The organism is Psychrobacter sp. CoH-33_TS_01 (assembly GCF_058189395.1).
Genome location: NZ_JBVGQI010000001.1, coordinates 576,714 through 631,201 on the forward strand (window position 1 = coordinate 576,714; position 54,488 = coordinate 631,201).

Consider the following 54,488-nt stretch of genomic DNA (forward strand, 5'->3'; position numbering starts at 1 on the left):
GCAAAAGACACCTTAACCAAACTTTTTCCTGCGAAGAGAGGGCGGCAAAGCCAAAATCGCTATTGGTACTTACTGATAGCGTTTTTTTTGCGCTGAAATTTGAATAATTTGTAGTGTGGGTGCAACTCTCGGGTTGAGAAAATATGATGATGTAGCGTGTGGTTAGCGAAGCGTAACCCACCGTATGAAGAAAAGCGTCAGCCTACATTCGTATATTAAAATATAGGTACCCCTCCTTTCCCAAAGGAGGGGCTAGGAGAGGATTTAGAAAAAACCAGTTTTAAGAATATAAAAAGTAGCGTGGATGCAAACCACGGAATAATTAGAAAGTGTAATTGTCGATAGCCAATAAAAATAATTTTTCATTATATAAAATAAATAATAGAAGGATAGCCACAGCATAATTATTATAAATAAAACATAAAAATAATATTGACATTTAATTTTAAACGTTTATTATTACCGCACTTACTCATTAACCACTCGCGCCATCAGGCCAAGTTAATGACTCATCATAACTCGCTAGCTTATCTTTATAAGCCCAGCCATAACCGACGGAGGAATCACTATGTCCTATCTAAATAGCAAGACGTTTTTAAAGATTGAGCAAGACACGACGATGACTTCGGTAAGGTTTGGCTAAGCAGCTGCTATGATTTCGGTACTCTATACCGATCAATCCCATAGCCCCTCTGTAATATTGCTTTACCCCTACCTAAGTCATACCTTGAGACCCTAATACCCAGTGTGCTGTGCTAATTCACTTTAGCGCGCAAATATTGTTATACCTAAGTGCATAAGTGCTTATGCGCGTAACTGGCGTTGGTCTCACCTATCTTGTCGATGTTTGCAATCCTCCCAATGTCTGTCTGCACAGCTTTTTTACGGCTGTAACGACTCATTGGCTGAGATTAGCCTTGCCATATTTTTAAAAAAATCTTCCCCTATAAAAATTAGCTAAGTTTTATTAAATCCTGTAATTGGGATAAATAAAACCACGGTATTTTCACGCCTAAAATTTATTAAATACCTATTTAATTTTTTTAATTAAATAGTATAGGTAACTATTGCCTGAATTTAATAAATGGCAGGTTTAAATAAATACCGTATAAAATTAAAATAATACTGAGAAACAACTCATGAGCATTCAACTCACTTTAAATACTAGCGGCAAACATGGCGTACCGGTCAAGATTTATACCACCGATGTGGAGCAGGGCGCTATTCAGCAACTGCGCAATATGGCCCAGCTGGAGTTTGTCCACTCGCACATTGCGGTGATGCCCGATGTGCATGTTGGCAAAGGCGCAACTGTCGGCAGCGTGATTCCTACCAAGTCGGCGATTATTCCGGCAGCCGTTGGCGTTGATATCGGCTGCGGTATGTACGCCGTGCGCTTATCGCTGACCGCGAGCGATCTGCCTGACAGTCTTAAGTCACTACGATTGGCGGTCGAGCAGCAAGTACCGGTCGGCTTTAATATGCACAAGCAAATTCAAGCCAAGATGTCCACGCTAGATCCCTTAGCGAAACGATTGAAACCAATCACAGATAAGCATCCTGGCCTTATCAAGATGCTTAAAGGTTTTGAGCGTACTTGGGCCAAGCAGCTGGGCACCCTCGGTGGCGGCAATCACTTTATCGAGCTGTGCCTCGATGAAAATAACGACGTCTGGGTCATGTTGCATTCTGGCAGTCGCGGTCTGGGCAATTGCATCGGCCAGTATTTTATCAACCTCGCCAAAAAAGAACGCCAATCGCGCTTCGGTCATGTGCCTGATAGAGACTTGTCTTATTTCGCAGAAGGTTCTGATAGCTTTGCCGATTATGTTGAGGCGGTGGAATGGGCGCAGGACTATGCGATGGAAAACCGCAAAGAGATGATGCGCCTCGTCATCAATGCGTTGCAAGCGCCGCAAGCTGGACTGCCACGTTTCCAATTGACCAAAGAAGCGATCAATTGCCATCACAACTATGTCAATGAAGAGGTCCACTTTGGTGAGAAAGTGTTTGTCACCCGCAAGGGCGCGATCAGTGCTTATGCCGGAGAACTGGGCATCATCCCCGGCTCAATGGGCGCAAAATCTTTTATTGTGCGTGGTCTTGGTGATGCGCAATCGTTCTGCTCGTGCTCACATGGGGCAGGGCGTAAGATGAGCCGTGGTAAGGCCATGCGCGCCTTCACGATTGATGAGCTGAAGGCGCAAACCGAAGGCGTCGAATGCCGTAAGGACAAAGGCGTGATAGACGAAATCCCTGGGGCTTATAAAGACATCGACGAGGTGATGGCCAACCAGTCCGACTTGGTGGAAGTGGTGCATACGCTGAAGCAGGTTATGTGTATTAAGGGTTAGCCTCCTTCCTTTTGTAAAGGAAGGGTCGGGGATGGATTTTAAATCTTTAGCCTTAATATCCCAGTCTTTTAGATATTATGAAATATGCGAGTCAAAGGTAGGCGTTCTTTAAAGACTATGGCCGCGCCTCTTCCAGAGGTAACAGCAAAAACTAACCACACTTTAAGCATGTTCTACCGTCTGTCTTAAGTGTCCGATTACAAAATTTTTGGGAGGAACTCATGAAAGATTATCCGTTTATTAATAAAAACGGTAAACAAAGACCTCAATCCAAGGAGTGGTCTGATATACGAGCAGAAATAATGCAATTAAAGACTGAGCTAAATCTTGATGATTTAGAGTTTCGGGCATTGTCACCGTATGAAGACCATCAAGGTATTGAAGAGAATATCTACCAAACTTTTTGTCAACTTGAGGGCAGAATAACTCGTCCCACAAGGTTATGGCTTAGTTTTAAACAGGAAGTATATTCCACTGATTTTTTACCAGAGGCACCTGAGTCCTACTTGCCTACCTTGACAGATCCAACAGAGACTATTTGGCTAGGTACTCTTGATAGTATGCAAGAAAGGTCAAAGATTTGGTTTTATGAAGGTCAGATCTTACCAATACAAAAAGTACTTTTTGAAACCCAGTTTTTTGATGAGTTTTACTTCGTTTCCAAAAAATATGAGTGGCTAATTTGTATTAATCATCACGATACCCTTATTGCCACGGGAGGAGAGATGCCAAAGAGACTTAAAACGCTTTGCGAGTCTCTTAGGGGTTAGTGGAGCGTATTATGGTCAGCTAAGCTAACGCTTTAGTCTATATTCATTAAGTTATGCCATATTTTAACCAAACTAGGAAAATAGAATGTTAATTGGTAATAAGGACGTTATTGCTTACGATTTTATCGGTGTAAATAATAGTATGGGCATTGTCGATATCTATATAGGCAACCATCACCTAACCTATGAAGACAATTCACATTATTATCCCATGATTGTGAATGGAATTAAGAAAGAAATAGAATATTTTCAGGACACAGACTTATCTTTGAAAGATGAATATAAGGAATATGCGATAGATGAATTGTTCGAGCATATACATAATCAAGAGACACAAATCCATGAGCAAGTAGAGATGTGTTCAGATTTCTTTACTTATGACTTGTCAACTAAACGAGCATCCTTCTATGTCTATCAACAGGAAGCTAATTTGGTTTTTTTTGGTAATTTATACGATAGCAATGACATCATAACTGTAACTATCCCCAAAGACGACTATGTAGCGCTACTAAGCAAGCTATTAGCTCTACTGATTTCATAAGACATGCCATATTTTAACCAAACTAGGAGAATAAAAATGTCAGCAACACAATCGAACAATAAGCTAATCCAACCAAATAAAGATTCGGCAGCTAGGCTACAAGTCAGTTGCTGACAATAAGTAGGAAGAATCAATGAGTTTAAAAGACACGTTAAAACAAGCCAAAAAACTAGAGCGCGAGATGGCAGCTGGGACATTATCGTCCTCCCTTAGTGCAGTCAAACCGCGCAACTATCTGGCACTCAACCCGCTACTTAAAAAAGGCGGTGTTCACGAAAAAGAGGACGTGACCATCGCTCGCAAAAAGCGCCGCCGTGAAACCAAGCAAAGCTTGCGGCAGACCGATTGGCTTTCGGATATTTAACTTTGACTGTAACGTAAGTAGAGTCCGCTTTAAAGCCCTCTCCTCGTAGGAGAGGGTTGGGGTGAGGTTAGCTCTACCGTCCTTACAACGAGCAACCCATAACTATTTATTATCATCACCCTGTCGCTATAACTACCGTCCGTGCTAGTATTCCAACACCAATTTTCCGATAGTGTATTAACTATCCCTTTTAGGAGCAAAGTATGCCCAGCGTTAATCAGTATTTTGATAATAAAGTTACTTCAATTGCCTTTCAAACCGCCACTTTACCCGCTACTGTGGGTGTGATGGAAATTGGCGATTACGAGTTTGGCACTAGCGAATTTGAAACCATGACTGTTGTCAGCGGTGCCTTGACCGTCAAGCTGCCAGAGTCAGACTCATGGGAAACTTTTGCAGCCGGACAAAGCTTCACCATTGAAGCTAACCAAAAATTCGGCGTAAAAGTTGAAGTTGAAACCGCTTATTTATGCACTTACGGTAAATAAGGTAAGTTTTATTTCAGCTAAATAATAAGCAAGTACTACGCCAATATCAAGATTGATACTAACGCTAAGGTGAATGCCTTGGCGTTTTTTTGTGGATAAAATTTATAGTAAGTTGAGTTAGACAAAGTAAGGTTTGAGCCAGTAGGGTTATAGTTTAATGAGCGTCAAAATATTTCTTAATAGCAGTTACAAGGGCTAACCATTTTGCTATGGCAATCCTCTGTTATAAATTAGCAAAACTACCTAAACTCTAGCAATCATATTGCTTTAAAAATAATAATTAACCAGCTACTAGCGACTATATGGAACCCTGCTATGACAACCTCAGCAACTGAATCATTAGATTTGCGTCATGACTACGAAGCCCTCGCTAAACGTGCCAAACTCCGCTACGTAAGTGACGTAGAGCCGGGCTTTTCCCGTAAGCGTCATGGCAAAGGTTTTACTTATAAAGACGAGCTGGGCAAAACTATTAAAGATAAAAAATTACGCCAACGCTTTGAGATGCTAGTGATTCCACCGATGTGGTCGGAGGTGTGGATTTGCCGTTTCGAGGACGGCCATCTGCAATCTACCGGACGCGATGACAAAAGCCGCAAACAGTATCTCTATCACGAGCTGTGGAATACAGTGCGCGATCAAGCGAAGTTTGATGCGATGATTGGTTTTGGCGAAAACTTGCCCGCTTTACGTGCCCAGTTGGAAGAGGATTTAGAGAGTGAGCAGTTATCGCGTAATAATGTTTTGGCAGCTGTGGTTAAGTTGTTAGAGACGACCTTGATTCGTATTGGTAACGACCGTTATGCCAAGCAAAATCACAGCTATGGTTTAAGCACATTACGCAGCAAGCATGTGAGCCATACGGAGGAAGGGCTAGCTTTTGATTTCGTAGGTAAGAGTGCCAAAACCCATCATATCGAACTACAAGATGAACGGTTGATTGATATTATTCATGCTTGTTCTGATTTACCAGGCTATCGTATTTTTAAATACATTGATGCAGAGGGTGATAAGCAAATAGTTGATAGCAGTGATGTGAACGATTATTTACGCCAACATACCGGGCATGAATATAGCGCCAAAGACTTTCGCACTTGGATGGCCTCGGTCTTGGCAGCGAGTTATCTTTATGAGAATGCGGATGACGAAATCTTAGCTAGCGAGCCGGATAGTAAGGGGCGGCAGCAATGCGTGACCGATATGGTAAAAGCGGTTGCAGAAAAATTAGGCAATACCCCCACTGTATGCCGTGAGTCTTATATCCATCCCCAAGTTATCGCTACTTTTCTCGCTGGCAAGTTTATTGAGCCTTATAAACAAGCCCGCCGTGGTCGCTGCCGAGCTCATCAACATGTCGATGAAAAAGCCCTATTAGCCTTTTTGAAGGCCAAAGCTAGCTAAGCAAATTTAGCTATAAATCATTGTAAAATAAGCCAGATATATAAATCTATTAATTTAAATGATACGATATGTATTGAAATAACTGATGAAATAAGTTATTAATACGGGTATAGGATTTTACTTATCACCATTAGCTAAAGGAATAGCCAGCATGACCTCTACTACCAGCAATCCCTCTGAAAATGACACTTCTATCCAAGCTTACAGCGATTATTATCAGAATTTTGATAAAGACACTTTGATGCAAGATATCTTTGGCAGCGAGCTGGATGACAGTCGCAATGCTTATTTAGCTTGTTGCGGTCGCCATGTCCGTGATGGCAAAGGTGATAAAGTTGCTTTAGTGCATGAAGATACTAATGGTAAAGTCACTAGTCTGACCTTTAATGAATTGGCTGAGCAAAGTGGTCAAGTGGCGAATCTACTCAAATCTTACGGTGTAAAAGCAGGCGATAGAGTCGCCACTATGCTGCCGCGTACTCCTGAGCTATTGACCGTGGTGTTAGCCACGTGGCGTCTAGGCGCGATTTATCAGCCTTTATTTACCGCTTTTGGCGTAGAGTCTATCGAGTATCGCTTAGAAAAAGCACATACTAAAGTGGTCTTTACCAACCCTGATAACCGTCATAAATTCGAAGAAGTACAGACCCCAACTAAAATGGTATTGGTAACCAACGACGCTGAGCGTAATGAAGGTAAGGGTGACTTGCAGAATAAGTGGGACGATGATGACTATCATGACCTAGTAGCGCAGCAATCTACGGAGTGTGAGGCAGTATTATTATCAGCAGATGATGCTTTCTTGCAGATGTTTACCTCAGGCACCGTAGGCAAGTCAAAAGGGGTGAGCGTGCCATTATCTGCGCTGCCGGCTTTCTATCTGTATATGCGTTTTGCTATCGGTCTACAAGAAGAAGATACCTATTGGAATATGGCGGATCCTGGTTGGGCCTATGGCTTGTATTACGCGATCACCGGTCCGTTACTGTTGGGTTCAACGACCTATTTTAATGAAGCCGGATTTGATGCTCAAAACGTCTTTGATTTCTTAGTCCGTCATAAAATCACCAATTTAGCATCGTCACCAACCGCTTTCCGGATGATGAAGTCGAGCGGTCTTTTTGAGGGCAATAGCGACCAGCTATTCTTACGCGTAGCCAACTCGGCGGGCGAGACTCTAAATACTGAAGTGGTCGGTTGGGTCACTGACAATTTGGGTTGCCGCGTTTGCGATCAATACGGTCAGACTGAGACCGGTATGACTTGTTGTGTACACCATTCTTTGACTCATGAAGCGCCCACTGGCTCGATGGGTATGCCATTACCAGGCCACACCTTAGCCATTTTAGATGATGATATGCAGGAAGTGGCGGATGGCGAGCAAGGACAGTTGGCCATCGTAGTCAGTCAATCGCCGACCTTCTATTTTAATGGCTACAGTTGGAATGAAAAAGATGCCTTCCACGGAGATTATTACCTAACGGGTGATGTGGTAGAACGCCACAGCGATGGTACTTATTGGTATGCAGGGCGTGATGACGATATTATTACTACCGCCGGTTATCGTGTAGGGCCGACCGATGTGGAAAACTGTGTGATGGAGCATGCGGCTGTGGCAGAGTCTGCGGCGGTTGGAGTGCCAGATGAAGTACGCGGCCATGTGATTAAATCTTTTGTGGTATTAAAACCCGGCTATGAAGGTAGTGATGAGCTGGCGCAAGAGATTAAGACGCTAGTACATAAGCGCTTATCGGCGCATGCTTATCCACGTTACGTTGAATTTATTGAGGCCTTGCCAAAGACCCCTAGTGGCAAAACGCAGCGCTTCTTATTGCGTCAGGCATAAATACTGCGATTGAGCATATTTAATGTACTGAACTGACGAGCAAGTCTACTTTCTAGACTAGGTTTACCTGTAGATTGGGTTTACTATCGTACATCGAGAGTGACAGAGTATAGCTATCTAAACCCTATAGGTTTCATAACAGCTATGCTTGCAAATTAGAATTTCATTATTAACACCCTAAGTATTGATAAATTAATTATTAACAACAAGGACACCGTATGCAGATTCAAGGAAAGACTTTTTTAGTGACGGGTGGCGCATCAGGATTGGGCGAAGCTTCTACTCGTGAGCTAGCAGCAGCAGGCGCAAACGTTATCATCGCTGATTTGAACAGTGACAAAGGTGAAGCACTGGCGAATGAGTTGGGCGATAGCGTGCGCTTTTCTCGCTGTGACGTCACCAGTGGTGATGATGTACAAGCTGCTGTAGCCTTAGCTGAGTCAGAATTTGGCGGCATCCATGGTTCAGTCAACTGTGCCGGTATTGCTGTTGTGCAAAAGTTGCTAGACCGTGATAACAACCCTGCTGATCTCGATCAATTTAGTAAAGGCGTCAACATCAACCTAGTAGGCACGTTTAACGTAGCGCGTTTGGTAGCTGCTAGCATCGCCAAGCGTGTCGCTGCAAACGGTGGTCCGGCTAATGAGGATCAAGGCGTTATTATTAATACCGCCTCCGTCGCAGCTTATGATGGTCAAGTGGGTCAGGGCAGCTATGCGTCGTCAAAAGCGGGCGTGGTGGGTCTAAACCTACCTTTAGCGCGTGAGTTAACGCGTCACGGTATCCGAGTGATGACTATCGCTCCAGGTATCTTTAATACCCCAATGATGGAAAGCTTACCTGAAAAAGCCCGCGAGCAGTTAGAAGCAGCGGTACCTTATCCAAAACGTTTGGGCGCACCAAAAGAGTTTGGTGAGTTGGTCTGCCATATCGCTAGCAATGGTTACCTCAACGGCGAAGTTATCCGCCTTGATGGCGCTATTCGTATGACCTAATAGCGTTAGCGGCTGCCTCTCGGCACAAGCTTGGCTTAGTTTTGAAAAGCACTTTACTGCGGTAAGGTGCTTTTTTATGGGTTACAGTTTATTTTCATAAAAACTCCATTCGTTTTACGCCCTCTCTACATAACGGTTTGCGATGCTAAGGGTAAATAATCCGCAGAGTAGCCGGCTATGAAAAAAAATAATGCTAAATCAAGACCTGCAACGGTAACAATGCTGAGTTTAGCTAAGCCCATATTAATTTTGGCGCTATTGGGTATGCTGACTTTAGGCGGATTTTATTGGCTAAAGTTGCCCAATTCGCTTGAGCCTAATGCAGCGGTGGCTAGTGCTCCCTTCAGTAATATTCTGCAGAATGAAGTAAAGGTAGATAAGGTCGTCGTCGATAAATCCTCTCGTAATATGGCGTTGTTAAGCCAAGGTGAAGTGGTGAGAAGCTACTGCATCGCGTTAGGAGATAATCCGCAAGGTCATAAGCGCGAAGAGGGGGATGAGCGCACGCCAGAAGGCACTTACAGCCTAGATTATAAAAATGAAAACTCTATTGCCCATCGCTCTATCCATATCAGTTACCCTAATGCAGCAGATAAAGCAGCCGCTGCCAGTCGAGGGGTCAGCCCTGGTGGTGACATTATGATTCATGGGCAGATGAATGGCTTTGGCGCACTGGCCAAGGTTATGCAGCAGCGCGATTGGACCAATGGTTGTATCGCGGTGACCAATAAAGAAATGGATGAAATTATGAGTATGGTGGACTTAGGTACTCCGATTGAAATCGTGTGGTAGCAAGACAAAGCAAGGCTTGTTAATTATGCAGCTAAAATTTCTTAGTGTATTACCTTGAATTTGAGGCTACTGATTCCTATTATCCTTATAATAAATAGCCTAAGTGGAACTACCCTAATTTGTTTCTAGCTAGCGAAATACGTTTGGAAGTCTTACTTGGGCCAAGCCAATTGTGAAAAGTACTTCAGAAAAGTCACTAAAGCATATAAAGAGAGGCTAGAAAGTATTAGTATCTCAACAGTATGCCGCAGTGACTAAATGGTAATTTTTCTAAATTGACAATTAATTTAATCATTAAATTAAGCTTGAAATTTGAGTGAGTTAACCACATATATAGAACAAGATAAGCCACCGGTTTGATAGAAAATAACATTATGATTAATAGCGTTATAAGATATTGAGCTGATTTATTAAGTGGTCTAATACTAATTATAAAAGGATACCCTAATGAGATTTGAGAAATTTACCCAGAAATTACAAGCTGCCGTCCAACAAGCGCAAAGCTTAGCGCTTGGGCGTGATCATACTAGCATTGATCCCGTCCATATCATGGCGGTGCTGCTCGAAGATGAGTCCAACCTGTCGGTCTGCCAACAAGCGGGCGCGAGTATTCCTGCGTTGAAAAATGGGGTGGCTAAAGCCCTGAACAATCAGGCCGTCATAGGTACGCCAACGGGTGAGGTAAATCTAAACCCAGCTGCTGCCAAAATCTTAAACTTAGCCGATCGCCAAGCACAGAAAGCCGGTGACGACTTTATTGCGACCGAATGGGTCATGCTAGCCTTGGCCGAGCAGGGCGATACTAAGAAAATATTTGAAGAAGCCGGGGTCACGGCTGCGAAATTGAAAACCGTTATCGAACAGTTGCGCGGTGAGCAAACCGTGAACAATCAAAACGCCGAAGATCAGCGTGATGCTCTGAATAAATACACCATCAACCTGACTGAACGCGCTGAGATGGGCAAGCTGGATCCGGTCATTGGCCGTGATGAAGAGATTCGCCGTACCATTCAGGTGTTATCGCGCCGTACCAAAAATAACCCGGTACTTATTGGTGAGCCCGGTGTGGGTAAGACCGCTATTGTAGAGGGTCTTGCGCAAAAGATTATCAATGGGGATGTGCCTGAAGGCCTACGCCATAAAGAAGTGCTGTCTCTTGATTTAGGTGCTTTGATTGCGGGTGCTAAGTTCCGTGGTGAGTTTGAAGAGCGACTCAAAAGTGTCCTCAATGACCTAGCCAAACAAGAAGGTAACGTCATCTTATTCATCGACGAGCTCCATACGATGGTCGGAGCTGGTAAGTCTGATGGGGCTATGGATGCGGGCAATATGCTCAAGCCTGCGTTGGCCCGTGGTGAGCTGCACTGCGTTGGGGCGACCACGTTGGACGAGTATCGTCAGTATATTGAGAAGGATGCTGCGCTTGAGCGTCGCTTCCAAAAAGTATTTGTCGATGAGCCTACCGTGGAAGATACCATCGCTATCCTGCGTGGTCTAAAAGAGCGTTATGAGTTGCACCATGGGGTGGATATCCAGGACAGCGCTATTATTGCCGCAGCACGCATGAGCCATCGCTATATCACCGATCGTAAGCTACCGGATAAGGCGATTGACTTGGTGGATGAGGCGGCCAGCCGTCTACGGATGGAGATGGACAGCAAGCCTGAGTCTTTAGGCAAGCTTGATAGCCGTTTGATTCAGCTAAAAATGCAGCGCGAAGTGCTTAAAAATGAAGAGGATGCTGGTGCGCAAGCCGAGCGTAAAGTCCTCGATGAGCAAATCGAAGAGCTAGAAAAAGAGTACGCCGATCTTAATGAGATCTGGCAGGCAGAAAAAGCCTTAGTTAAAGGCAGTCAGCAGCTCAAAGACGAGTTGGATAAAGCCCGTATTGCCTATGACAAAGCCAGTCGTGAAGGCGATTACGAGACCATGTCTAAGTTGCAGTACGAGACTATTCCGCAGTTAGAGAAGCGGATTACCGAATCCGATTTGGCTGAGCAAAGAGAGCAGTCTGGCGAAGCGCCTAGCATCAAACTGCTGCGTAATAAAGTCACGGACAACGAGATTGCCGAAGTGGTGAGTGCCGCAACGGGTATCCCGGTCGCCAAAATGCTACAAGGTGAGCGTGACAAGATGCTAGCGATGGAAGAAAAACTCCATGAGCGCGTCATTGGACAAGACGAAGCTGTGCTTTCGGTGGCGAACGCCGTACGCCGTAGCCGTGCTGGACTCTCTGATCCAAACCGTCCGTCAGGCTCGTTCCTATTCCTTGGCCCAACAGGTGTGGGTAAGACGGAGCTGACCAAATCCTTGGCTAACTTCCTGTTTGACTCAGAGGATGCGCTAGTGCGTATCGATATGAGCGAGTATATGGAAAAGCATAGCGTCAGTCGTTTGGTCGGTGCGCCTCCTGGCTATGTCGGTTATGAAGAGGGCGGTACGCTGACTGAAGCGATTCGTCGTAAACCTTATAGCGTCGTCTTGTTTGATGAGGTAGAAAAAGCGCATACCGATGTGTTTAACATCTTGCTGCAAGTGCTCGATGATGGACGCTTGACCGACTCGCAAGGTCGTGTGGTCGACTTCAAAAATACGGTTATCATCATGACCAGTAACTTGGGTTCGCATAAAATCCAAGAGATGGCGGGTGATGAATATGACGAAATCAAGGCAGCAGTAATGGAGTCAGTGGGACAGCATTTCCGTCCAGAGTTCGTCAACCGTATTGATGAAATCGTGGTATTCCATCCTCTCGGTATGTCGCAGATGGCAGGTATTGCTGATATCCAAATGAACCGCTTACGTCAGCGTTTGCATGAGCGTGAGATGGATATTACTTTGTCGCCTGATGCGATGACGAAACTTGTCGCGGTGGGTTACGATCCGGTGTATGGGGCACGTCCGCTCAAACGTGCGATTCAGCAGCAGATTGAAAACCCATTGTCCTTAAAGCTACTCGCAGGTGAGTTTGTCGCTGGCGATACCATCCAAGTGGATGTGGGCGAAGACGATGAGCTGAGCTTTAGTAAAGCGGTTGATATCAATAAAGCGTAATGCTTAGCTGATTCTGAGAATTAGTGTTAGCTATAAAATAAACCCCGTATTTGCCCAGGCAAGTGCGGGGTTTTTTAGGGTTTAAAGTTGTTGTGATCAAAATACTATCGAAGGGCTATTTAGGGTCTATTTAAGGTGTGGCTGCGCTATTTTACTATAGTGACAGTAGGTTAAAACCGCTATAGTAAGTGATACCTATTGATTTAGAAAACAGGGAATACCAAGATGAAGCACGATGCTCAAGGTGAAAGCAGACGGTCAAATATGCCAAATCGCTCGCGAAATGGGGTGATGCTTACAGGGTCTGTCGTAGTACTAGGTCTACTATTGGGCTGCTCAAATCCCGCTGAGTCTAAAGAGGAGGGCAGTAACATAGCAGCCACCGATGCCCCCAATAGTCAAACCAGTGAGCAGCAAGCTACTAACGCTAAGGCGAACGATCAGGTTAAGGCAGCTAGGCCTACTTTTCAGACCAAGACTATCACGACTTTTGCGGAGCCATGGGCGATGACGGCGCTACCTAAGGCGGCCAATACGGCTTTGAAACTATTGGTCACGCAAAAGACCGGTGAGCTCTTTATCGTCGATACCATTACGGGTAAGAAAACCCAAATAGCAGGCGTGCCCCCAGTGGCTTATGGCGGTCAAGGTGGCCTTGGCGATATTATTTTAGCGCCCGATTTCGCCACCACTCAAGCCATTTATCTCAGCTATGTCGAGGCAGGTACAGGGGCGGATGAAGGTAAGTTTGGCGCTAAGGTGGTCAAAGCCACGCTTACAGGACTGGACACTGAGTCCCCAAGTCTGCAGGACATTACCCCGATTTGGCAGCAGTCCCCTAAGATGAGCGGGCAAGGTCACTTTAGCCACCGACTATTATTCTCGCCTGACGGTCGCTATCTGTATATCAGCTCAGGTGAGCGCCAAGAGAAAGACCCCGCGCAAGATATGGCGATGAACCTGGGCAAGATTGTCCGGCTCAATCCTGATGGTACGATACCCAAAGACAATCCTTTTGCGGCATCAGAGAGCAATCCCGTCACCCAGCAGATTTGGAGCTTGGGCCATCGCAACGTTTTGGGTATGAGCTTTGATGCTACTGGCAATCTTTGGGCGCATGAGATGGGGCCGCGCGGCGGCGATGAGCTCAATCTTATCGTCAAAGGGCAAAACTATGGTTGGCCTGAAGTCTCTAATGGCCGTAATTATTCGGGCATTCCTATCCCTGACCATGATACTCGCCCTGAATTTGCTACCCCTAAGATTAGTTGGACGCCCGTAATTTCACCGTCAGCGCTCAGTATCTATCAGACAGGTGCGCACGCTGACTTTCCTGCTTGGCAAGGCAAGACGCTTATCAGTGGTTTATCGTCTAAGGCATTAATAGTCGCTGATTTAGATACGGCAAATAAAGGGCAAGCTGCGCAGGAGTTGTACCGCTATGAGATGGGTGAGCGTATCCGGAGCGTCTTGACCGTTGATGGGCAAGTGTTTTTATTGGAAGATTCAGCAGGCGCTAAATTAATGCAGTTACTACCAGATAAGCTAGAGAAGCTCGGGGTTTAAAACAAGACCTTTAAAACACGACTTTGGCAACCTTAGGCTCTGCGTTGGCACTCACCTGCCATACCTTACCAGAGTTTTTATTAATAACTTCTAAGGCCGTAAGATTGCCGCCACCATGAGCATAGGTATCAATGCATATCAGCTGCTCTTGTTGCCACACCTCGCCATTGCGCTGCTCGGAATGACCACAAATGACGGTCTTGCCTGAGCAGTGTCCACTGTCTTTTTTCTGTAGAAAACGCCATCTTAACTCGCCTTTTTGTTGCGCTATCGGAGTTTCGGGACGGGGCGCGCCATGGCAAAAGATAAAACTCTCAGTTTCATGATAGCGGACTAGGCTACGCAGCCACTGGGTATATTTTTTAGGGATTAGCGCAATACTTTCAGGCGCTGCAGGCAAGCCAAAAGAGGCCAAAGCCTCTGCACCCCCAAAACGTAACCAATACTGGATATACTCAGGCTCGCTGCAACTGCCCAGCATCATCTCTTCGTGATTGCCGCAAATACTGATGACCTTACAGTGAGATTCAAGGCTCATAATGCGGTCGATGACGCCTTTACTGTCTGCACCGCGATCCACCATATCACCTAAAAAGATAAGGGTATCTGAAGGTTGCGGGGCGAGGGTGGTCAATAGGGCTTCTAGTAATTTGAGACAGCCATGAATATCGCCGATAGCTATCAAGCGAGACTGTTGAGAGGGGCCACTGCGAGCTGAAGGGTCTGACATTAGGACTTCCAAAGTAAATAGCGCGACCGTATGACCTTAATAAAGTAATCTAAATAAATTAACGTAGTCTATTGCCATACTAGCACCATCGGCTCCAATACACAGATAAATACTAGGTTAAATAATGCTCGCCGCTATCAGTAAGATTAAGGCAGGGATTATAGAGGTTATACCACTGTTATGACGTAAGTTTTTCTCAGTGACTTCCTATGTGCGGGTTTTAAACAGGCTTCACTATAAGGATGAAACGGTGGTTTAGCTTACGGAGCGATAGGGTGTGGAATAATAACGATGCGCTATAAATGGTTTTGGTTACATTTCTTTTTTCATTGGATTATTACGATTTATAGTGTTCATAAAATTTTGCTAAATAGCTGAATTAGAAATATTTTCTATTATATTTTATTAGTATTACTGTACATTAAATGCCTTTAAGTCTTATTCTTATTGGCTTTGCTAAATTGATAATTATTTATTAGCTTGTTAAGGTTGTTATTTTAATGGGCAGTTTTGTAATCATATGAGTGAAGTTAAAGTAGGTAGATTGGGCCCGTTTCCGCGGGTGAGCAAACCCGTTTTTATTGTTTCGACCTTATTAATTATAGGCTTTATTATCTTTGGCGCTTTATTTACAGAAACTGCAGGGGCGGTTTTTAGTTATTTACAGACCTTTATTACCACCAAGTTTGGTTGGTTTTTTATAATTTTAGTGAATGTTGCCTTAGCGCTATGCTTATATATAGCGATGAGTCGCTACGGGGATATCCGGCTAGGGCATCAGACTGAGACGCCGCAGTATAGTCTAGTGTCGTGGATTGGCATGCTGTTTTCAGCCGGTATTGGGATTGGTCTGCTCTATTGGGGCACGGCTGAGCCGCTGTATCATTTTATGGCACCGCCGATGGGCGAGGCAGAGAGCATTGAAGCGGCCAAGCAAGCAATGAATATCTCCTTTATGCATTGGGGGTTACACGCTTGGGCTATTTATACTATCGTCGCGTTATCGCTAGCCTATTTCCATTTTCGCCGCGGGCTACCGCTGTCGATTCGCTCTACGCTTTATCCTATTCTGGGCAAAAAAATATACGGACCTTGGGGCCATACCGTCGATATCTTAGCCGTGTTTGGTACTATGTTTGGGGTAGTGACTTCGCTAGGTCTGGGGGTGATGCAGATTAACTCAGGGCTTGAGAGTCTCTTTGGTATTCCCAATAGTTTGATGGTGCAGTATGCGCTAATCGCCTTTATCACCGCGATGGCGGCACTGTCGGTGATGATGGGTCTTGATAAAGGCATCAAACGGTTGAGCGATATCAATATTGGTCTCACTGCCATTTTGCTAGCCTTTATGGTCATATTAGGGCCGACCTTATTTATTTTCGACAGTTTCGTTGAAAATATTGGCAATTACGTTGCAGTTTTAGTGCCGCTAGGGACTTGGGGCGAGGCCTATAGTGGCACGGATTGGCAGGCTGCATGGACTATTTTTTATTGGGCTTGGTGGGTCAGTTGGTCACCATTCGTGGGCGTATTTATTGCCCGTATCAGCCGTGGTCGTACCATTCGTGAGTTTACGCTCGGTGTACTGCTCATTCCGATGACCATTTTATTCTTTTGGTTCACGACTTTTGGTGGCGTCTCTATTCATATGGAATTAGCCGCTGCACTTGACCCAGCTATCCTAAGCCCCGGTCTCATTGATGCGGTGAAAACGGACAGTGGGAGTGCCATTTTTCAATTAATCCAATACTATCCGCTAGCGAAACCGATTACCTTATTAATCATAGTGATGATTATGTTGTGGTTTGTGACCTCGTCAGATTCAGCCAGTTTCGTCATTGATATGTTGACCGCTGGTGGGGATACCAACCCACCAAAGATTCAGCGACTTTATTGGGCAACGACAGAAGGGGTTATTGCCGCTATCTTATTAGCTGCCGGTGGCCTAGGAGCCCTACAAGCCGCAGCTATCGTCGCCGGTTTCCCGTTTGCCTTGGTGGTCTTTGTGATGATGTATGCGTTATTGCGAGGCTTGAGCCGCGATCGCCTGATACTCTATCGCAACCAGCAGAAATTCATCACTGATGAGTCAGCGGAGCATAACTCTGCGAATGAGTTTGTCGATGAGCATCTGTTGAAGGGCCCGCCTAAGATTGTCTCAGGAGATTAACGCCTAACTATTAACAATTAACGATTTAAACTAAAGAATAGCTCTGCCTATGCAGGGCTGTTTTTTTGGCTAATTTTCCGGTTTATGGCAGGTAGATAGAGGGGTTTAAGGTTTTGTAAGATTAGTTTCACAGCAGGATTTATTAGCTACGTTTATAAATACTTACGTTAAAAACATGACAGAAATTTGATAATACGTAAACAAATTGTTATGGTAGCTCCCCCAAAAAAATTGAGAGACACTATGGATCAGCTGAAAGTTGGCCGTTTAGGGCCATTTCCGCGGGTCAACAAACCCGTTTTTATTACGTCGGCATTATTAATTGTCGGCTTTATTATTTTTGGTGCGCTGTTTAATGACCTGGCCAGCACGGTATTCGTTGCCATGCAGTCCTTCATTACCCACCGCTTTGGTTGGATGTTCCTTATCTTAATGAACCTGGCGGTTTTTTTATGCCTATTTCTCGTTATGAGTAAATATGGCGATATCCGCCTGGGTCATCAGACCGAAACACCGCAGTACAATTTACCTTCATGGATTGGCATGCTGTTCTCAGCAGGTATTGGTATTGGCCTGCTTTATTGGGGAACGGCTGAGCCGCTATATCATTATATGGCGCCACCCATGGGTGAAGCTGAGACGGTTGCCGCCGCAAAACAAGCGATGAATATCTCCTTCCTACATTATGGTATTCATGCTTGGGGCATTTATGCCATCGTCGCTTTATCACTGGCATATTTCCATTATCGCCGTGGTCTACCGCTAGCTATTCGCTCGACCTTGTTTCCCATTTTAGGCCAAAAAATCTATGGCGGTTGGGGTCATACGGTCGATGTTTTAGCCGTCTTTGGGACTATGTTTGGCGTGGTCACTACGCTAGGGCTAGGGGTGCTACAGATTAACTCAGGCTTAAAAGGTCTGTTTGGGATTCCCAATAGCGTCACGGTGCAGATTATTTTGATTGTGCTCATCACGCTATTGGCGTGTGGCTCGCTCATGATGGGGCTGGATAAAGGGATTAAGCGGCTTAGTAATATTAATATTGGCTTAACCTTCATCTTGTTAGCCTTTGCCATAATATTTGGCCCAACCCAGTTTATCTTCGATAGCTTTGTAGAGAATATCGGTAACTATGTGCATCAGCTGATACCGTTAGGTTTTTGGAGCGAGGCTTACAGTGGTACGGATTGGCAGTCTTCTTGGACGATTTTCTATTGGGCCTGGTGGATCAGTTGGTCACCATTCGTAGGGGTGTTTATTGCCCGTATCTCGCGTGGCCGTACTATCCGTGAGTTTCTATTGGGCGTGCTCTTCATCCCCATGGCCATTCTATTTTTATGGTTCACCACTTTTGGCGGTACGGCTGTCCATATGGAGCTAATGGCAGCAGCAGACCCGGCTATCGCTAGTCCTGGCTTAGTAGAAGCGGTCAGCGCAGATACCGGTAGTGCTATCTTTAAATTGATGGAATTCTATCCGTTCACCTCAATAGTTAATTTTATCATTATGATTATGATTGTACTGTGGTTTGTGACATCATCGGATTCAGCCAGTTTCGTCATAGATATGTTGACAGCTGGTGGCGATACCAACCCCCCGAAGATTCAGCGACTATTCTGGGCAGGTACGGAAGGCGTTATCGCAGCTATCTTATTAGCAGCAGGGGGCTTACAGGCCTTGCAGGCAGCAGCTATCGCGGCAGGTTTCCCGTTCGCTATCGTCGTGTTTGTGATGCTGTACTCGCTGATGCGCGCTTTAGGTCGTGACCGACTGATTCTATATCGCAATCAACAGAAATTCATCACAGACGAGTCGGCTGAGCATAACTCTGCCAATGAGTTTGTCGATGAGCACCTGTTAAAAGGCCCACCAGCGATTGAGTCTGGTGAGTAACCTTTGATGGCACTGTTAATCTCCCGTTATTAGTGTTTAGCCTGACAGTTGTATTGCCTAAAACAAACCCCTCGTTATCTAAGATAGCGAGGGATTTTTATTGGGGTTCTTATTGGAGCGGTTGCTGAGAAAGCCTTTATTACGAAACAGTTAAGCCTATTGTTTCTTCGCTGTAGCACCGCATTCGCCCGGCACATAGCTGATTGCTTCAGCGCTCATACAGCCACTACAAGCGTTGCCGCTAGTACGATAGCTAATCCCTGTTGCGGTTTTAACTTTAACGCAAACGGGGTCGTATTGCATGGTGCACATGGTTTTTTCGGGGTTAAAGGTAGGGCATTGGGTGGCTGTTTTATTATCATATTTTATGGAGGTCGTAGTGGGTTGCACTGGCGCTTCTAACGGCTGCGTTTGCGGTACTGGAATAGTCACCATAGGGTCACACCCCGTTAGCGTTAATCCCACTGGCAAGCTCAAAGCTAAGCAGAGTATAGCCGACCAAGATTTATAGACGGGTAGTGGTTTAGGGGTTATTTTTTTAGCCATTTTTCGTTGCGTATCCGTGCTGCGCATAAAACATCCTTTTAATAATAACGAGCAGTTATAGGGGGCTTTTTAATATTAGCTATCGTTTTTACAGGGAAATAACTATAACTATAGCTAATGCGGCCTAATCTGTATCTTAACGAAATTCTTCGGATTAACAAGTAGCGTATTGGTGAGCAAAGCAGAAGACAGTGCGCAGTCAAGCATGAAAAATAGACAGAAAAAATAGCCTATCAATAAGACAGGCTATTTTGGTAATACGTTACAGATTGGGCAGTTGAATAAATAAGGTTATTTGCCAACCTGAATATATTTATCAAAGTTCTGCGCGTAGTCGTCTAGATTATCGCTGAGCATTTGACGATATTGCTTGGTATAAAAGTCCAAGATATCTTCTTTTTCTTTACGCAAGTCATCGCCTTTGACAAAGCCAATAGAGGCGACAGAGGCGCTATAGCGAGCCGCAGCATATAATAATGAGGCGCCCACTTGGCCTGAATGTGAGGTTGGGCTCAATTGACCGTTTGCCAGCTCAATCACGGCATCGGCACGATGATAAAAAGCCTGCATATCAGCAGTAACTTCAGTCTCTGTTGCGGCATCGGCGGCGTCATTAGAATTATTTAAATTAGCTTGGCTATCGATATTATCGTTGCTCATAGGGTCTCCGCCTTAGTAGTGGTGGTAATGAAAAAATAACTAACGGCTGCCTATTTAATGATAGAGCCGCCGTTAGTTATCGCGAATTAAAGGCCAGCAGCAGCTTTTAGCAAGTCAGCTTTGTCGGTTTTTTCCCAAGTGAAAGCAGTCTCAGACCCTTCGCGGCCAAAGTGACCATAGGTGGCGGTCTGCTGATACATGGGTTGTAATAGGTTGAGCATATGAGTAATGCCATAGGGACGCAGGTCAAAGTGGCTGCGAATCAGCTCGATAATGGCTGCATGGCTGATTTTAGAGGTACCAAAAGTGTTGATAGAAATAGAAGTTGGCTCTGCTACGCCAATAGCATAACTAATCTGCACTTCACAACGCTCAGCGATACCGGCGGCCACTAAGTTTTTGGCGACATAACGGCCGGCATACGCTGCGCTACGGTCTACTTTAGAAGGGTCTTTACCACTGAAAGCACCACCACCATGACGCGCCATACCGCCATAAGTATCGACGATAATCTTACGACCGGTTAGACCAGCATCACCTACTGGACCGCCAATGACGAACTTACCCGTTGGGTTGATATGGTAGCGCGTGCCTGCATGCAATAAATTCGCTGGTAATACGTGCTTAATCAGGCTTTCCATAATGGCTTCTTGCAAATCGGCTTGCGAGACGTCTGGGTCATGCTGCGTGGATAATACGACCGCATCGATAGCAGAAGGGATGCCGTTTTCATACTGCAGCGTGACCTGAGCTTTCGCATCAGGGCGCAACCAAGCCAACTCGCCTGAGCGACGCAGCTCTGATTGACGCTCCATTAGACGATGCGCATACTCAATCGGAGCGGGCATCAAGACTTCGGTCTCGTTGCTCGCATAACCAAACATCAAGCCTTGGTCACCGGCGCCTTGGTCTTCAGGGTTAATGCGGTCAACGCCCTGAGCGATCTCTGGAGACTGCTTACCAATCATGTTGATAACGGCACAAGTCTCGCCATCAAAGCCTAAGTCTGAATGGTTATAGCCAATGTCATTTACGGTATCACGGACGATGCGCTCGATATCGATATTGGCGGTGGTGGATATCTCACCGGCCAATACTACCGCGCCTGTCTTTACCAAAGTTTCGCACGCTACTCGCGCATGCAAGTCTTCACGCATGATAGCGTCAAGCAGGGCATCGGAAATTTGATCAGCCATTTTATCGGGATGGCCTTCGCTGACAGATTCGGAAGTAAAAATTTCGTATTCACGCATAATCGGGACGTCGCTTATTTGCAGGCACTGCTATCACTATACTTATCCGCAATGATAAGTTCTATGCGCTTATTTTATAAAGACAAAGATTCAGTGATAGCAGGCGGAAAGGAATAAATAAAATAGCGTATTTTACCGTGAAACGCTATAAAACTCTAGCAGTGGTTCTTACTATTAAGGCAAATGGATATTTTCAGAGCATTAACAGAATTATAGGAGAATCTTTAGCGCTTGCCTTTTCTAAATAGAGGCGACTAAGTGAAGGTTAATAACCCTGTATTTAGGGGTTTAGTCGTTAAAGCTCTAAAAAATGCGCTTTGTCTTTAAACATGCATTCTTCATACACCGGGCAGGCGCCGCATTTTGGCGTGCGCGCTTGGCAAGTATAGCGACCATGTAAGATAAGGTAGTGATGCGCATCAATAATAAAGTCATCAGGAATACGCTCAACCAGTTTCTTTTCTACTGCTAATACGGTCTTGCCTGTCGCTAAACCCGTACGGTTGCTGACACGAAAGATATGGGTATCGACAGCCATCGTGGGCTGACCAAAAGCAGTATTCAGTACCACGTTCGCAGTTTTACGGCCCACCCCTGCTAAGGCTTCTAGCTCTGGTCGAGTATCCGGGACTTGGCTATTGTGTTTTTCAATGAGGTCAGCACAAGTTTTGATGATGTTTTTGGCTTTGGCGTTATAAAGGCCAATGGTTTTGATATAGTCTTTTAGCCCATCTTCGCCTAGCGCTAAAATAGCTTCAGGGGTATTGGCGACCGTAAAGAGTGGACCCGTGGCGATATTGACGCTTACATCGGTGGCTTGTGCCGACAATATCACGGCAATGAGTAATTCAAAGGTACTGTTATAGTGCAGCTCGGTGACCGGCTCATCGATAGTAGCCGCGAGCTTTTCAAAAAAAGGGCGAACGTCGCGATTGCGCAAACGGCGTGAGGGCGGGGTATCGGCAGTTTTATGTTTAACGGCTTTACTCATAATGGCTCTTTTTCACTCGTAATGATGCTTTTTATTCATAATGAAGGTTGGCTATTGAGTTTGATTCTACAGACGCTGTCAGTTCGGCTAGTTCTAATTGTAAGGCGGCCAGCTCAGTTTGTTTTTTAGGATTATCACGCACGGCCAGTTGCTTCTCTAATTTCTTAATTTTGGTGCGTAGTTTCGCAGCAGCGATAGTATGCTTGGCTTCATCCTCACCGATATCAATACTTTGATTGGTGGCATTGCCTAGTTTAGCCTCAACCATACTGATCACCGGTTTGGCATGCGTGCGATCCGCCAACTGCTCAGTGACGCGGTCTAAATGGGTGTGATAGCGTTGGCGCAGATGCGCTTGTTCTTGCACGCGCTCCTCAGCCGTAGGGGTATGCTCGATTTCTACTAGGTCAATACAATCCACAGGGCAGGGCGGTAGACACAGCTCGCAACCAGTGCAGAGGTCGGTAAAAATGGTATGCATATGCTTGCCTGTACCGACGATAGCATCAACGGGGCAGGCAGGAATACACTTGGTACAGCCAATACAATCGGCTTCGCGAATGATGGCGCGCACTTCTCTAGGTCGACCTGAGGTCAAATCAGTTGGCCACTTTGACGGGGTAACAGGCAGTGTTTCTTGTCCCATAAGCTGTGCGATAGCATCGGTGACGGGTTGTCCACCCGGTACGCATTTATTCACCGGCTCTTGCTGCGTGACGATAGCAGTTGCATAAGGCAAGCAGCCATCGGGATGGTCGCATAAGCCACACTGCGTTTGCGGCAGGCAAGCGTCGATTTGCGCAATCAGCTGTTGCGTATGCTGCGGTAAGGCATCGAGTTGCAAACTATCGAATAAGATAGGCAATGTGGCTAAACGATTAGTAATAGGCGTAGCTGGCGTACTGTCGTCACCATTATTGGCTTGAGTAACCTCGGCAGCGCTATAAGACGAGTGGTCAGAAGAGATCATTTAATAAAAGGTACTTAATAAGTTAGAATAAATTCATTAGGGAATGATGCAGAAAAAGATAACCGTTGTTCCAATGGGCTAGCTGCTAAGCGGCTATATTCTAATTAGCAATATTCTGATCCGCTATATAGCCAGTCCTGTTTAAAAGGGGTACTTAGCGAGTCACTGATATAAATTTTCTGGCTAGAAGTCATTATATGACTGAGGCAGGCGCAAACTTATACCAGTGACTCTGTGTCAAGTCTTGAGTGGACTGACTATATTAGCTTATGCCTGATTAATAACTTGCTGAATCATATCAAAAGCAATCGAGCCTGCTGAGGGAATATGCGGTAAGTCAGTAATATCAAAAAAAGCCGCATGAGACAGTTCTTCCGCTTCAATCATGACCTCACCCGACTCGTATTCGGCATGAAAACCAATCATCAGGTTTGAGGGATAAGGCCAAGGTTGGCTGCCCATATAATGAATTTTGCCCACGGTCAGCGCCACCTCTTCAAACACTTCACGCCTTAATCCCTGCTCGAGACTTTCACCGACTTCAACGAAACCGGCAATCAAGCCATATAAAGGATTGCTCTTCGGGATACTGGCGCGCTGCGTATGACGATGATGTTGGGCCAGCAAAATTTGCAACACCCCGGTGGCAGGGTTTGCTCGCGTAATAATTGTAATAATACACGGTTGAATACGCGGGTACTGAGCATGACCGCAAGTGGCATCTAAGCATACCATGGCACGCTCACCAGAGCGATGCGGCGCTACGGGACCCCCACAGCAGCTGCAAAAGCGAGTTTGTGCCTGCCAGCGTAACAGTTGAATGGCTTCACTTAAACTTTGGCAGTTTTGTGTAGATAGACTCGCTATTAACACCCGATAAGGGATAAAGCTTAAGGTATCGGCTATGGCAATATGATGGTCTTGAGCAAACTTTAGACTCATCGCGGCCGTACTAGGTAAAGTAGCGTCTGCTGCGGTAGCGAAAGGGTGGCTTAACGGCACCAGACCCCGTTGCTCATAGGATAATGTACTAACAGCAGCGTTCGCTAATGGCTTATCTACTGCGGTAGCCGTGGGTGCGCAATTTTCCTGTGCGGGAATATCTAAACCAAACGGCAACCAATCGGTTGCCGTTTTTTGACATAAGACGTGGTCACCGTCTATTACTAAGGCTGTTATAGGCATCAAAAGCTACTCATAAGCGCATGCCGCTAGAGGACAGCAGCGCTTATTAATAAAATAAAAAGAAATTATCGAAAAATAGGGCATCTAAAAATACGTATCTAAAAAGAAGCTGTCCAAGAATGGGGTCATAATAAAACAATACAATGCTTCAATTCAGGCTTAAGTTAAGCCGCTGCTAGTAATTGGCTCAGACTACGTTGACCGATAAGCATAGCTTGCTTACCCACAGGATGCTTTTTCTCTAAGCCATCTAATTGGTAGTCGACCGCCATTAAGATATCAGCGATATGCTCTAAATTATCTTGGTTGATACCGCGAGCCTCATCAAAGGTATAGTTCTGTACATGTTTGACCAAACGGCTCAACAGATGGACCGCATTTTCAATAGGTAAAAAGCACACTGCGCCAGCGACTTGCTGCAACAGTCCCGCTACTACCTCAATGCTTTCTTGATTGGCTAACGGGTCCTCGACATACCCGGTGATAGTCGTCTCAATCTCTTTAATGGCTAGGCGACACTCTGCAACTAAAGTCTCATAGGCGGTATCGAGCTGATGCATAGAGATATTACGGTTGTGTAGAGGCATATTGAAGGCCCCAGGAATATGCGCCTTAGCCATAATGATAGAGGCGTTTTCGGCCACCATCAAAGAGTTAAGCAGCTTATCAAAATCCTCTGGCCTAGGGGTCTGCCAAGCTTTGACCGATTCGGCCTCTGCGTATAAGGCATCTGTCGCATCTTGTAGCCCTAGCAGTTTCATAGCACCGCCTAAAGCAACAAGGTCGCTAGCAATTTGCTTATTGTCCGTGGTCGAGCTTTGGAAGTCATCTTGGCGAGTATAGACATCTACCTTTTGTTTAATCTCATTGATTTGTGATTGGATTAACTCGTTGAGAGTGTCTGTGACTTTACGATTAGGGCCAAATAAGAAGCGCTTCATTTGCTCGCGCTGCTGATCGTCCATACGGTTAAAAGAGTATTGTTGTTCAAGCGCGCGGGCTTGTGCATGATTGCGCTTACTGGCAAAACTCACCAAATCCGCAAACCGGTTGTCATTCACAGGCAGATAGTCGTGGAATTGCTGCTCTACGAATATCAAGGTGCGTTTGCGAGCATTACTTAACGGTAGAATCTCAGCGATATCCGTCACAGCAGCCGTTGCAGCTTGCCAAAACAACGTATCGGTATGCGCTGCAATTAACGCACAGGCAGCCGCCATTGCCGTCAGCTTTTTCTGCTCATCATCGCTCAGATTGGCCACCTTTTTAGTGAGTACTACGCTCAGACCTGCACGATAAGCTTTGCTTAATTTATCGATATCGAGATTCAGGCTGCTTAAAGATTGATAGTTGCGTTCTGGATTGGCGATAGAGATACTGGTGCTCTTGAGCTGAGCAAAGGCATTGTTAGCCAACTCAGGCTTATCAAGATGCTGATAAAGCTTATTAATAATAGGCAACAGTAAAGAAGGCTCTAAAGTCTCTTGTAATAATACAAACTCGATATAGCGATCCAACGTCATAATGGCTTCTGAGAGATCCATAATACGTGCCGAGTCATTATTATCACCAGCATCGTAGAGCTGCTTTAAACATAAGGCAATAGCTTCGGCCAATTCACTGGCCCCTTGCAAGGAGATGAGCTTTAATACGTCAGTCAGCTGGGTCAGCACTTCTACCGAGTCTAGCAATAGCGGGGCTTGCTCACTGTCATCATTGAATTCACTGAGATGGGTCTCCGCATCTTTTAACGCCACATCAATTTCACTACGCAGCAGATGTAAAGAAGGTAAATCAAAGTTGTTGGCTGATAGCGTTGACGTGTTACCTGTTGAAATAGAGGTATTAGGCTGCATCATAGTTAAAATATTCCAATGAAAATTATACAAGCAAAGAATTATGTTCTTGGTATTCTGCTGAGCATTATTGGTTCGTATAGGTGCGCAATTCAACTTTTTTGTCTCTTGACGCACCAACCGACTTTAACTGTGTCAGCAGAGCGCAACACCAGCTATCTATACCAGTACATGCCAACCTTGAGAAGGGGTGGTACCGCTATAGTCAACACCAGCTAACCTTACAATCAGCCAATCGATAACCTATAGTTATCATCAGCATATTCCCATTACAGCACTTTAGCCATAAGTATTCAACTGGCAGGAATAAATTTCATAATAAGGGTATCTTACCTTACCTATAGGCTAAGCCTGCCAGACTTCTTTTAGTGCCGGATATTGCTCACTTAATTCAGCTAGCCAAGCCTGATGCGCGCCGGTGTCTACGGGAGAGGCGACTAGCAAGTCAGCCATCTGGGCAAAGGTCGCGTGAGAGCCGCCGCCATCGCTTTGGGTATCTTCATCAATAGCTAGTGCGACTTGGCCACCAGTCATAGCCAGATAGACTTCGGCTAAAATCTCTGCATCGAGTAAGGCTCCGTGAAAAGTACGGTCTTGCTTACCCACGTTAAGGCGTCTGACTAGCGCATCTAGCGTGTTACGCTGCCCCGGATATTGCTGCTTCGCCATCACTAAAGAGTCAGTGACTTGTACCGTATCCGCAAAGCCTGTGAGGCCCACACGGTCAAACTCCATGCTCAAGAAGCTCATATCGAAAGGGGCATTATGGGCTATAACCTCAGCGCCTTCCATAAAGTCAAACAGCTTTTGCGCCACTTCGGCAAACTTGGGTTTGTCCTGCAAAAAAGCTTCAGAGATGCCGTGAATACGGATAGCGCCTTCGTCCATACCACGCTCTGGATTAATATAGACGTGCAGCTTCTCTCCAGTAAACTTACGACCAATCATCTCGACAATACCGACCTCAATAATACGGTCACCCTTACCGGCATCTAGACCCGTGGTTTCCGTATCCATAATCAGCTGGCGTGCATTACGGCCGCGATGGATGGGCTCAGGCAATAGCGGCACAAAATGCGGGTTAAACTTACTGGTATCGCCATCAAAAGCTATCGGTGCTTCTGCCATTCGGTCGCTAGTCGTTTCGCTATTAGCCAGCGTTGGATCACTAGCAGAGACGGTAGCAGGCGCATGAGTATCAGAGAAATTAGCGTTATCTTGGGTCATAGGAGTAGTGTCATTTGGTTGCGAGCTTGATAAAGAAGGCGAGCTGGTTGGTTGTACATTACTAGTTAGCAAGTCATTAGGTAGCAAATCAGCGTTTGATAAATCATCACTTGCTAAGGGAGCACTGGCCAAGAATTCTTCTGCCAATACCTCATCGGCGAAGTCTTCGGGCAGCTCATCCGCAAGGTCTTCTGGCAATTCATCTGCCATATCCAAACCTAAAGGATCAAAGGCTAGCCAATCGTCTTCAGCAGGAGCTATAGTGTTTTTTTTTAGCCCAGCGGCTTGTTCAGAATTAGCAGCTGGCTCAGCATTGGCGTGGGCGACGTTAGCTCCAGTAGAGTTAAACGGTTCAGGGTGACCTGCCAGCACTCGCTCAACTCCCAAGTTGGCCAGCTCATCTGCTTTTTCATTACCTGCATGACCAGCATGACCTTTGACCCAATGCCAACTCACATCACGCGCTTGACGTAACTCATCGAGCTGTTGCCATAGGTCTTGATTGGCAACAGGTTTATTACCAGACGTTTTCCAACCTTTCTTTTTCCAACCATCAATCCATTGAGTGATGCCGTTTTTGACATAGCTGGAGTCGGTCCAGAGCTCTAAGGTCACATCACGTGGGCTCTGTTGTAACGCTTGAATCGCGCCCATCAGCTCCATCCGATTGTTCGTAGTTGCTTTATCGCCGCCGCACCACGCTTGGGTCTGACCATCGGCGAAGACTAAAAACGCACCCCAACCACCAGCCCCTGGATTGCCTTTGCAAGCCCCATCAGTAAAGGCAACGGTAGTATTGGCTTTTGCATCTAAAACAGACATAGACTCTCTTTTACAGTAACGATATATAGAACTTCGACGAATACTTTAAACAATATTTTCAATCAGAAGGCGCTGCCTATTGGCAACTATTGGCTAAGGATTATAAGGCTTAACGGCAGTATTATGAAGAGAAGAGCCTAAATAAAGCCATAAATCGTGTTGGCAACGCGCTAAAGGAGTGCTTAGACGGCGGCATCATGGCTAGCAATGGGGTTATCTATATAGATATCTGAGGATATTTGCTAATATAGGCGTTTATATTGGACGATGGTAGTGTGAGTCTATGCCCGCCTTAAGTAAGCTGATGAATTCTGTACGCTCTTTTGCAACACCCTATAATGATAGCAACCGTACTGTATCCTCGATTGGGCTGCGTAAAATATTGCTTAGCACAATCGCTGTGAGTGCGCTGACCCTTACCGCCTGTAGCCAAGACCCTGAAAAGTCAGCGGCAGTCACTACTGATACTAAGGCAACGACGCAAAACTTAACAGACCTCATCGGTTGCTATACGGTGGGTTATGGCGAACCTGCGCAGATTAAGGTTAGTGAAAATAATGGCCAATACGTCATGCAGATGAAAGAGCCGGCCAGTGCGAAACGCGTTTGGGACACCCCAGAAGCCTTAGAAGTGCTGCCCATCTCGAAAGTTCGTGAGTTTTTCTCGATTGATGCGAATAATATCGATGCCATACTCGCCCGTCCAGACCGCTTTCTAGTCTTAGCTCATGTCAAAAGCGTGTATGCCAATATCGATCCGCTACTCGATAGCGAATATCTCGCCTATATCTATAAAGGCGCGAATACGGTCTATAAAGTAGAGTGTGATGAGGTCAATACAGATATCTTGGCCGACCCGCATGCCAATATTGTGATTGAGCAAGTGGGCGAGCAGTAGACAGTAGAGCTAATAGCGATGGGCCGTTACCCCGATAAACGCACTACTGATTATTGGCAGTTCAACCCAACAGACAAAGAGGAATACCGTGGGATTTATAAGTTATGTATTAATAGGGGGCATTGCCTACGCATTGGGCTGGGCCACGCGCACCTATATATTGGATAAAAAACCCGCACCAACACAGCCGTATCGTTTGACGCACCCCGTCATTTTGCAGTGTTTGGCCGCATTTTTTGTCGTCATGCTGGTAGTCTCTTGGCTGCTAGGTAAATTTATCATGGGGCATCCTTCAGCGGATATCGCCTTTATCGTGGTCAATTCATTGGTGGCGACCTTTGTTTTTTCGTTTGGGGTCAATCCGGACAAAGTGCGTTACGATTTGCCAGACTAAGGGACGCTAGGTAGGCATTCAGTTGCCTGCTTTAGGTTACCCATCTGCGTTTAAACACCCCGATATTTCCTTGAATTATCTTTTACATCATCTCTTAAAACCTTTCTTAAATTATAGTTTTACTACCGTAGTGAGCGAGCACTCTTATGTCTAGTTATCCAATCGATAAGGCTGAATCGCCTACTTCTGCAGGGTCTACTGAAACAAAAGCACTGAGTCGTCGGCAGTTTTTGACCAAGGCGAGCATTGGGGTAGGGGCGCTGACGATTACGGGCAGTACTTTCGCTAAGGCAGTGACTCAGCCGCTTGCTCAATCGCTTACAAATGCTACGCCACCTACAGCAACTCCTGTTGCGACTAGTGCGAACTGCTTGCCAGCTACGATTGCTACGCGTCTGTTTGCTAGCTCCAATGCCGGCGTGAATGATGAGCGCAACCAGTTAAGCCTTGAGCGTTTAAGCTGCGCCGGCTTCCATATTGACAACCCTGAAATTGTGCAACGGCAGTTTTTACGTTTTGCGGGTACTGACAGCCAACGGGCTAGCGATTTACAGAATATCGCAACTGGTGCTATCGCTGCCCCAAAGCTGCTACTTGGGGTGCGTGGTGGTTATGGCGCTATGCGCGTATTGCCGATGCTCGATTGGGTAACGTTGGGCCGAGTCATGCAGGAGTATGGCACGATTATGGCCGGCTTTAGTGATGTCACTGCTGTGCAGTGTGCGCTGCTGGCACAAGGGCAGATGAGTAGCCTAGCCGCCCCGATGCTCTATAGCGAGTTTGGTAAAGCTAAACCGGATCAAATCAGCTCGCAAGGGTTTGTCGAAGCCTTGACCAACCCGGCGTTACAGATAGAGCTTATCCCGTCGCCATCACAAGCTATTGTAAATCCAGCTAAACTATTATCTAAACTACCGGCTTCAGGTATTACCGGTACGCTTTGGGGAGGCAATCTAAGTGTTGTCTCCGCGCTGGCGGGTAGCGACTATCTACCGCAACCTGATGGTGGAATTGTCTTTTTAGAGGATGTTGGCGAGCAGCCTTATCGGGTAGAACGCATGCTGTATAGCCTATATCTGGCGGGCGCCTTTAAAAATCAGCAAGCTATTGTCTTGGGAGCCTTTGCGGGTACAGGAGAGGACAGCTATGATGCTCGCTATAATATGGATGAGGTCATCATGCAGTTGCGTAAAGTAACGGGTTTGCCAGTATTCACGGGAGTGCCCTTTGGTCACGTTGCTCGCAAGCACAGCTTCCCGTTAGGCGCTACTTGTCGACTAACGGCTAATGAGGCGGGCATGACGATGGCATTTAGTGGCTATCCGGTGATTGAGCGCGGTCTTATTCGGGCTGAGGCTTTGTGGTAGTAGGTTTTATTGAGGTTGATTTAACGTAGTATCTTACTGGCATGCCACAATGTCAAAAGAGCTGAACTTTAACCCATTAAGTATTAGTCCTTAGATAAATCTTCCACCAAACCTTGTACCCCAAAGCCAGCAGCCTCAACCGCCCCCGCCACATACCCCGGAAACTGCCGCGACCACTCACTACCAATACCGGTCAGGCAGTCAGTCCAAACCCCCGATTTTGCTTTAGCCATTGGCGCTGAGGCATGCTGACCATCGCTATGCGCATCTGCTGCGGTAGCAGTAAAAGGGTCTTGCGCCCAGTCTTTAAGATACTCTGCTATTGGCGCATTAGCTTCTGCTCCAAACAGTTGTACCAATTGTGCTCGGCAGTAGTCTTTTAATACCTCTGTAGATACACTTTGTCTAGACGCTGCTGGCACACCGACAAAGCCAAATAAAGCACCATGTCCATTCTGAGACGCATCATGACTTTCAACCAGAGGTCCTATTGCACTGCGGCCTTCACCAGACAGACCTTGCTCTCGCCAAAACGGTTTATCGTATACTGCAAAATATTTAGCATGTGGGGCCATCCAAGTCGCTGTCGCCTGCCATTGCGTTGCTAACTCAACAGGTAGAGGAGGTTGAAAATCAATATTGGTTACCGCTAACCGTGGAGGTAACGCCAGTAACACATGCTGTGCCTGCAAAGTCGTTATTTGACCTAAGCCATCTTCGCTACTTATCTCAATATTATTACCGGTATGATGGATACTACGCACAATGTGACCAGTGTGGATAAGAGAGCTATCTAAGCGGCTATATAGCGCCTCAATCAAAGCCGTCATACCACCTACCAAGCGCATAGAGGGTGGCGAACTTTGATAGCCGGGTGACCTTACAGGCGACTGGTTGGCAGAGCGTTCAACCATCATGTCGCCCTCTTCAAATTGCGGAAAGCTTTTGAGTTGCAATTCATCTATTAGGCTGGCCAGCTGTTGCTGATAGGCTGGCCAATACCATGAGGGTCCCAGGTCAAAGCTGTCTCCATTATTTGCAATACCAGTATTAGTATTAGCATCAGTATCTTTTAAAGACTTAGAGGATAGAATACGTCCCCCTAAAGTCTCGCGCGCTTCCAAAAGGATATAGTCGATACCTTGTTGCTCTAATAAATACGCGGCATATAGGCCACTTAAACCGCCACCGATAATAGTTACTGGTACCTTTTGCATAATTATTTTCCTAACTCAAATTCTATTTCTTAAAAGACTATCTTCGTATACTCGAACTATTAAAATTAACTCGTTGTAAAATCGTCTGGATTGATATGGGCGAGTTGTCCAGTCTTCAGGTATACCGTCGCGCCTTTCAAGCCAGCGGCTAATTCAACTTTGGCTCCTATCGGAAAGCGTAACCAACTATTAGGTTGATAAGTTTTTTCTCCCTCAACGAGCTCGCCAGCTACTACCAGTAGCTCAGCACCGTTTACATTCTCAATAGTTAATACCGTGCCTGCCTGCCAACGCTGTAAGCTGACTTGTTCGCGCTCATCAGCAAATAGAGGACAAACCTCGCGGTCCCCATGGCATTGCCAATTATCAGCAACATTGGTATCAATACACACATGCTGATCTTCATCGGGCGACATCTGCCAAAGCTTAACGAAAATAATAGCGCCCTCACGGCTATAAGGCTGATGCCCAGAGCTTGGGGGATTACGGATATACCAGCCCGTAGGGTAGTGGTCGTCGCCGTCAGAAAATACGCCGGATAAGACTAAAATCTCCTCACCGCCCGGATGTTGATGATGTGGAAAATAAGACTCGGGTGCGTAGCGTACGATACTGGTAGCCCGAGTTTTTTCATCACCCAATCGGTCTAGCATAATGCGCTCAACGCCTTGCTGTGGCGAGTTCACCCAGTGTTGCTCTGCTGGCAGGGATACTGCACGTTGTGAAAAATCGGCATTGACTAACATAAGGTACTCACTAACATAAGAATTTTTCCAAAAAACAGTATAGAGGCAATGGCTAAATGACTATTAGCTGCCAATTTTTATAAGAGTTCAAATAAGTATTTAGCTCAAGACTGGCTATTGCTATTAACGGTATGGTTGCGCAGGGCTTGGCTAATTTACTGATAGTTTGGCTCAGCAGAAAGTGGCTTATAAGCTATCTACAAACCTTAGATATATTATTACCTTATCGCTTAGCCAAAGTGTGGCAATAGTGTATATAGTGCTACTAATGACACCAAGTTATTGCAACAGCATCATTCAAGATTCTATTTTCAGGGAAGGGAATAGCCATGCGAATACTAAAACAGAAGGCGATACATAAAGTAGGAATACTAGTACTGGCTCTGGGACTGACGATTACTGCTTGGGCCAGTGATTTTTCGACGACTAAAATGCAAGCCGAGCAAGGGGATATAACAGCGCAAGTCAGACTGGCCACTATGTATTCTCAAGGGATAGGAGTAGCGCAAGATGGGCTCCAAGCTATTGCCTGGTTTAGAAAAGCAGCGGAGCAGGGAGATGATATTGCTCAACATAATCTCGGTGTGCTGTATGAAGGCTGTAATGGCGTGCCGGAAGACTATGCCCGCAGTATGAGCTGGTATCTCAAGGCGGCTGAGCAAGGCTGGGCACCCTCACAAAATAACATTGGCGAGCTTTACCAATACGGCCGAGGCGTGCCAAAAGATGCTGTTAAAGCCGTGGCTTGGTATCGTAAAGCCGCGGAACAAAATTACGATGATGCGCAATATAATCTTGGGGTCAGCTACCACTTAGGGGAGGGCGTGCCGCAAGACGATCGTACCGCGATTGAGTGGTTTGAGCAGGCGGCGGCGCAAGGCAATGCCAGTGCGCAATATACCTTAGGCATGATGCATTATCACGGTCGAGTCTTTGCACAAGATTATGTTAAAGCCAGGCAGTTATGGGAGCAGTCTGCTGCACAAGGCCACGCCAATGCCCAGTATAATCTGGGAGTGATATACCATCATGGCATGGGCGTAGAAAAAGATAGTGCTAAGGCCTTAGAGTGGTACGAGAAAGCAGCAGCTCAAGGCGTCGCAGAAGCCCAAAATAACTTGGGATCAATCTATGAGAATGGTGATGGCGTGCCTAAGGACAATGCTAAAGCTATACAATGGTATAGCAAAGCTGCGGCGCAAGGCGAGTACGCCTCGCAATATAATCTCGGTTGGTTATACGAGAGTGGTCAAGGGACGCCACAGGATAAAAAGAAGGCGTTTAATTGGTATCAGAAGTCTGCCGACCAAGGCGATGCGATGGCGCAGTACGTCGTCGGTACCATGTATAAGTACGGCGATGGGGTGGCACAAGACTCAGCGCAAGCTAAAAGTTGGTTAAGTAAGGCTTGCGATAATGGGGTGACGATTAGCTGTGAGCAGTAGGTGGCCATATAGCGCTTACTAGCCTTTACCTTAGCCCTTATTTAATTGGTTGATAATAGGGCTACGATATAGCATTTATCCTCGAAGCCCACGTTCTGTGGGCTAGGTGATTATAAAGTCTCACAAAATCTGACCGCTATATTTTATGCAACTTTAAGCTTCTGTACTAAGACCGTTGCGTCAACGCCTGATCGACACTCATCTGACCACCACCTTGTACAGCTAGGGCGATTAAAGCCACCATCAAAGTCAGTGCGTACTCGTAGCCATTATTAGCTGCGAATAGACCGTTACTAATATGCACACTAAAGATGGCAACCAGCATAGTAAAAGCCGCTGCGACCGCTGCTGGGCGAGTCAGTAAGCCTAAAATCAAAGCTAGGCCGCCAAAGAACTCTGCGCTTCCTGCCAATATCGCCATCATATAGCCGGGTTCTATGCCTATGCTGCTCATCCAACCGGCTGTGCCGGCTAAACCATTGCCACCAAACCAACCAAACAGCTTCTGTGCGCCATGAGCGGCTAAGATCAGGCCTACAGGCACACGGAGTATGAGCGCGGCGATACCGGCATCAGTGCGTAAAATTTTATTTAACATAGAATCGTTCATATGGGGTTACTCTATTGATTGTAGTTAGATTATAAGGGGCGTTAGGATTAATGGGTTAATCGCTACAGGGCGCCCACTTTACTAGCAACATAAGGTAAGAGTAAGCCATTAGATATAGAATAATTAACAACAAAGCGTTGATAATAGCCGGCATGAGTAATCGTCAAAGCAGCTTTTTAAAGTAGCTGATATTTGATTTTAATTAGCTGGTGTTTGATTTTAAGCAGATGTTTTACATAACAACCATGTTGCGCAGTCAGTATAAAATTGGGGTAAATAATGGATAGAATTGATGCCATGCGAGCCTTTGTGGCCGTAGCGCAAGAGGGCAGCTTTAGTCAAGCGGCTGAGACCATGGCCATGTCCCCACAATTGGTGAGCAAATATGTCGCCAAACTTGAGGAGCGCCTTGGGGTGCGCTTACTCCACCGCACTACGCGCAAAGTTAGCTTGACCGAAGCCGGCAGTCATTATTTTCAACATTCGCAGCAGATTTTGGCCAGCATCGATGAGATGGAGACGCAGTTGAGCGGCTTGCAGCATATCCCTCAGGGGACTTTGCGCATTAGTGCTCCAGTATCCTTTGCTCTCAAACATATGGCCAAACTCATTACTGATTTTCAGGCCCTATATCCTTTGGTGCATGTTGATTTACAATTGAATGATCGTAAGGTCGATATCGTAGACGAGGGTTTCGATATTGCCTTACGTATTGGTCGTCTAAAGAGCTCAGCGCTTATTGCGAAAAAAGTCGCACCTATTCGCGTGGTATTGTGTGCGTCGCCCAGTTATCTAGCAGACTACGGCACACTGCAGAGCTTAGATGACCTTAAAGACCATCGCTATTTGCATTACAGCTATATGGAAAGGGATGATCAAGAAGAGATTTACCGCTGGCTAACGCACGGCATAGAACCAAGCTATATTACCAAAAGCTATGTGATGAGCAGCAATAATGGCGATGTGTTGGTCAATGCTGCTATAGAAGGGGCAGGCGTGGTATTACAGCCGACCTTTATCGCTAGTGAGGCGCTAACTAATGGCAAGTTGGTGCAAATCTTACCGGAGTTTGAGCCCGCGGCTTTAGATCTCTATGCTGTTTATGCGCATAAAAAGCTATTACCGCATAAAGTCAGATGCTTTATTGACTTCATTGAAGGTTATTATGGATCACCACCGTATTGGGATCAGGCTATAGCAACTTAATAGTCAGTTTGGACTTGCCAACTTGCTCGCTTATAGGGATAATATGCCCCGTGACTAGGGCAGTTCTGAGCGAAATATTCCTAGCAATAGGTCTTTATTCTATATTTTAGAGAATGAATTTATAAAAGCTCAGAAAAGCGGCAAAAATGACTTGTAATTTAAATTATTTTTGTTAATATAGTCCACCTTGATTGGCTGGATAGCAAAGTGGTAATGCACTGGACTGCAACTCCTTGATCGCCGGTTCGATTCCGGCTCCAGCCTCCAAATTTGCTGTAAAATATAGATAAAAAAGTATAAATAAAGTCTTGATTTATTGATACATCTCTATATAATAACGCTCTCTTATCCTACTGCAACCAAGTCCAAATCTACCAGCAGTAAGGTAATACAAGTTTTGCCCGGGTGGTGAAATTGGTAGACACAAGGGATTTAAAATCCCTCGCTAGTAATAGCGTGCCGGTTCAAGTCCGGCTCCGGGTACCATTACGTCAAACCCTTACAGTCTCAAGTCTGTAAGGGTTTTTTAATGCCTGATATTTAGTAATTCTGCGCTATTGGTGATTTTATTGAAACAGCATTTTGATACTATCTTGATACTTTGAGACAGAGAGGGAATAAGCTATTATCTAGCTCTTGTTGCCCGTTGTTGTTTTGATATAGAGATAAAAACATGAAAGCCAAACTGACCAAGCGCTACGTTGACTCCCTGCTATTTTCTGATAAAACCGAGTATCACCAAGATACTGAGCTGCTAGGCTTTGCTGTCTGCATTGGCAAGAAGACCAAGCGGTATATGGTAAACAAGCGAATTAATAATAAGCTGCATCGCATCAATATATCAGATACCAATCTTATGACGGTAACTGAGGCGCGTGAAGAGGCGATTCGGATTATGTCAGCCGTCATGCAAGGCGAGGATCCTAACGCAAAAAGAAAAGCTGACGAGGCAAAAGATGCTAGCATACCAACATTAGGGGAGTGCTACACCTACTTTAAAGCGCACAAGACGCTCACCAGTCAGACGCTAAAATCCTACGACCGTCAGATGCTAACGCTACTTGAGGACTGGCTTGATTTGCCAATCAATGATATCAACAAATCAATGATCGTCTCCAGGCATCAAAAACTAACTAAGGCCAGTAAGGCGCAGGCTAACGCCACTATGCGAGTATTACGCTCAGTTTGGAACTATTGCCGTCAAAGTTTTTTAGATGACAATGAAGAGCCAATTATTAAAGAGCATCCGGTAGCAATACTTAATGCGAAAAAAGACTGGAATGTAGTCAGACCTCGCACCAAACACGTCTCTGAAGAAAATCTTGGTGTTTACTTTAAGGCGGTATTGAGATTCACCGATAGATACAGCCACAAGCAAGGGGCTTACAGTCATAATGCGCGAGATATACTACTGCTTTTTTTAATGACAGGCGTGCGACTGAATGAAGCGCAATCACTAGCTTGGAAGAACGTCAACCTCAAGGCTGGCAGGATAGAATTCCTAGACACGAAGAACGGTTCTGATTACACCTTGCCGATGGGCGATATACTATGGGCTCTCATGAAAGAGCGAGCAAGATTTCGCGGCGACAGCAAGTGGGTGTTTCCATCGATACGAACCAAGTCCACTGATCACGTAAAGAACATGAAGGCGTCTTACGACCGTCTAAGCTCGCAAGCTGGCTTGCATATTACACCTCATGACCTACGCCGCACATTCATTAGCGTAGCAAATGGTCTGCAAATGAATTACCCAGTGCTAAAGAAACTGCTTAATCACCGTGAGTCACAAGCAAGCGATGATATAACACTGCAATATATTCAAATATCACAGCGTCAGCTCAGGGAAGCTTTGAATAGTATTGAGCAATGCTACTGTGAGCATGGCAATATAACGCAGCAAAAAGCCATTGAGATACTATTTGATTACCAGGGATTTGACGAAAATCAGGCATAAAAAAAGCCAGCATTACGCTGGCTCTTTTGTTGGTTAGGCTAATCGCCCGTAAGTATTCTTTTCAATATAGTCATCCAGGTCTTTTTTGCGATAGACCACATGGCCGCCAATCTTGCTATAAACAATGCCATCGCTTGAGTGCGAGCGCATGTGCTGCAATGTGCTGGACGACTTGCCAAGGTATGCCGCGGCATACTCAGGCGGGAAGGGTGAGGTTGGCGGCGCGTGGACAACCGCAGTGCGCATCAATTCTTTCTCTTGAGCTGTGTACTTGGCCCATGGTTTTTTAGCTATCATGACGATCTCCTTTTGTTTCATTGTTTGGCAGCTCAGGCAGCGGCATCCAGTGGGTGACCGTGGTGTTTCTTTTCTGATAAAACAACTGGTCTTTAGGGTCAAAAGTTTCTCCGTCGAAAAAAGCGGCACAAACATCAAACTCGGTTATCGACTCATCATCGTAATGTGCGTGGTATCGCACCAGAACACTGGCATACTTGCCAGGCAGTCGCTCATCAACGCTAATCCATTGACTGCTTATTCCGTCACCTTTACGTCTTAACTGACGAACACAAACACGCCCACCACTGTATTGCCAATCAAAATCATAGGAATCACTTCTCTCTGTTAGTGCAACACATAAGGCGTTTGCCTGAATTTTAGGAATATCTAGAGCAACAACGAACTCGCCATTTTCGAAAATATCCGTACGACATTTATCGTAATCAAAAATAATATCGTTAGTCATTGCACTCTCCTAAAAACCTAGCCAAATCAGGCTCGCTATAATCCTTGCCTTTAGCTATCTTGCCATTGTCAAAAAATACAGCTTTTCCGTCCTCAAACTTTGACATATTAGAGCGACTAACTTCAGCTAGTGCGCCTTGCATATCAAAGCCCATCATATAGCCCACGCCCACAGCCGTCACAATCTGGTCGCATAGGCTGTCTAGTAGCTCTAACGGATTATTAGGCTGCAATACGTGAGCCGTACCGTAGATATCCTCTGCCTCTTTGTACGCCTCAGCACAGTTACTCATAACCTTAGAGTCCATGTGCTCATCGCCTTGACAAGCCACCATCATTTCGCTGACTTCCTCGTAATGACAGCCTATTTGTACGCATCTGTCTTTATCCGTAGGCTCAGGTTTTGCAATCTCAAACCATTGCACTATCTCTTTTAATGTATCGCTCATTGCGTCAACTCCCTTTTGATTTCTTCTAGTGTCAAAACATACGGCTGCATCTTCTCGTTGTAGTGGTTCCATGCCCATGCTTTAGCTTCATCGATTGTTGTAAAGCCTCTTGCGGGGTCATTTAAACTACGGTCTTTACCTGCAAACTTGACCATATATCTATCTCTTGACTCATGGTCTCTGAGGTATTGGTAGGTGTGCAGGGGTGTGTCTAGCATGTCCCCATCCCAAACCAAAGGCCTTAACGGTAACTTACTCATCGTTTTTGTCCTCAAAATTAGTTTCTATGCACTCAACTGCTGCACCATTACCAAGATAGGTGCTGTGGTTGGTGAGGATATCTTTCAGTGCTACTTTCAACACATCGAGCGCACTGCCTTTCAATTCAATCACGCCATCCTCTGTACCGCCCACAACGTTTTCATTAATCCATTCTTCAATGTAGTCGAACAAATAAGATGGTAGATTAGCTGTTTCGTTGATAGCGTTTTCAGTCGATGGGATGATTTTGCAAACGGTAAAGAACGATGGCATTTCATCATTGTCCTCAAAATATTGTTGACGTATTTCGGGTGCTTCTAATGCCGCATCTTCACGGCTTTTATATGGGCCTTCGCTTAAAACCTCGTTGTCTTCCATACTCATGTAGTAAGCTGGCAAATTTTTATTTAAATTACTCACGCCACATCCTCCCCAACCAAACTATCAATAGTCACCACCATAAAACTCTCCCCGTCTTTAGTAATCTTAGCCATATCACCTTCAATCTCTAGCAGCTCAAAACTCACTAATCTGTTTTGCTGTAGCTCTAAGTGATAGCGATTGCCTATTGTCAAGCTGTGCCCGTTTTTGTTTGTCATGCGATTGCTCCTTTTAAAAAACAAATCCAATGCGTGTTAGAACGCTTGCCACTGCGGTGACCCACAACTGGCTTATGTGGTGTTAGCTCCAAGATATCTTTGACCGGTATTTGGTCTTCATTCCATTTAAATATCAATGTACCGTTAGGCTTTAACACTCGAAAACACTCAGCAAAACCATCTCGAATCATACTTGGCCAAGTTTCATCGAGCTTACCGTACTTGAGAGCCATCCATGAATCCTCACCAGCTTTACGTAGATGAGGTGGGTCAAATACAACCATGTGAAATTGCTCGTCATCGAACTGCAGGTCAGTGAAATCCATCACCATATCTGGCTCGATAATAAGCTCACGGCCATCACACAACACATGCTGCTCACTGCGCTTGTCAGTAAACACAGCTCGGGCGTCTTGTTTGTCAAACCAAAACATACGACTGCCGCAGCAGGGGTCTAGTATGGGTTTCACGTTTCTCTCCTTATTAATAAAATCACTTTAGTTGAGCTAGCTGACACCCAAACACCAGCCAACTGACTCACCAAAGTAAGTGACTCGTATCGTGAGTCAATCGGCTTTGCCCCAAGTGCGTCTTTAAACGCTTTTTCCGTATTGGCGTACGGTAGGAGTCTCGATCTTGGCTGCAAAGGATTCTTTAAACTGCACCATCCTAAGCCTCGGCGCATCCGCGCATATTCCCCCGCGGCAGGGTCTTCAATTAAGTTTTAAAAAGGCGATTGCTTCCAGAAGACAAACTCAACATCTTCTAAAAAGCCAAAGTCATTGCCGTCATAGCTTTCCGTGTGCTTAAAGTGCTTATCCCCCATGTGCTCCCAAACAATAATCACGCATTCGCCTGGCAGGGGTTTTCGATAATGGAAATTTATCCAGCTATTGAAGACAGCCCTGAACATCAGGATTGCTCCAGCAGTCTTTTGCACGCATCAACCAGGTATGGATTGCCGGTGACGGTTTTAATCACCCAGTTCATGTAATTGCGGTCTGTGCGAGCAACATCAGCGATGGCTGAGCCCTTATGCTTACCAAAGTCAAAGTGCGTGGGGATCCGTGCAAACTCACTAAACTGGTAGAGCGATTCGATATCGACGATGCGCTCACCACTGTCATTGGCCACGCCGATTAAGTGGTGTAGCACCTTAGCTGTAAAGTCAACGTCATGCGCTGCAGCATGGGCGTTATGCGCGTGCTCCTTGGCGTACTTCAAGTCAAAGTAGTAGAGCAGGGCGACCAGCTTATGACTGTCCAAGTCAGGCAGTAGCTTTGACGATATTGCTTTAGTGCAAATCAGTCTTGGCTTGCGAGTCACACCGGCATTGACCAACACACTCATGTCATAGTCAACGTTATGCCCTATGAGGTATTTCACGCTGGCGGGTAGCTCAAACGTGGTGTGCAGCGGCTCATTTGCCACATCTTCATCAACGATGTGGCTAGTGGCCATACTGCCAAGCTCGATGGGCTTGCCAGGGTTATAGCGCTTAGAGCGGGTCTTTTGCACAAGCTTTACGCCGTTCTCATTGATATCAACGATGCAGTAAGCAATCTCTGTAGCGTGGGGTTCGGTAAGCCCCGTAGTTTCGGTGTCTAAAATATATGCTGTCATGCTTTATCCTTAAAAAGTGTTTGCGATAAACTCTCTGACGCCTTGCATTTCTTTATTTCGATTCAAAGAAAGCGGACCGACGAATGGCTGTTTTAGATTGTGTCGATTTGATTCCATGTAATTGATAGCAGCTTGGCGAGTAAGGCAAACGGTCACGATTTTAGGTATTCTTGATAAACATAACTTTTCGTATTCATTTCCGTTTACTGTAACTGTATCGTCGCCTTGGCTAACAAGCTCCAGAGCGTCATACATTTCATCGCCATCTTCATACAGGTCGGGGTCACTACTGTCATACCAAGCGTACTCATAGCCATAGTCGCCCGTACGGTCTGGGTCGCAGGGATGCAAGTCGATTCCGTAAACACACCAAAGGCAAGGTGTTCGGCCTGCGGCATCTTGCGCTTTGATGTCAGACGCTAGGTCCGCCAAATTAACCTTTATCATAAGAGCGTCCCTAAAATTTCTTACCGCCATCTTTAGCGCGGTTATCCAGTTTATGATCTGCTCGCTCAGCGTTATAAAACAGCTTGTCAGCGAACGCCTCAGCGACATTGATATTCAAGCCGCCTGCCATATCAGCGACACGAATCATGATGTCAGCTGACTCAACGGTTAGAGCTGAATACTGAGGTAGATGATCATCTTGCAAATTCTTACGATGACCCTCCATTGCTTCAGCTGCCTCACTGACAATCAGCATTAGCATCTCTGGCACGTTGCGCTTGGGCGCTTCGCCCGGGCCACTGGTCAAGTCTTCATTGGTGGCTAGGTCAGTCCACCAGCCAGAGACTCTAGCTTGACCATGCGTTGCTGTGATTAGCAGATTTACGGCATCAATGATTTGCTGGCGAGTAATGCCTTTTTGATTCATGTAATTCATAGTTTTCCTTATTTGCGTTCATTTGCGTTCATTTGCGATTATTGGGTGACGGGCGACCGGATAATTCCAATCCTGCGATGCCAGCGGAACCCCACTGGCTTAGCCGCTTAACCCGTCGTGGTTGGTGGCAGGCTGGTTGCTAGAAGTTAACATTGCTATCTATAGGTGCGTTGTTATACCAACCGTCTTGATTAACAGTGCTCTGCATTCCATTATTGTTAAAGCCACCATTGCTTTTGGGGGTTTGACGGCCTTGCGCTGGCTGACCGCCCTGCGACTGGCCACCACTGCCCAGCATTTGCATCTGATATGCTTTTATCTCAGTGCTATAGCGGTCTTGGCCGTTAGTATCTAGCCATTTTCGAGTTTGTAGACTGCCTTCAAGGTAGACCTGGCTGCCTTTACGCAAGTATTGAGCGGCAATCTTACCCAGCTTATTGAACAGTGCTACGCGATGCCATTCAGTAGCTTCACGCCGCTCACCGCTCTGCTTGTCGGTCCACTGCTCAGACGTTGCCACCGATATATTGGTAACACTGCCGCCGTTTGGAAATTGGCGCACCTCGGGATCACTCCCAAGGTGGCCGACGATAATTACTTTATTTACTCCACGCATATGCGCTCCTTTTGTTTAAGCTGGTTCTGGGTTTGAATGCGGGTACCATGCTTCCTGCTCGTTGGCTGGCTCGAAGATTGCCTCCTCGATACCTGACTCAACCACTGGCTCAAAGCCATCACTAATAGACTGCTCGCGGTTTACCTGCTCATCTTGAATGACTTGCTTATCTATCGTGGCTTTAAGTTTATTTTGATAACCATCAAAATGAGCCGCCGGTATCATTCTTACGTCCGGAATAGCTTTTTTGATATTGGCGATAGATTTTGGGTCCGTCACACATGAGATCATCTTAGTCAGGATGCTGACTTGCTCATCGCTGATGTACTCTATGACGGGTTCGCTGGCTTGCATCTGATTCACTTGCGATATCGCAGATGCTTGATTGTTTTGCGACGGTGCTGGCGGGGTTACGTCTCGCGCTTCGGTAAAGTCCTCGACTTCATCCTTGGTGTAGATACCCATCGTGACCTCTGGCGCATAAACCCGACCAAAGAAAGCAGCAGCTCGATACTGTGCCATTTGGCGCGGCATAGTAAGCCACTTACTGCCTTTCTTGAAATACCACCCTTCTTTGATAGCAAGCTCTAAAGTAATTGGCGTGGACCTAACTGTATTGCCAGTCGCCTTGTCAATCGCCCATGCCACGCAAGAAAACTCGTCAATATTGGCCGTTTTGTTGACGTACTGTTTGTTTCTGCCGTAACCAGTAGATTCTTGATACTGAATATCACGGTTGCCCAGCTCGGTAAATTCAAAGTTCAACGTACCAAAGCGGCCGCAAGAGTTGATGCCAGCGATGATAAATGTCGATGACCATGCTGGACGGCCTTCGATAAGATAAAGATTTTGCATAATCATTAACGGATCAGCGCCCATGCGATTGGCCATATTTAGGGCGATTAAGCAGTTTGCGATAGCATTAGGGTTTTCGATGCGATCTTCTTTGCAGTTATCGCCCCAGCCTGATTTTTTAACTACGACTGAGCGATAGGTCTCAGGCACGATATTAGAGTTAGCCAAAAGCTCGGCGCCTTTCACCACTTCGTCAAAGTTGTTGAATTTAAAAAGACCAGTGCCAGGCGCATTCATTTGCGCAGTTACTTGTACATCGCTATTCACGTCATTTCTCCTATCTGTTCGTTCTCCCACCAGTTGCCCGGTGGTAATTCGGGTTGCTCAAGATGCTCATCAAACCCAATCTCAAGCTCTAAGTTCTGCCAGTATTCTTGCTGTTGTCGGTCGTCTTGCTCCCACTGATTAGCCATGGACTTCCTCCTCCGCCTTAACAAAACAGGCTGTAGCGGCGTCATTAAGACCAAAAACATAAAGGTCTTTAGTCTTGCGCAGGAACGGCCACTTGTCGCCTTGCTTGTCCTTAACCCTTAAATCATCAGTGACAATGTAGCGAGCGCCTTCGTCAAAGTATTTGTGAGGGTCTTCGCGCAGCAGAACATCACCAGGCCTTAGGTCGGCATCGGGCAGCTGGGTGATCTTGCTCTCATTCAGCTGCTCGGTTAACTTACTGATAGCCTGCTGATTTTCTTTAATCAACTTGGCGTTGCCTTTAACACCTTCAGCCAGCGCCTTAATAGCTGACATAATTTTTTTCTTATCCATGATTTTCTCCTAACGTCTGCGCGTATATTGGCGATGGCTCTGAGCGTATTGCCCAGTGCTGTGCTTGTAGTTGGCCATATCAGCCTTGGACTTGAACCCGATTGGCTTCTCGTCCTCCCATTTTTGAAGTCTGGCATCTACATTTCTAGCCACCTTCATGACCTTTTGCTCTATTCGAGCCAACTGAGACTCGCTCGGCACAAACTCTTCATAGTCAGCGCTAAGGTCAGCAATCGACTTGCGCTGGTACTTATAAGAGCCATCGTCTTGCAGGGCTGCTACCACTAGGCTAAACCCTAGCTTAAACTTAACCGTTTCAAGACCGCCTGAGCAGGTGATATAAGCGTCAGGCCAGATTCTATAAAACTCACCCTTGGCGTCTTCGTCACGCTTGTTGCAGACACCTGATAGCTCATAACTCAAAGTCGCTAGGGCAGCGCTTAGAATCTCGGCAACATCAGGGTCAATGCTCTCGATTAACTGCCAGCCACCGGCCATATGCCGATAGATGAGCTTGGTATTGATAGACTTCTGATTAAGCATCTGACAAGCGTAGTAAGTAGCTACGCCGTCATGCGTGGTCAGTGTGAGCTGAGCAGCTACTTTGCCGTTACGCTTTATGATTGACATGGGATTGACTACGGCTTTCATAACATCTCTCCCTTCTCATTTAGCTCAACACCAAATAGGGCGGCGATATTAACCACGGCGGATTCAGCCAGGCCCACTAGATACTCGATAAACTTAGGATCAACAGACTGATAGCCACACTCAAGGCGGTTAAGCTTGTCATCCAAATGATCTATTTGCCAAAACATCATGCAGTTATCACAAGTGCAGTCCTGCTCACAAGGCAGGTTGTCTTCTAAGCGCTTAGCCAGCTCAGCAACAAACGGGTCGTCATTGCTGGCACTATTAACGATTAAATCTATCAACTCACGGTCTGATAGATTGACTGGATTCATCGGCAGCTTAATCACAGCGCACCTCCTACTGGACCACTGCGTCGAGCGCTGGCGAGCACCTTGTTAGCGTGCATCGTCTGGCGTCTAAACTCTTTTAAGCGCTCATCTTCTTGGCTTAAAAGCTCCTCATTGTTCATCCGTGGATAGACTGTGGAAGTCGCAATGTCTTTATCAAACTGCTTGCCGACTGCAGCTGTGCAGCCAGTCACGTTACCTGCAAAAATAAGAGCAGCGCCTAACACTGCAGTGAATGCAAAGCCGCCGATAGCTGTTCTGACCCTGTCCATCATGTCCCGCTTGGGCTCGGTTAGCGTATCTAACAGCTGGTTAACTCGCTCGCCGTTCATCAGCTTGGCAGGGGAGTAGCCCATATTCTTTACGCCGTCCCAACCCAGTGGACGGATAACAGCGTGAGTAGTGGCATCGCATATATCAGCGTTGCCGTCTGCGTGGACCATCAGCAACTCACTAGCGCCAAACTTAGCGATAGTTGGGTTTTCGCGATCACCGCGCTGGATTATTTGTAAAAGTTGTGGCATGATTAGCTCCTTGATAAGTTTTAAGTAAGACCCCTCATTGATTCCACTCGGCGAGGGGTCTTTTTTTGTCTAAAATTTACTGATTTGCTTTTTTGAGTATGCGGTCGAGGATCTCTAACATACTTGGACCACCTCGACCTTCGCGGCGAGCCTCACACACTGGGCAGTCGCAGTCATCTTCCTCTTCGAACTCTTGCGCTGTGTCAGACTCTTCTTCTTCAGCTTCTTCAGCTTCTTCTGCCGCTTCGGCGTCATCGTTAAGCTCAACGGCCAATAAATCGGCGTATTCGACAGCGACTTCTACCAGTATTTCCGGTGTAGCGCGGACAGTTGAATCAGATAGCAAGCCTTGTAGAGCTGCGATAGCAAACTGCTCGCGCTTGCTCATCGTCTTGCCTTCAATTTTCGCTAGTGCGATTGCCTGAAACATTTCTTCTTTCATGATTTCATTCCCTTCATTGATAAATTAATTAATCAGTCACTTCACCAAAGCCGTCGATTAAAACAGCTATGACTTACTAGCTATCTGTTAGTCGATAGGTTTTGCTCTAACAGCGTGACAATCTTCGCCGTATTGTTCGCGCAAATCCTCCATGCGCTCATCAACGTCATGAACCCATTCGGTAGTTGTGATTTCTTCGCCGTCATCAAGAAATACTGTAAATTCAAACTCCATGCTTCTATCCTCAGTTGTGGTCATAGACCGTTGGTTAATAAATTGATGGCGATTTTTATAGTCGTCATCAATTTATTAACTTCGATTCATTGCTTTAAGTAGTTGACGAGCTAGTCATCCGTCGCTCGTTGTTGCTATGTGTCCAATTATAGGTATGCCGATATTAGCTGTCAAGTTAAATAACGGTAAATAACGGCAATTCTATTGTAAATTATTTGTATGCCTTTATTTGAACGCAAAAAAAACCGCCCATTAGGGCGGCTTGGTGGTAAAGTATTGTGAAATTAATTGTTAAAGGTGAGATTTATGCTATCTGAAATCGAAATTAGACGTGAGATTGTCCACTTACTGCTATCCAATACGCAGTCAGACATTAAAACACCCAGCGACATTGCACACGCCGCTGAAGAGTTGACGGCTTTCATCATTGGTAAGAAGCGGTATCAAGATGAAAAAGAAGTGCTTATCCCCAAAGGCACCAGAGTAAAGATTCAAGGATGTCCTTTTTATCTAGCAGAAGATGCCAAGGTTCAAGATCCGGATGAAGAGTGTCAGCGAATCATGAATCATGTTCTTGCAGAAGAAAAGGCAGACATGGATGAACGCGCCGCACGAAAACAAGCAAGATTGGGTGGCTGTATTGGTAAGGGCAATAGCGGAGTACACACTTCTGGCGCTGGAGTCGACTCCTCTTTTGACGTTACAGTGCCTAAAGTCCAGCTTGAAATTATTAATGAAATCGCTAAAACGCTTGCTATGTTTGGAGCGCAGAGCGACTTAATGGCAACTGTGGGTTCTTGGGGTGATACCTTACCCCAAGAAGATATTTTGGAAATGTGGCGCGAGTGGAATCAGGCAGCTGAGAAAAACGGCTGGGTTGCTAAACCTGTTGTTTTTAATTACTAGTATTTTGCTTTTACGTCGACCGTATCTACACAATTCGGCGGATTAACATTGTTTTCCGCCGTCTGCCAAGCTTTATCCGTAACCTTTAAATTCGTTATTTCATCGACAATCATACAGCGCCAGTTTGATGTTGAGTTTGGGTAAATTACCTCAGAATTGCTCTCACCACCAAACTGATAAAACAAAGCTCGTTTTCCGCCTTTATTTGTACCAATGACGTGAGGGCTTACTTCGCGGTGGCAATCCTTGTATGTCAGCGACATTGACGATTTATTAATAATCGCCTGTTTAATTACTTCGTAATTATTACTCACTATTACTCTCCTTGTCAGCCAGTCTCAAGCGTGCTGGCGGGTACGCTAATCTTCATCTTTACTTCGTTTGTACTTATCTATCGGGAAATTATCCATCGTATAGACTGGAATCATCACTAAACCACCAAACTCCTTGGCGGCCAACTTAACTTCTTCTACAGAGAGCTCTAGCGGCTCGCCTTTCTCCGCAGCCGCATTAAGCTTAGCTATAAGCTGGTTAATTGGTAGTACGCTGTTGTCTATCATTGTTTTATCCCGCCCTGTAAACTTGTCTGCCTGCAATAATTAAGCTCTCACCATGCTCTGGAGTAACAACCTTGTCTGGGTATGCTTTGTTAAAGCTACTCAACCTGTAGGCGCCGCCAGCTTCGCGAAAAATCTGCTTAATCATGCGATCTCCGTCCAGCAAGATTGCATAATACTCGCCATCTTTAATCTCGCGATCAGTAACCACTATCCCCACTTCATCGCCATCCTTTATATAAGGGTGGTTGCTGTCATTAATGGCGCAGATAAGCTTAAAGTTTTCTGGCTGTATATTTCTATTCTTAAAGAAGGATGGCGGCAACTTCCTATAGCCTTTAATGTCTTCGAACTCACAAGAACCATTACCGTCACCGCAGCAAAAGTAAACATCGTATATAGGTATAGATATCATCTCTTCATCACCATCATCAACGGACACCGTCCCCGCCTCCAATATTTGCGCCAGCCTCTTCTGTGGCTCAGTCAGCATTTCACCATCGCCAGTAGCAAGCCAAATAGGGTTTACCTTAAAAAGCGTGGCCAGTTCTATTAATTTGGTCGAACTCTTGCTCTCACCTCTTTCTAGCTCACTGTAACTAGACTGCTTAAGGCCATCAATCTTACTTTCAATCTCTTTCTGGGTGAGTCCAGCATATTTACGAGCTTTTTTTAACCTATCTTTAAGTTCCATAACAAGCTCCATTTAACCTAATTGCAGACCTGTATTTTATAGGCGCACCTATAATTATTCAAACAGGTGTTCCGGTATAATCTATTGACTAAATAAAGGTAAACCTTTATTATTATTCAACCAATAGAGGTGAATAACTATGAACCTACAGACAAAGCAAACTTTCGAGCCTGTTGCTCGTTTAATTAAACACTTTGGCAGTCAGGTGGCGACCGCAAAAGCCCTGAATGTCAAACAAGGCACTGTCAGTGGCTGGTTGAACTGCGCCCACGGCGTAAGCGGCATAAAAGCCATAAGGGCAGAGGCTGTGACCAATGGTGCTATCAAAGCGGAAGAGTTATGTCCCGAGTTAGCACAAATCAACCAACAAGAAGAAGAGGAAGCATAACCATGGCCAATCATCACCAAGACCGCAAACTGGTCAAAGAGCCCAAGTCGATACGATTTGATTCGTATCAAGAGCAATTTATTGCAGCTGCTGCCAATTGGCAGGGCTCCAAATTTAGCGAGATGGTCCGAGAGCTCTGTGAAGAGGCTATCGATGCTCGCTTAAATGCGATGCGCAGCTCCAAGCAGCGTCATGAGTCTCATGATATCGATATGGACGTCATCTAAACAGATTACGTTTTAATTTTTTAAACGTAATAGGGATGGCGTTTATGTCTGAATTTACAGAAAACGACCTCGGTGACGATTACATAGAAAAGCTTGATCTGATTGTCGAAGAGTTTGGTTACGGCAGTCGAGAAGAAGCAATTAAGTATTTAATCACCGAGCAAATTAACAAGGGAATGGGGGCTATGACAGGCGGCGCAAAACTACGCCAGAGCCTTGGTCTTCAAAACGTAGTACGAAAAGATGGCAAGTAATCTTGCTGCAAAGAATGGAATCAAAACCATGAATCAAAAGTGTAACGACTGTCCGAACAGCATTGAGGGTATTTGCTGTCACGCAGCCATGAGAGATAGCGCCGAGCCCATGGGTAGCGCGGAGGCGGTAAGCGCTGGCATGAAGCATATTGAGTTGTTAAATCGCATCAATGAGCGCAAGGCACGTATTGCTGAGAATGAGCGCAAAGCACACAGCAAGTTAGCTCAAGAGCAAGCTTGGGCGGATGAGATTGAACGAATCACGAAGTTCAAAGCAAGCCTGTTATTCGCATCAATGATGTTTGTACCAATCCTGATCATCATCTTGACGCTTATTCAAATTGGCAGCCGAGGTTGATATGCAGAGAACGAGATCAATGGCACCTGAGCGCCACTTTGTATCAAGACCACCAGCTTACTCACGTAAGAGTGAGCAGACGCCGGAGGAAGCAATCGCAGAGTGGTACAAGAACAATCCTGACCGGTCAGAAGTTATGAATATGGGCGGCAGTTATTTTAACGGTAAGAGAGTAGGAGGGCGCAGTGCAGCCAATGTACGCAAAAAAGATTGAACATCCAATCGCTCTAAAGATGGATGCGGCGCTAGCAAAGGTTGGTGCAAGTAGAGATGACCTGGTGATTAGTCATAGTATTTTTAGAGGTATCAATAATCAGCAGGTGGTCAGAGACATTTTAGAAGGCCGTCACTATAAGCCTGACGATGTGATTAGAACCAAAGAGTGGCACAAGGTAGTTAGCAAGCCTGTCACCAGACAATTAACCAGACCTTACATTGCTCCGGCGCCAACTGAACCTAAGACGGTTAAGCCGAAAGAAATTGAGTCAAAGCCAACTGTTTTAGAGATTCGAGAAAAGGAAATTTTAGCACTGCTCAAATCAACTCCCATGCTCAGCTATTTAGAGACCGGCATGGCGAAGTACTACTTTTCAAACGTGATTGGGATGCTAAGAGCAAGGGGTTACAAGATTGAGACTCACCGCAAGAAAGGTGAACCAGCCTCTTATACGTTAATCGAAGAATCAACGGGCACAAAAAAACCGACTGCGTAAACAGTCGGTCAAGTGTCAACCCAACGAGAATCAACAAGCGAGATATTACTATGAACTTACCAATATTGCAAGACAACAATGTCAAGACTATGAGCAGCCGTGAAATGGCCGCGCTTTGCAAGAAGCGCCATGACAATACACTGCTAGTCATCAGAGATTTAGAAAAAAGGGGTCTCCTAGAAAATAGTAGACCCCAGAACTACGTCCACGCTCAAAACGGTCAGCAGTATGTTGAGTATCTATCAGACAAACGGGACAGCCTTGTGATTGTTGCCAGGCTGTCACCTGAATTTATGGCGGCTGTCATTGACCGCTGGCAGGAGCTAGAGCAGCAAGCAGCAGCCACTCTTCCCAACTTCTTCGACCCAGTTGCAGCAGCAAGGGCATTTGCAGACGAGTTTGAAGCCAAGCGCATAGCACAAGAGCAGCTAGCAATAGCCAAGCCAAAGATTGATCACTACGACAAAATAGTTAATCGCGGCACCTTGCTTACCGCAACGCAAGTTGGCCAAAAGATAGGATTGTCAGCAGTAAAGCTTAACCGAGTGCTAGGCGAACTGGATGTCTACAACAAGGCTCATAAGCGTGGCAGAGCATTCAAGCAGTGGTTTATCGACAAAGGGCTTGGAGAGATGAAACAGACAGATATGGGCCATTCACAAGCCTTATTTAGTCTCAAGGGTGAAGCCTGGGTGATTGAGATGCTGGCTAGCGAAGGAGTGGCGTAATGCAAACTAATAAGAGGCAGGCAATGAAAGAGACAGGCTATACGCAGGTTGATAACAAGATATTTGACGCTCAGCCGTTTTTATCTCCCGCTGCGTTTGGCGTGTTGATTCGTATGGTAAGAATGATAGAGGGTTATGGAAATGATGATAGCGGGCTATCAAACACTTTTCTTCAAGATAACTGCAATTTAAGCAAGAATACTGTTTCAAAAGCGGTTGCCGAACTGGTGAAATTTGGTTTTCTAAATCAGAAAAAACAGCAGAGAACGACGACTATTTACAGCTTAAATTATGAAAATATCGCTGCTTTCGATGCTAAAAAACATGGTCAAAATTTAGCATCCCAAAATTTAGCATCCCAAAATTTGACCATTCGATTCCCAAAATCTGACCTAGTTAGCTCCCAAAATTTGGGACGTAATAAAGAAAACAAAAGAAAACCTTTTAAAGAAAACTATAAAAAAGCAAATGAGAAAACCGACTCTCCTAAATCTTACCAACCGAAAAAACCTGAATCTGTCTCTGAGCAAATTTGGAGTGATTTACTCAGTCACAGGAAATCAAAAAAGACGTCGAACACTCAAACGGCATGGACAACAATTTTCAACGCGCTTGGCAAAGCTCAGTCAGCTACCGGGCACTCACTTGACTCGATCATCACCGAATGGATAGCAAGAGACTGGAAAGGGTTTAAGGCTGATTGGTATATCAACGCACAGCCAAGCCCACAGCAAACAACTTATCAGGGAACCCGTTATGAAAACAATCAGCAGTCTAGCAACAACGGTAAGCAATCAGTTAAGCAGTCAGGCGCAGATGCCTACGAAGAAAACCTCGCTAGAGAGCTGGCAGAGCGATTCCCAGACGAATTCCCAGCAGCAGACCATTGTTTCTAAGCGTGAGCTAGCAAGCCTGTTTGCAGGATGGAAGAGATTGTTTAGAGCAAAAATGAAGGATGAGGACTGGGGTACCGATACGGTGATTGTCTGGCACATAGCGCTCAATGATTTAGGCATGACCCCACAGGAGTTTTCAGCAGCCAAACGCAAGTCACTGAGCTTGTCATGGCCACCAACAGCCCCAGCCGACTTCCTTGCACTAGGCCGCATAGCCGGACAGTCAGAATACCCAGATAACCAAGAGGCTTTTGACATAGCCTGCAGAAATTGCGGAATGAAGGGGCAGGTAGAGCGGGACTGGGTACACGGGACAATCTACGAGACAGCAACAAGAATTGGATGGGGAAAACTGGCTAACGCTGACTACGGGTTCATGAAGTATTTCAGCAAAGTTTATCAGCAAGTGGTTAGTGAACATAAAAACGGCGCAACGTTTGTGGTACCAGAGTCGCATCAGATCGAGTATAGCCACAACCCAGTTAAGCCAGACAGCCCTAAGTCTGATGAGATTGATAACTTCCTCAGTCAGTTTGTGAAAAAAGGGAGCATGGCATGAGCCGTAAACCCAAAACCGCAGCCCAAAAGAAACGCGAGCAGCAAAGACGGGACCAGCTACAGCGAAAAATCTATTTAGGAGAAGCGGAGCCTGAAAAAGAGCCGCTAATACCAGTGTTTAAGGGCTACATGCTGATACCACTGCGCAGTAATGCTGAGTTTGATGAGTTGCTGGCAGGTACGAGATTTACAGAAGACTGGGCTATCGACAGTCATCAGATTTTGAAAGAAGAGCGCCGATACAAGATAACGCTGCATTTGCCGTTAATCGGCGAAGGCAACAACAGCCTAGTTTATACCGGTGATTACAATCTCAAGAACGGCTTGGAGTCAATCGTAGAGACCATTGGCATTATCTACGACAGCATGATTAAGGATTTGGAGCCGGAACAATTGGCTTTGATTCATCCAAGCAAAGGGCAGACGGTGGTGAGAGCATGAATAAATTAGATCGTTTAGGCCAGGCGGTATTTAGTTTTATTGACTGCCCGCCATGGGCGGTAAGCGCAGCAGTAGATAAAGATGGCAAAGGGTTTTGGTTCGCAGTTAAGGCTGAGTTGCTAAGCATTGAGGATGAAGAGTGGATGGCCCCAATGGATGGTGATTTTTTCGGCAAGTGCCAGAGGATTGGTTTTAGCTGGACTCGGTTTGATGCTAGCGACTGGCAGAACAGCGCAATTGATAGGGTGAGGGCGTGATGAACGAAATAATGGCGGGTTATAGACCGAGGCTTGAGTGCCCGAGATGCAAGAAGACCTATGAGTTATACGTACATAGGGTCAGCATGCAGCAAGTAGGCTGCTGTGCGTTTTGCGCGGGCAGGTTTAACTGTCCCTCCATGGCCAGCCAATGGCAGCCGGTGGTGAGAGCATGAGCTTAACTCAAAAGGTATTTAAAGACGCGCATCCTGATGTCAAAAG

Annotated in this window: 65 protein-coding genes, 2 tRNA genes and 1 pseudogene; 33 read left to right on the forward strand and 35 right to left on the reverse strand. The window is 45.7% G+C overall.

What is annotated here, in order from left to right; genetic code table 11:
- Window positions 1-1,139 precede the first annotated feature (1,139 nt).
- From ACZ2XM_RS02365 to ACZ2XM_RS02415, 11 genes are all read left to right on the forward strand, one after another.
- On the forward strand, window positions 1,140-2,354 hold the full coding sequence (locus ACZ2XM_RS02365; RefSeq protein WP_490588430.1) for an RtcB family protein: 1,215 nt from the start codon (window positions 1,140-1,142) through the stop codon (window positions 2,352-2,354).
- A gap of 221 nt (window positions 2,355-2,575) precedes the next feature.
- The gene (locus ACZ2XM_RS02370; protein WP_490588429.1) at window positions 2,576-3,124 is read left to right on the forward strand and encodes a DUF6756 family protein; all 549 of its coding nucleotides are present in this window, start codon (window positions 2,576-2,578) and stop codon (window positions 3,122-3,124) included.
- Between the two features lie 85 nt (window positions 3,125-3,209).
- Entirely contained in the window at window positions 3,210-3,665 is a 456-nt protein-coding gene (locus ACZ2XM_RS02375) for a hypothetical protein (protein ID WP_490588428.1), read from the forward strand.
- Between the two features lie 133 nt (window positions 3,666-3,798).
- Window positions 3,799-4,029 carry a hypothetical protein gene (locus ACZ2XM_RS02380; RefSeq protein WP_490588427.1) on the forward strand — a complete coding sequence of 77 codons (231 nt, stop codon included), beginning with the start codon at window positions 3,799-3,801 and terminating at the stop codon, window positions 4,027-4,029.
- Window positions 4,030-4,232: 203 nt separating this feature from the next.
- Window positions 4,233-4,517 (forward strand): pyrimidine/purine nucleoside phosphorylase, encoded by a 285-nt coding sequence (gene ppnP, locus ACZ2XM_RS02385; protein ID WP_490588426.1) that lies wholly within the window; start codon window positions 4,233-4,235, stop codon window positions 4,515-4,517.
- 315 nt (window positions 4,518-4,832) lie between these two features.
- Complete coding sequence (locus ACZ2XM_RS02390; RefSeq protein WP_490588425.1) at window positions 4,833-5,918, forward strand: DNA topoisomerase IB; 1,086 nt, start codon at window positions 4,833-4,835, stop codon at window positions 5,916-5,918.
- 151 nt (window positions 5,919-6,069) lie between these two features.
- The gene (locus tag ACZ2XM_RS02395; RefSeq protein ID WP_490588424.1) at window positions 6,070-7,764 is read left to right on the forward strand and encodes an AMP-binding protein; all 1,695 of its coding nucleotides are present in this window, start codon (window positions 6,070-6,072) and stop codon (window positions 7,762-7,764) included.
- A gap of 218 nt (window positions 7,765-7,982) precedes the next feature.
- Window positions 7,983-8,759: an SDR family NAD(P)-dependent oxidoreductase gene (locus ACZ2XM_RS02400; protein ID WP_490588423.1), complete on the forward strand. Its 777-nt coding sequence runs from the start codon at window positions 7,983-7,985 to the stop codon at window positions 8,757-8,759.
- 177 nt (window positions 8,760-8,936) lie between these two features.
- Window positions 8,937-9,551, forward strand: coding sequence for a L,D-transpeptidase family protein (locus ACZ2XM_RS02405; protein ID WP_490588422.1), 615 nt, complete (start codon window positions 8,937-8,939; stop codon window positions 9,549-9,551).
- Window positions 9,552-9,998: 447 nt separating this feature from the next.
- On the forward strand, window positions 9,999-12,605 hold the full coding sequence (clpB, locus tag ACZ2XM_RS02410; RefSeq protein ID WP_490588421.1) for an ATP-dependent chaperone ClpB: 2,607 nt from the start codon (window positions 9,999-10,001) through the stop codon (window positions 12,603-12,605).
- Window positions 12,606-12,896: 291 nt separating this feature from the next.
- On the forward strand, window positions 12,897-14,171 hold the full coding sequence (locus ACZ2XM_RS02415) for a PQQ-dependent sugar dehydrogenase (protein WP_490588545.1): 1,275 nt from the start codon (window positions 12,897-12,899) through the stop codon (window positions 14,169-14,171).
- 10 nt (window positions 14,172-14,181) lie between these two features.
- Here ACZ2XM_RS02415 and ACZ2XM_RS02420 read toward each other — a convergent pair whose 3' ends face one another.
- Window positions 14,182-14,901 (reverse strand): metallophosphoesterase family protein, encoded by a 720-nt coding sequence (locus tag ACZ2XM_RS02420; RefSeq protein ID WP_490588420.1) that lies wholly within the window; start codon window positions 14,899-14,901, stop codon window positions 14,182-14,184.
- Window positions 14,902-15,421: 520 nt separating this feature from the next.
- Here ACZ2XM_RS02420 and ACZ2XM_RS02425 point away from each other — a divergent pair.
- Together ACZ2XM_RS02425 and ACZ2XM_RS02430 are read left to right on the forward strand one after the other, a co-directional pair.
- A complete protein-coding gene (locus tag ACZ2XM_RS02425) occupies window positions 15,422-17,071 on the forward strand; it encodes a BCCT family transporter (RefSeq protein ID WP_490588419.1) in 1,650 nt (549 codons plus the stop codon).
- Between the two features lie 243 nt (window positions 17,072-17,314).
- Window positions 17,315-18,964 carry a BCCT family transporter gene (locus tag ACZ2XM_RS02430; RefSeq protein ID WP_490598314.1) on the forward strand — a complete coding sequence of 550 codons (1,650 nt, stop codon included), beginning with the start codon at window positions 17,315-17,317 and terminating at the stop codon, window positions 18,962-18,964.
- A gap of 156 nt (window positions 18,965-19,120) precedes the next feature.
- Here ACZ2XM_RS02430 and ACZ2XM_RS02435 read toward each other — a convergent pair whose 3' ends face one another.
- The 8 genes from ACZ2XM_RS02435 to dnaQ form a co-directional block, all read right to left on the reverse strand.
- The gene (locus ACZ2XM_RS02435) at window positions 19,121-19,537 is read right to left on the reverse strand and encodes a hypothetical protein (RefSeq protein ID WP_490588416.1); all 417 of its coding nucleotides are present in this window, start codon (window positions 19,535-19,537) and stop codon (window positions 19,121-19,123) included.
- A 264-nt stretch (window positions 19,538-19,801) separates the two neighbouring features.
- A complete protein-coding gene (locus ACZ2XM_RS02440; RefSeq protein WP_227676717.1) occupies window positions 19,802-20,080 on the reverse strand; it encodes a DUF3144 domain-containing protein in 279 nt (92 codons plus the stop codon).
- Between the two features lie 176 nt (window positions 20,081-20,256).
- Window positions 20,257-21,423, reverse strand: a complete 1,167-nt coding sequence (gene metK / locus ACZ2XM_RS02445; RefSeq protein WP_490588415.1) for a methionine adenosyltransferase — start codon at window positions 21,421-21,423, stop codon at window positions 20,257-20,259.
- A gap of 295 nt (window positions 21,424-21,718) precedes the next feature.
- Entirely contained in the window at window positions 21,719-22,414 is a 696-nt protein-coding gene (nth, locus tag ACZ2XM_RS02450) for an endonuclease III (protein WP_490588414.1), read from the reverse strand.
- A gap of 31 nt (window positions 22,415-22,445) precedes the next feature.
- Complete coding sequence (locus ACZ2XM_RS02455) at window positions 22,446-23,384, reverse strand: RnfABCDGE type electron transport complex subunit B (RefSeq protein WP_490588413.1); 939 nt, start codon at window positions 23,382-23,384, stop codon at window positions 22,446-22,448.
- Between the two features lie 267 nt (window positions 23,385-23,651).
- Window positions 23,652-24,569 (reverse strand): NAD(+) diphosphatase, encoded by a 918-nt coding sequence (gene nudC, locus ACZ2XM_RS02460; protein ID WP_490588544.1) that lies wholly within the window; start codon window positions 24,567-24,569, stop codon window positions 23,652-23,654.
- Between the two features lie 164 nt (window positions 24,570-24,733).
- Window positions 24,734-26,428 (reverse strand): hypothetical protein, encoded by a 1,695-nt coding sequence (locus tag ACZ2XM_RS02465; RefSeq protein ID WP_490588412.1) that lies wholly within the window; start codon window positions 26,426-26,428, stop codon window positions 24,734-24,736.
- A gap of 342 nt (window positions 26,429-26,770) precedes the next feature.
- Window positions 26,771-28,474 carry a DNA polymerase III subunit epsilon gene (gene dnaQ, locus ACZ2XM_RS02470; RefSeq protein ID WP_490588411.1) on the reverse strand — a complete coding sequence of 568 codons (1,704 nt, stop codon included), beginning with the start codon at window positions 28,472-28,474 and terminating at the stop codon, window positions 26,771-26,773.
- Window positions 28,475-28,757: 283 nt separating this feature from the next.
- On the opposite strand from dnaQ, the gene ACZ2XM_RS02475 reads away from it, so the two are divergent.
- The 3 genes from ACZ2XM_RS02475 to ACZ2XM_RS02485 all read left to right on the forward strand — a co-directional run bounded on the left by ACZ2XM_RS02475 (window position 28,758) and on the right by ACZ2XM_RS02485 (window position 31,133).
- Window positions 28,758-29,372, forward strand: a complete 615-nt coding sequence (locus ACZ2XM_RS02475) for a hypothetical protein (protein WP_490588410.1) — start codon at window positions 28,758-28,760, stop codon at window positions 29,370-29,372.
- An 88-nt stretch (window positions 29,373-29,460) separates the two neighbouring features.
- Complete coding sequence (locus ACZ2XM_RS02480) at window positions 29,461-29,766, forward strand: hypothetical protein (RefSeq protein ID WP_490588409.1); 306 nt, start codon at window positions 29,461-29,463, stop codon at window positions 29,764-29,766.
- A 146-nt stretch (window positions 29,767-29,912) separates the two neighbouring features.
- On the forward strand, window positions 29,913-31,133 hold the full coding sequence (locus ACZ2XM_RS02485) for an LD-carboxypeptidase (protein WP_490588408.1): 1,221 nt from the start codon (window positions 29,913-29,915) through the stop codon (window positions 31,131-31,133).
- Between the two features lie 83 nt (window positions 31,134-31,216).
- Here the strand turns inward: ACZ2XM_RS02485 and ACZ2XM_RS02490 are convergent, their stop codons facing one another.
- The gene (locus ACZ2XM_RS02490; RefSeq protein WP_490588407.1) at window positions 31,217-32,350 is read right to left on the reverse strand and encodes a flavin monoamine oxidase family protein; all 1,134 of its coding nucleotides are present in this window, start codon (window positions 32,348-32,350) and stop codon (window positions 31,217-31,219) included.
- A 65-nt stretch (window positions 32,351-32,415) separates the two neighbouring features.
- A complete protein-coding gene (locus ACZ2XM_RS02495) occupies window positions 32,416-33,096 on the reverse strand; it encodes a cupin domain-containing protein (protein ID WP_490588406.1) in 681 nt (226 codons plus the stop codon).
- A gap of 329 nt (window positions 33,097-33,425) precedes the next feature.
- On the opposite strand from ACZ2XM_RS02495, the gene ACZ2XM_RS02500 reads away from it, so the two are divergent.
- A complete protein-coding gene (locus ACZ2XM_RS02500) occupies window positions 33,426-34,541 on the forward strand; it encodes an SEL1-like repeat protein (protein WP_490588405.1) in 1,116 nt (371 codons plus the stop codon).
- Between the two features lie 166 nt (window positions 34,542-34,707).
- Here ACZ2XM_RS02500 and ACZ2XM_RS02505 read toward each other — a convergent pair whose 3' ends face one another.
- Complete coding sequence (locus ACZ2XM_RS02505; protein WP_490588404.1) at window positions 34,708-35,151, reverse strand: DoxX family protein; 444 nt, start codon at window positions 35,149-35,151, stop codon at window positions 34,708-34,710.
- Window positions 35,152-35,430: 279 nt separating this feature from the next.
- Here ACZ2XM_RS02505 and ACZ2XM_RS02510 point away from each other — a divergent pair, with 279 nt between their 5' ends.
- From ACZ2XM_RS02510 to ACZ2XM_RS02525, 4 genes are all read left to right on the forward strand, one after another.
- Entirely contained in the window at window positions 35,431-36,357 is a 927-nt protein-coding gene (locus ACZ2XM_RS02510; protein ID WP_490588403.1) for a LysR family transcriptional regulator, read from the forward strand.
- 193 nt (window positions 36,358-36,550) lie between these two features.
- A tRNA-Cys gene (locus ACZ2XM_RS02515) sits at window positions 36,551-36,624 on the forward strand.
- Window positions 36,625-36,756: 132 nt separating this feature from the next.
- Window positions 36,757-36,843: transfer RNA gene (locus ACZ2XM_RS02520), tRNA-Leu, on the forward strand.
- Between the two features lie 187 nt (window positions 36,844-37,030).
- Window positions 37,031-38,314 carry a site-specific integrase gene (locus ACZ2XM_RS02525; RefSeq protein ID WP_490588402.1) on the forward strand — a complete coding sequence of 428 codons (1,284 nt, stop codon included), beginning with the start codon at window positions 37,031-37,033 and terminating at the stop codon, window positions 38,312-38,314.
- Between the two features lie 33 nt (window positions 38,315-38,347).
- On the opposite strand, the gene ACZ2XM_RS02530 is transcribed toward ACZ2XM_RS02525, so the two are convergent.
- The 20 genes and pseudogenes from ACZ2XM_RS02530 to ACZ2XM_RS02625 all read right to left on the reverse strand — a co-directional run bounded on the left by ACZ2XM_RS02530 (window position 38,348) and on the right by ACZ2XM_RS02625 (window position 47,289).
- On the reverse strand, window positions 38,348-38,611 hold the full coding sequence (locus tag ACZ2XM_RS02530; RefSeq protein ID WP_490588401.1) for a helix-turn-helix domain-containing protein: 264 nt from the start codon (window positions 38,609-38,611) through the stop codon (window positions 38,348-38,350).
- Window positions 38,601-39,059 carry a DUF551 domain-containing protein gene (locus ACZ2XM_RS02535; RefSeq protein WP_490588400.1) on the reverse strand — a complete coding sequence of 153 codons (459 nt, stop codon included), beginning with the start codon at window positions 39,057-39,059 and terminating at the stop codon, window positions 38,601-38,603. Before ACZ2XM_RS02535 ends, ACZ2XM_RS02530 begins: the two co-directional genes overlap by 11 nt.
- Window positions 39,052-39,507: a nucleoside triphosphate pyrophosphohydrolase family protein gene (locus tag ACZ2XM_RS02540; protein ID WP_490588399.1), complete on the reverse strand. Its 456-nt coding sequence runs from the start codon at window positions 39,505-39,507 to the stop codon at window positions 39,052-39,054. The genes ACZ2XM_RS02535 and ACZ2XM_RS02540 overlap by 8 nt, the downstream gene beginning before the upstream one ends.
- Window positions 39,504-39,767 (reverse strand): hypothetical protein, encoded by a 264-nt coding sequence (locus ACZ2XM_RS02545; RefSeq protein WP_490588398.1) that lies wholly within the window; start codon window positions 39,765-39,767, stop codon window positions 39,504-39,506. The genes ACZ2XM_RS02540 and ACZ2XM_RS02545 overlap by 4 nt, the downstream gene beginning before the upstream one ends.
- The gene (locus ACZ2XM_RS02550; protein WP_490588397.1) at window positions 39,760-40,188 is read right to left on the reverse strand and encodes a hypothetical protein; all 429 of its coding nucleotides are present in this window, start codon (window positions 40,186-40,188) and stop codon (window positions 39,760-39,762) included. Before ACZ2XM_RS02550 ends, ACZ2XM_RS02545 begins: the two co-directional genes overlap by 8 nt.
- On the reverse strand, window positions 40,185-40,367 hold the full coding sequence (locus tag ACZ2XM_RS02555; protein ID WP_490588396.1) for a hypothetical protein: 183 nt from the start codon (window positions 40,365-40,367) through the stop codon (window positions 40,185-40,187). The genes ACZ2XM_RS02550 and ACZ2XM_RS02555 overlap by 4 nt, the downstream gene beginning before the upstream one ends.
- On the reverse strand, window positions 40,364-40,801 hold the full coding sequence (locus ACZ2XM_RS02560; RefSeq protein WP_490588543.1) for an SAM-dependent methyltransferase: 438 nt from the start codon (window positions 40,799-40,801) through the stop codon (window positions 40,364-40,366). Before ACZ2XM_RS02560 ends, ACZ2XM_RS02555 begins: the two co-directional genes overlap by 4 nt.
- A gap of 290 nt (window positions 40,802-41,091) precedes the next feature.
- A complete protein-coding gene (locus tag ACZ2XM_RS02565) occupies window positions 41,092-41,214 on the reverse strand; it encodes a hypothetical protein (protein ID WP_490588395.1) in 123 nt (40 codons plus the stop codon).
- 65 nt (window positions 41,215-41,279) lie between these two features.
- Window positions 41,280-41,990: an exonuclease domain-containing protein gene (locus ACZ2XM_RS02570; RefSeq protein WP_490588394.1), complete on the reverse strand. Its 711-nt coding sequence runs from the start codon at window positions 41,988-41,990 to the stop codon at window positions 41,280-41,282.
- 9 nt (window positions 41,991-41,999) lie between these two features.
- Window positions 42,000-42,422 (reverse strand): hypothetical protein, encoded by a 423-nt coding sequence (locus tag ACZ2XM_RS02575; protein WP_490588393.1) that lies wholly within the window; start codon window positions 42,420-42,422, stop codon window positions 42,000-42,002.
- 25 nt (window positions 42,423-42,447) lie between these two features.
- Window positions 42,448-42,873 carry a hypothetical protein gene (locus ACZ2XM_RS02580; RefSeq protein WP_490588392.1) on the reverse strand — a complete coding sequence of 142 codons (426 nt, stop codon included), beginning with the start codon at window positions 42,871-42,873 and terminating at the stop codon, window positions 42,448-42,450.
- 163 nt (window positions 42,874-43,036) lie between these two features.
- Window positions 43,037-43,489 (reverse strand): annotated as a pseudogene (gene ssb / locus ACZ2XM_RS02585) (single-stranded DNA-binding protein); the annotation flags it as partial.
- Window positions 43,490-43,504: 15 nt separating this feature from the next.
- Complete coding sequence (locus ACZ2XM_RS02590) at window positions 43,505-44,611, reverse strand: recombinase RecT (protein ID WP_490588391.1); 1,107 nt, start codon at window positions 44,609-44,611, stop codon at window positions 43,505-43,507.
- Complete coding sequence (locus ACZ2XM_RS02595) at window positions 44,608-44,757, reverse strand: hypothetical protein (protein ID WP_490588390.1); 150 nt, start codon at window positions 44,755-44,757, stop codon at window positions 44,608-44,610. The genes ACZ2XM_RS02590 and ACZ2XM_RS02595 overlap by 4 nt, the downstream gene beginning before the upstream one ends.
- Window positions 44,750-45,109, reverse strand: a complete 360-nt coding sequence (locus ACZ2XM_RS02600) for a hypothetical protein (protein ID WP_490588389.1) — start codon at window positions 45,107-45,109, stop codon at window positions 44,750-44,752. Before ACZ2XM_RS02600 ends, ACZ2XM_RS02595 begins: the two co-directional genes overlap by 8 nt.
- A gap of 9 nt (window positions 45,110-45,118) precedes the next feature.
- Complete coding sequence (locus tag ACZ2XM_RS02605; RefSeq protein ID WP_490588388.1) at window positions 45,119-45,760, reverse strand: hypothetical protein; 642 nt, start codon at window positions 45,758-45,760, stop codon at window positions 45,119-45,121.
- Window positions 45,757-46,089 (reverse strand): hypothetical protein, encoded by a 333-nt coding sequence (locus tag ACZ2XM_RS02610; protein WP_490588387.1) that lies wholly within the window; start codon window positions 46,087-46,089, stop codon window positions 45,757-45,759. The genes ACZ2XM_RS02605 and ACZ2XM_RS02610 overlap by 4 nt, the downstream gene beginning before the upstream one ends.
- Window positions 46,086-46,613 (reverse strand): hypothetical protein, encoded by a 528-nt coding sequence (locus tag ACZ2XM_RS02615; protein ID WP_490588386.1) that lies wholly within the window; start codon window positions 46,611-46,613, stop codon window positions 46,086-46,088. Before ACZ2XM_RS02615 ends, ACZ2XM_RS02610 begins: the two co-directional genes overlap by 4 nt.
- A gap of 76 nt (window positions 46,614-46,689) precedes the next feature.
- On the reverse strand, window positions 46,690-47,055 hold the full coding sequence (locus tag ACZ2XM_RS02620) for a hypothetical protein (protein WP_490588385.1): 366 nt from the start codon (window positions 47,053-47,055) through the stop codon (window positions 46,690-46,692).
- Between the two features lie 87 nt (window positions 47,056-47,142).
- Window positions 47,143-47,289, reverse strand: a complete 147-nt coding sequence (locus tag ACZ2XM_RS02625; RefSeq protein WP_490588384.1) for a hypothetical protein — start codon at window positions 47,287-47,289, stop codon at window positions 47,143-47,145.
- Between the two features lie 306 nt (window positions 47,290-47,595).
- On the opposite strand from ACZ2XM_RS02625, the gene ACZ2XM_RS02630 reads away from it, so the two are divergent.
- A complete protein-coding gene (locus ACZ2XM_RS02630) occupies window positions 47,596-48,195 on the forward strand; it encodes a hypothetical protein (protein ID WP_490588383.1) in 600 nt (199 codons plus the stop codon).
- Here the strand turns inward: ACZ2XM_RS02630 and ACZ2XM_RS02635 are convergent.
- Genes ACZ2XM_RS02635 through ACZ2XM_RS02645 form a run of 3 tightly spaced genes read right to left on the reverse strand, consistent with a single transcriptional unit; the run spans window position 48,192 to window position 49,446 of the window.
- Complete coding sequence (locus ACZ2XM_RS02635; RefSeq protein ID WP_490588382.1) at window positions 48,192-48,509, reverse strand: hypothetical protein; 318 nt, start codon at window positions 48,507-48,509, stop codon at window positions 48,192-48,194. The genes ACZ2XM_RS02630 and ACZ2XM_RS02635 overlap by 4 nt on opposite strands.
- Window positions 48,510-48,554: 45 nt before the next feature.
- Window positions 48,555-48,755 carry a hypothetical protein gene (locus ACZ2XM_RS02640; RefSeq protein ID WP_490588381.1) on the reverse strand — a complete coding sequence of 67 codons (201 nt, stop codon included), beginning with the start codon at window positions 48,753-48,755 and terminating at the stop codon, window positions 48,555-48,557.
- Between the two features lie 4 nt (window positions 48,756-48,759).
- Window positions 48,760-49,446 carry an XRE family transcriptional regulator gene (locus ACZ2XM_RS02645; protein WP_490588380.1) on the reverse strand — a complete coding sequence of 229 codons (687 nt, stop codon included), beginning with the start codon at window positions 49,444-49,446 and terminating at the stop codon, window positions 48,760-48,762.
- Window positions 49,447-49,585: 139 nt separating this feature from the next.
- On the opposite strand from ACZ2XM_RS02645, the gene ACZ2XM_RS02650 reads away from it, so the two are divergent.
- From ACZ2XM_RS02650 to ACZ2XM_RS02700, 11 genes are read left to right on the forward strand one after another with little or no spacing between them, the layout of a single operon-like run.
- Entirely contained in the window at window positions 49,586-49,834 is a 249-nt protein-coding gene (locus tag ACZ2XM_RS02650; protein WP_490588379.1) for a transcriptional regulator, read from the forward strand.
- Between the two features lie 2 nt (window positions 49,835-49,836).
- Complete coding sequence (locus tag ACZ2XM_RS02655) at window positions 49,837-50,061, forward strand: hypothetical protein (protein ID WP_490588378.1); 225 nt, start codon at window positions 49,837-49,839, stop codon at window positions 50,059-50,061.
- 44 nt (window positions 50,062-50,105) lie between these two features.
- Window positions 50,106-50,315 carry a ribbon-helix-helix domain-containing protein gene (locus ACZ2XM_RS02660; RefSeq protein ID WP_490588377.1) on the forward strand — a complete coding sequence of 70 codons (210 nt, stop codon included), beginning with the start codon at window positions 50,106-50,108 and terminating at the stop codon, window positions 50,313-50,315.
- A gap of 28 nt (window positions 50,316-50,343) precedes the next feature.
- Complete coding sequence (locus tag ACZ2XM_RS02665) at window positions 50,344-50,673, forward strand: hypothetical protein (protein WP_490588376.1); 330 nt, start codon at window positions 50,344-50,346, stop codon at window positions 50,671-50,673.
- Window position 50,674: 1 nt separating this feature from the next.
- Entirely contained in the window at window positions 50,675-50,887 is a 213-nt protein-coding gene (locus ACZ2XM_RS02670; RefSeq protein WP_490588375.1) for a hypothetical protein, read from the forward strand.
- On the forward strand, window positions 50,859-51,386 hold the full coding sequence (locus ACZ2XM_RS02675; protein ID WP_490588374.1) for a hypothetical protein: 528 nt from the start codon (window positions 50,859-50,861) through the stop codon (window positions 51,384-51,386). The genes ACZ2XM_RS02670 and ACZ2XM_RS02675 overlap by 29 nt, the downstream gene beginning before the upstream one ends.
- Before the next feature lie 50 nt (window positions 51,387-51,436).
- Window positions 51,437-52,114 (forward strand): Rha family transcriptional regulator, encoded by a 678-nt coding sequence (locus ACZ2XM_RS02680; RefSeq protein WP_490588373.1) that lies wholly within the window; start codon window positions 51,437-51,439, stop codon window positions 52,112-52,114.
- Window positions 52,114-53,010, forward strand: coding sequence for a phage replication initiator YdaU family protein (locus ACZ2XM_RS02685; RefSeq protein ID WP_490588372.1), 897 nt, complete (start codon window positions 52,114-52,116; stop codon window positions 53,008-53,010). Before ACZ2XM_RS02680 ends, ACZ2XM_RS02685 begins: the two co-directional genes overlap by 1 nt.
- A gap of 37 nt (window positions 53,011-53,047) precedes the next feature.
- On the forward strand, window positions 53,048-53,569 hold the full coding sequence (locus ACZ2XM_RS02690) for a hypothetical protein (RefSeq protein ID WP_490588371.1): 522 nt from the start codon (window positions 53,048-53,050) through the stop codon (window positions 53,567-53,569).
- A complete protein-coding gene (locus tag ACZ2XM_RS02695; RefSeq protein WP_490588370.1) occupies window positions 53,566-54,009 on the forward strand; it encodes a hypothetical protein in 444 nt (147 codons plus the stop codon). Before ACZ2XM_RS02690 ends, ACZ2XM_RS02695 begins: the two co-directional genes overlap by 4 nt.
- Window positions 54,006-54,266 carry a hypothetical protein gene (locus tag ACZ2XM_RS02700; protein ID WP_490588369.1) on the forward strand — a complete coding sequence of 87 codons (261 nt, stop codon included), beginning with the start codon at window positions 54,006-54,008 and terminating at the stop codon, window positions 54,264-54,266. Before ACZ2XM_RS02695 ends, ACZ2XM_RS02700 begins: the two co-directional genes overlap by 4 nt.
- Window positions 54,267-54,488: the final 222 nt, after the last annotated feature.

Excerpts from the sequence above, each read along its gene's own strand:
- ACZ2XM_RS02365 (WP_490588430.1), top strand. The coding sequence starts at position 1,140 with ATGAGCATTCAACTCACTTTAAATACTAGCGGCAAACATGGCGTACCG.
- ACZ2XM_RS02370 (WP_490588429.1), top strand. The coding sequence starts at position 2,576 with ATGAAAGATTATCCGTTTATTAATAAAAACGGTAAACAAAGACCTCAA.
- ACZ2XM_RS02375 (WP_490588428.1), top strand. The coding sequence starts at position 3,210 with ATGTTAATTGGTAATAAGGACGTTATTGCTTACGATTTTATCGGTGTA.
- ACZ2XM_RS02380 (WP_490588427.1), top strand. The coding sequence starts at position 3,799 with ATGAGTTTAAAAGACACGTTAAAACAAGCCAAAAAACTAGAGCGCGAG.
- ppnP (WP_490588426.1), top strand. The coding sequence starts at position 4,233 with ATGCCCAGCGTTAATCAGTATTTTGATAATAAAGTTACTTCAATTGCC.
- ACZ2XM_RS02390 (WP_490588425.1), top strand. The coding sequence starts at position 4,833 with ATGACAACCTCAGCAACTGAATCATTAGATTTGCGTCATGACTACGAA.
- ACZ2XM_RS02395 (WP_490588424.1), top strand. The coding sequence starts at position 6,070 with ATGACCTCTACTACCAGCAATCCCTCTGAAAATGACACTTCTATCCAA.
- ACZ2XM_RS02400 (WP_490588423.1), top strand. The coding sequence starts at position 7,983 with ATGCAGATTCAAGGAAAGACTTTTTTAGTGACGGGTGGCGCATCAGGA.
- ACZ2XM_RS02405 (WP_490588422.1), top strand. The coding sequence starts at position 8,937 with ATGAAAAAAAATAATGCTAAATCAAGACCTGCAACGGTAACAATGCTG.
- clpB (WP_490588421.1), top strand. The coding sequence starts at position 9,999 with ATGAGATTTGAGAAATTTACCCAGAAATTACAAGCTGCCGTCCAACAA.
- ACZ2XM_RS02415 (WP_490588545.1), top strand. The coding sequence starts at position 12,897 with ATGCTTACAGGGTCTGTCGTAGTACTAGGTCTACTATTGGGCTGCTCA.
- ACZ2XM_RS02420 (WP_490588420.1), bottom strand. The coding sequence starts at position 14,901 with ATGTCAGACCCTTCAGCTCGCAGTGGCCCCTCTCAACAGTCTCGCTTG.
- ACZ2XM_RS02425 (WP_490588419.1), top strand. The coding sequence starts at position 15,422 with ATGAGTGAAGTTAAAGTAGGTAGATTGGGCCCGTTTCCGCGGGTGAGC.
- ACZ2XM_RS02430 (WP_490598314.1), top strand. The coding sequence starts at position 17,315 with ATGGATCAGCTGAAAGTTGGCCGTTTAGGGCCATTTCCGCGGGTCAAC.
- ACZ2XM_RS02435 (WP_490588416.1), bottom strand. The coding sequence starts at position 19,537 with ATGCGCAGCACGGATACGCAACGAAAAATGGCTAAAAAAATAACCCCT.
- ACZ2XM_RS02440 (WP_227676717.1), bottom strand. The coding sequence starts at position 20,080 with ATGCAGGCTTTTTATCATCGTGCCGATGCCGTGATTGAGCTGGCAAAC.
- metK (WP_490588415.1), bottom strand. The coding sequence starts at position 21,423 with ATGCGTGAATACGAAATTTTTACTTCCGAATCTGTCAGCGAAGGCCAT.
- nth (WP_490588414.1), bottom strand. The coding sequence starts at position 22,414 with ATGAGTAAAGCCGTTAAACATAAAACTGCCGATACCCCGCCCTCACGC.
- ACZ2XM_RS02455 (WP_490588413.1), bottom strand. The coding sequence starts at position 23,384 with ATGATCTCTTCTGACCACTCGTCTTATAGCGCTGCCGAGGTTACTCAA.
- nudC (WP_490588544.1), bottom strand. The coding sequence starts at position 24,569 with ATGCCTATAACAGCCTTAGTAATAGACGGTGACCACGTCTTATGTCAA.
- ACZ2XM_RS02465 (WP_490588412.1), bottom strand. The coding sequence starts at position 26,428 with ATGATGCAGCCTAATACCTCTATTTCAACAGGTAACACGTCAACGCTA.
- dnaQ (WP_490588411.1), bottom strand. The coding sequence starts at position 28,474 with ATGTCTGTTTTAGATGCAAAAGCCAATACTACCGTTGCCTTTACTGAT.
- ACZ2XM_RS02475 (WP_490588410.1), top strand. The coding sequence starts at position 28,758 with ATGCCCGCCTTAAGTAAGCTGATGAATTCTGTACGCTCTTTTGCAACA.
- ACZ2XM_RS02485 (WP_490588408.1), top strand. The coding sequence starts at position 29,913 with ATGTCTAGTTATCCAATCGATAAGGCTGAATCGCCTACTTCTGCAGGG.
- ACZ2XM_RS02490 (WP_490588407.1), bottom strand. The coding sequence starts at position 32,350 with ATGCAAAAGGTACCAGTAACTATTATCGGTGGCGGTTTAAGTGGCCTA.
- ACZ2XM_RS02495 (WP_490588406.1), bottom strand. The coding sequence starts at position 33,096 with ATGTTAGTCAATGCCGATTTTTCACAACGTGCAGTATCCCTGCCAGCA.
- ACZ2XM_RS02500 (WP_490588405.1), top strand. The coding sequence starts at position 33,426 with ATGCGAATACTAAAACAGAAGGCGATACATAAAGTAGGAATACTAGTA.
- ACZ2XM_RS02505 (WP_490588404.1), bottom strand. The coding sequence starts at position 35,151 with ATGAACGATTCTATGTTAAATAAAATTTTACGCACTGATGCCGGTATC.
- ACZ2XM_RS02510 (WP_490588403.1), top strand. The coding sequence starts at position 35,431 with ATGGATAGAATTGATGCCATGCGAGCCTTTGTGGCCGTAGCGCAAGAG.
- ACZ2XM_RS02525 (WP_490588402.1), top strand. The coding sequence starts at position 37,031 with ATGAAAGCCAAACTGACCAAGCGCTACGTTGACTCCCTGCTATTTTCT.
- ACZ2XM_RS02530 (WP_490588401.1), bottom strand. The coding sequence starts at position 38,611 with ATGATAGCTAAAAAACCATGGGCCAAGTACACAGCTCAAGAGAAAGAA.
- ACZ2XM_RS02535 (WP_490588400.1), bottom strand. The coding sequence starts at position 39,059 with ATGACTAACGATATTATTTTTGATTACGATAAATGTCGTACGGATATT.
- ACZ2XM_RS02540 (WP_490588399.1), bottom strand. The coding sequence starts at position 39,507 with ATGAGCGATACATTAAAAGAGATAGTGCAATGGTTTGAGATTGCAAAA.
- ACZ2XM_RS02545 (WP_490588398.1), bottom strand. The coding sequence starts at position 39,767 with ATGAGTAAGTTACCGTTAAGGCCTTTGGTTTGGGATGGGGACATGCTA.
- ACZ2XM_RS02555 (WP_490588396.1), bottom strand. The coding sequence starts at position 40,367 with ATGACAAACAAAAACGGGCACAGCTTGACAATAGGCAATCGCTATCAC.
- ACZ2XM_RS02560 (WP_490588543.1), bottom strand. The coding sequence starts at position 40,801 with ATGTTTTGGTTTGACAAACAAGACGCCCGAGCTGTGTTTACTGACAAG.
- ACZ2XM_RS02570 (WP_490588394.1), bottom strand. The coding sequence starts at position 41,990 with ATGACAGCATATATTTTAGACACCGAAACTACGGGGCTTACCGAACCC.
- ACZ2XM_RS02580 (WP_490588392.1), bottom strand. The coding sequence starts at position 42,873 with ATGAATTACATGAATCAAAAAGGCATTACTCGCCAGCAAATCATTGAT.
- ACZ2XM_RS02595 (WP_490588390.1), bottom strand. The coding sequence starts at position 44,757 with ATGGCTAATCAGTGGGAGCAAGACGACCGACAACAGCAAGAATACTGG.
- ACZ2XM_RS02600 (WP_490588389.1), bottom strand. The coding sequence starts at position 45,109 with ATGGATAAGAAAAAAATTATGTCAGCTATTAAGGCGCTGGCTGAAGGT.
- ACZ2XM_RS02605 (WP_490588388.1), bottom strand. The coding sequence starts at position 45,760 with ATGAAAGCCGTAGTCAATCCCATGTCAATCATAAAGCGTAACGGCAAA.
- ACZ2XM_RS02615 (WP_490588386.1), bottom strand. The coding sequence starts at position 46,613 with ATGCCACAACTTTTACAAATAATCCAGCGCGGTGATCGCGAAAACCCA.
- ACZ2XM_RS02620 (WP_490588385.1), bottom strand. The coding sequence starts at position 47,055 with ATGAAAGAAGAAATGTTTCAGGCAATCGCACTAGCGAAAATTGAAGGC.
- ACZ2XM_RS02625 (WP_490588384.1), bottom strand. The coding sequence starts at position 47,289 with ATGGAGTTTGAATTTACAGTATTTCTTGATGACGGCGAAGAAATCACA.
- ACZ2XM_RS02630 (WP_490588383.1), top strand. The coding sequence starts at position 47,596 with ATGCTATCTGAAATCGAAATTAGACGTGAGATTGTCCACTTACTGCTA.
- ACZ2XM_RS02640 (WP_490588381.1), bottom strand. The coding sequence starts at position 48,755 with ATGATAGACAACAGCGTACTACCAATTAACCAGCTTATAGCTAAGCTT.
- ACZ2XM_RS02645 (WP_490588380.1), bottom strand. The coding sequence starts at position 49,446 with ATGGAACTTAAAGATAGGTTAAAAAAAGCTCGTAAATATGCTGGACTC.
- ACZ2XM_RS02650 (WP_490588379.1), top strand. The coding sequence starts at position 49,586 with ATGAACCTACAGACAAAGCAAACTTTCGAGCCTGTTGCTCGTTTAATT.
- ACZ2XM_RS02655 (WP_490588378.1), top strand. The coding sequence starts at position 49,837 with ATGGCCAATCATCACCAAGACCGCAAACTGGTCAAAGAGCCCAAGTCG.
- ACZ2XM_RS02660 (WP_490588377.1), top strand. The coding sequence starts at position 50,106 with ATGTCTGAATTTACAGAAAACGACCTCGGTGACGATTACATAGAAAAG.
- ACZ2XM_RS02665 (WP_490588376.1), top strand. The coding sequence starts at position 50,344 with ATGAATCAAAAGTGTAACGACTGTCCGAACAGCATTGAGGGTATTTGC.
- ACZ2XM_RS02670 (WP_490588375.1), top strand. The coding sequence starts at position 50,675 with ATGCAGAGAACGAGATCAATGGCACCTGAGCGCCACTTTGTATCAAGA.
- ACZ2XM_RS02680 (WP_490588373.1), top strand. The coding sequence starts at position 51,437 with ATGAACTTACCAATATTGCAAGACAACAATGTCAAGACTATGAGCAGC.
- ACZ2XM_RS02685 (WP_490588372.1), top strand. The coding sequence starts at position 52,114 with ATGCAAACTAATAAGAGGCAGGCAATGAAAGAGACAGGCTATACGCAG.
- ACZ2XM_RS02695 (WP_490588370.1), top strand. The coding sequence starts at position 53,566 with ATGAGCCGTAAACCCAAAACCGCAGCCCAAAAGAAACGCGAGCAGCAA.
- ACZ2XM_RS02700 (WP_490588369.1), top strand. The coding sequence starts at position 54,006 with ATGAATAAATTAGATCGTTTAGGCCAGGCGGTATTTAGTTTTATTGAC.